51 protein-coding genes and 3 pseudogenes (1 of these 54 running past the window's edge) are annotated in these 57,084 nt (G+C 68.2%); 29 read left to right on the top strand and 25 right to left on the bottom strand.

All coding sequences use genetic code 11. The features are described 5' to 3' along the window. Positions 1–83: 83 nt before the first annotated feature. Positions 84–1,748: a murein biosynthesis integral membrane protein MurJ gene (gene murJ / locus ACVJ1F_RS06955; protein ID WP_456885447.1), complete on the bottom strand. Its 1,665-nt coding sequence runs from the start codon at positions 1,746–1,748 to the stop codon at positions 84–86. After that, a complete protein-coding gene (locus tag ACVJ1F_RS06950) occupies positions 1,745–3,973 on the bottom strand; it encodes a DUF6049 family protein (protein WP_456885446.1) in 2,229 nt (742 codons plus the stop codon). The genes murJ and ACVJ1F_RS06950 overlap by 4 nt, the downstream gene beginning before the upstream one ends. A 163-nt stretch (positions 3,974–4,136) precedes the next feature. Here ACVJ1F_RS06950 and ACVJ1F_RS06945 point away from each other — a divergent pair, with 163 nt between their 5' ends. The 12 genes from ACVJ1F_RS06945 (at position 4,137) to dnaB (ending at position 16,172) form a co-directional block, all read left to right on the top strand. Continuing rightward, positions 4,137–5,576, top strand: coding sequence for a CCA tRNA nucleotidyltransferase (locus ACVJ1F_RS06945; protein ID WP_267659107.1), 1,440 nt, complete (start codon positions 4,137–4,139; stop codon positions 5,574–5,576). A gap of 191 nt (positions 5,577–5,767) precedes the next feature. After that, positions 5,768–6,166 (top strand): 30S ribosomal protein S6, encoded by a 399-nt coding sequence (gene rpsF / locus ACVJ1F_RS06940; RefSeq protein ID WP_054145729.1) that lies wholly within the window; start codon positions 5,768–5,770, stop codon positions 6,164–6,166. A gap of 4 nt (positions 6,167–6,170) precedes the next feature. Continuing rightward, positions 6,171–6,746, top strand: coding sequence for a single-stranded DNA-binding protein (locus ACVJ1F_RS06935; protein ID WP_043595325.1), 576 nt, complete (start codon positions 6,171–6,173; stop codon positions 6,744–6,746). A gap of 51 nt (positions 6,747–6,797) precedes the next feature. Beyond that, positions 6,798–7,058, top strand: coding sequence for a 30S ribosomal protein S18 (gene rpsR, locus ACVJ1F_RS06930; protein ID WP_043595327.1), 261 nt, complete (start codon positions 6,798–6,800; stop codon positions 7,056–7,058). A gap of 14 nt (positions 7,059–7,072) precedes the next feature. After that, positions 7,073–7,525, top strand: coding sequence for a 50S ribosomal protein L9 (rplI, locus tag ACVJ1F_RS06925; RefSeq protein WP_043595329.1), 453 nt, complete (start codon positions 7,073–7,075; stop codon positions 7,523–7,525). A 576-nt stretch (positions 7,526–8,101) separates the two neighbouring features. Continuing rightward, entirely contained in the window at positions 8,102–9,175 is a 1,074-nt protein-coding gene (locus tag ACVJ1F_RS06920) for a LacI family DNA-binding transcriptional regulator (RefSeq protein WP_456885445.1), read from the top strand. Between the two features lie 3 nt (positions 9,176–9,178). Next, on the top strand, positions 9,179–10,696 hold the full coding sequence (locus ACVJ1F_RS06915; protein WP_456885444.1) for a sugar ABC transporter ATP-binding protein: 1,518 nt from the start codon (positions 9,179–9,181) through the stop codon (positions 10,694–10,696). A gap of 31 nt (positions 10,697–10,727) precedes the next feature. Then, positions 10,728–11,699 carry an ABC transporter permease gene (locus ACVJ1F_RS06910; protein WP_043595333.1) on the top strand — a complete coding sequence of 324 codons (972 nt, stop codon included), beginning with the start codon at positions 10,728–10,730 and terminating at the stop codon, positions 11,697–11,699. Positions 11,700–11,737: 38 nt separating this feature from the next. Beyond that, entirely contained in the window at positions 11,738–12,688 is a 951-nt protein-coding gene (locus tag ACVJ1F_RS06905; RefSeq protein WP_456885443.1) for a substrate-binding domain-containing protein, read from the top strand. 11 nt (positions 12,689–12,699) lie between these two features. Next, positions 12,700–13,773, top strand: a complete 1,074-nt coding sequence (locus ACVJ1F_RS06900) for a ribokinase (RefSeq protein ID WP_456885442.1) — start codon at positions 12,700–12,702, stop codon at positions 13,771–13,773. Next, positions 13,770–14,153, top strand: a complete 384-nt coding sequence (gene rbsD, locus ACVJ1F_RS06895; RefSeq protein WP_456885441.1) for a D-ribose pyranase — start codon at positions 13,770–13,772, stop codon at positions 14,151–14,153. The genes ACVJ1F_RS06900 and rbsD overlap by 4 nt, the downstream gene beginning before the upstream one ends. A gap of 630 nt (positions 14,154–14,783) precedes the next feature. Next, positions 14,784–16,172, top strand: a complete 1,389-nt coding sequence (gene dnaB, locus ACVJ1F_RS06890) for a replicative DNA helicase (protein ID WP_043595340.1) — start codon at positions 14,784–14,786, stop codon at positions 16,170–16,172. A gap of 40 nt (positions 16,173–16,212) precedes the next feature. Here dnaB and ACVJ1F_RS06885 read toward each other — a convergent pair whose 3' ends face one another. The 4 genes from ACVJ1F_RS06885 to ACVJ1F_RS06870 form a co-directional block, all read right to left on the bottom strand. Next, positions 16,213–16,851 carry a DUF1345 domain-containing protein gene (locus ACVJ1F_RS06885; protein WP_456885440.1) on the bottom strand — a complete coding sequence of 213 codons (639 nt, stop codon included), beginning with the start codon at positions 16,849–16,851 and terminating at the stop codon, positions 16,213–16,215. Positions 16,852–16,915: 64 nt separating this feature from the next. Then, complete coding sequence (locus ACVJ1F_RS06880) at positions 16,916–18,037, bottom strand: glutathione-independent formaldehyde dehydrogenase (protein WP_456885439.1); 1,122 nt, start codon at positions 18,035–18,037, stop codon at positions 16,916–16,918. A 152-nt stretch (positions 18,038–18,189) separates the two neighbouring features. Then, positions 18,190–19,365 (bottom strand): zinc-dependent alcohol dehydrogenase, encoded by a 1,176-nt coding sequence (locus ACVJ1F_RS06875; RefSeq protein WP_456885438.1) that lies wholly within the window; start codon positions 19,363–19,365, stop codon positions 18,190–18,192. After that, positions 19,362–19,847: a hypothetical protein gene (locus ACVJ1F_RS06870; RefSeq protein WP_192118343.1), complete on the bottom strand. Its 486-nt coding sequence runs from the start codon at positions 19,845–19,847 to the stop codon at positions 19,362–19,364. The genes ACVJ1F_RS06875 and ACVJ1F_RS06870 overlap by 4 nt, the downstream gene beginning before the upstream one ends. 400 nt (positions 19,848–20,247) lie before the next feature. Between ACVJ1F_RS06870 and ACVJ1F_RS06865 the strand changes: the two are divergent. Further along, a pseudogene (locus ACVJ1F_RS06865) lies at positions 20,248–20,508 on the top strand (DnaB-like helicase C-terminal domain-containing protein); the annotation flags it as partial. Between the two features lie 857 nt (positions 20,509–21,365). Here ACVJ1F_RS06865 and ACVJ1F_RS06860 read toward each other — a convergent pair. After that, on the bottom strand, positions 21,366–22,325 hold the full coding sequence (locus ACVJ1F_RS06860) for a hypothetical protein (protein WP_456885437.1): 960 nt from the start codon (positions 22,323–22,325) through the stop codon (positions 21,366–21,368). A 291-nt stretch (positions 22,326–22,616) separates the two neighbouring features. On the opposite strand from ACVJ1F_RS06860, the gene ACVJ1F_RS06855 reads away from it, so the two are divergent. Continuing rightward, entirely contained in the window at positions 22,617–24,029 is a 1,413-nt protein-coding gene (locus ACVJ1F_RS06855) for a hypothetical protein (RefSeq protein ID WP_456885436.1), read from the top strand. Positions 24,030–24,106: 77 nt separating this feature from the next. Here the strand turns inward: ACVJ1F_RS06855 and ACVJ1F_RS06850 are convergent, their stop codons facing one another. The 5 genes and pseudogenes from ACVJ1F_RS06850 to ACVJ1F_RS06830 all read right to left on the bottom strand — a co-directional run bounded on the left by ACVJ1F_RS06850 (position 24,107) and on the right by ACVJ1F_RS06830 (position 29,841). Next, positions 24,107–25,132 (bottom strand): hypothetical protein, encoded by a 1,026-nt coding sequence (locus ACVJ1F_RS06850; protein ID WP_456885435.1) that lies wholly within the window; start codon positions 25,130–25,132, stop codon positions 24,107–24,109. Between the two features lie 89 nt (positions 25,133–25,221). Beyond that, on the bottom strand, positions 25,222–26,571 hold the full coding sequence (locus tag ACVJ1F_RS06845) for a hypothetical protein (protein WP_456885434.1): 1,350 nt from the start codon (positions 26,569–26,571) through the stop codon (positions 25,222–25,224). Next, positions 26,568–28,568 carry an N-6 DNA methylase gene (locus ACVJ1F_RS06840; RefSeq protein WP_456885433.1) on the bottom strand — a complete coding sequence of 667 codons (2,001 nt, stop codon included), beginning with the start codon at positions 28,566–28,568 and terminating at the stop codon, positions 26,568–26,570. Before ACVJ1F_RS06840 ends, ACVJ1F_RS06845 begins: the two co-directional genes overlap by 4 nt. Positions 28,569–28,581: 13 nt before the next feature. Beyond that, positions 28,582–28,875 (bottom strand): annotated as a pseudogene (locus ACVJ1F_RS06835) (NYN domain-containing protein); the annotation flags it as partial. 345 nt (positions 28,876–29,220) lie between these two features. After that, entirely contained in the window at positions 29,221–29,841 is a 621-nt protein-coding gene (locus ACVJ1F_RS06830; protein WP_456885432.1) for a hypothetical protein, read from the bottom strand. A gap of 2,064 nt (positions 29,842–31,905) precedes the next feature. Here ACVJ1F_RS06830 and ACVJ1F_RS06825 point away from each other — a divergent pair. Then, positions 31,906–32,961: a zinc-dependent alcohol dehydrogenase gene (locus ACVJ1F_RS06825; protein WP_456885431.1), complete on the top strand. Its 1,056-nt coding sequence runs from the start codon at positions 31,906–31,908 to the stop codon at positions 32,959–32,961. A gap of 133 nt (positions 32,962–33,094) precedes the next feature. On the opposite strand, the gene ACVJ1F_RS06820 is transcribed toward ACVJ1F_RS06825, so the two are convergent. Together ACVJ1F_RS06820 and ACVJ1F_RS06815 are read right to left on the bottom strand one after the other, a co-directional pair. After that, positions 33,095–33,580: a hypothetical protein gene (locus ACVJ1F_RS06820; protein WP_456885430.1), complete on the bottom strand. Its 486-nt coding sequence runs from the start codon at positions 33,578–33,580 to the stop codon at positions 33,095–33,097. A 152-nt stretch (positions 33,581–33,732) separates the two neighbouring features. Continuing rightward, the gene (locus tag ACVJ1F_RS06815) at positions 33,733–34,110 is read right to left on the bottom strand and encodes a hypothetical protein (protein ID WP_456885429.1); all 378 of its coding nucleotides are present in this window, start codon (positions 34,108–34,110) and stop codon (positions 33,733–33,735) included. 160 nt (positions 34,111–34,270) lie between these two features. On the opposite strand from ACVJ1F_RS06815, the gene ACVJ1F_RS06810 reads away from it, so the two are divergent. The 3 genes and pseudogenes from ACVJ1F_RS06810 (at position 34,271) to ACVJ1F_RS06800 (ending at position 36,221) form a co-directional block, all read left to right on the top strand. Next, complete coding sequence (locus tag ACVJ1F_RS06810) at positions 34,271–35,164, top strand: exonuclease domain-containing protein (RefSeq protein ID WP_456885427.1); 894 nt, start codon at positions 34,271–34,273, stop codon at positions 35,162–35,164. A 4-nt stretch (positions 35,165–35,168) separates the two neighbouring features. Then, positions 35,169–35,315, top strand: a pseudogene (locus ACVJ1F_RS06805) (DUF4236 domain-containing protein); the annotation flags it as partial. Positions 35,316–35,402: 87 nt separating this feature from the next. After that, positions 35,403–36,221, top strand: coding sequence for a hypothetical protein (locus tag ACVJ1F_RS06800; RefSeq protein WP_456885530.1), 819 nt, complete (start codon positions 35,403–35,405; stop codon positions 36,219–36,221). A 41-nt stretch (positions 36,222–36,262) separates the two neighbouring features. Here ACVJ1F_RS06800 and ACVJ1F_RS06795 read toward each other — a convergent pair whose 3' ends face one another. Continuing rightward, complete coding sequence (locus ACVJ1F_RS06795; RefSeq protein WP_456885425.1) at positions 36,263–36,694, bottom strand: hypothetical protein; 432 nt, start codon at positions 36,692–36,694, stop codon at positions 36,263–36,265. A 253-nt stretch (positions 36,695–36,947) separates the two neighbouring features. Here ACVJ1F_RS06795 and ACVJ1F_RS06790 point away from each other — a divergent pair, with 253 nt between their 5' ends. Together ACVJ1F_RS06790 and ACVJ1F_RS06785 are read left to right on the top strand one after the other, a co-directional pair. Further along, a complete protein-coding gene (locus ACVJ1F_RS06790; protein WP_456885423.1) occupies positions 36,948–37,499 on the top strand; it encodes a hypothetical protein in 552 nt (183 codons plus the stop codon). Further along, positions 37,496–37,765: a hypothetical protein gene (locus ACVJ1F_RS06785; protein WP_043595356.1), complete on the top strand. Its 270-nt coding sequence runs from the start codon at positions 37,496–37,498 to the stop codon at positions 37,763–37,765. The genes ACVJ1F_RS06790 and ACVJ1F_RS06785 overlap by 4 nt, the downstream gene beginning before the upstream one ends. Positions 37,766–37,889: 124 nt before the next feature. On the opposite strand, the gene ACVJ1F_RS06780 is transcribed toward ACVJ1F_RS06785, so the two are convergent. The 7 genes from ACVJ1F_RS06780 to ACVJ1F_RS06750 all read right to left on the bottom strand — a co-directional run bounded on the left by ACVJ1F_RS06780 (position 37,890) and on the right by ACVJ1F_RS06750 (position 44,724). Continuing rightward, positions 37,890–38,201, bottom strand: a complete 312-nt coding sequence (locus ACVJ1F_RS06780; RefSeq protein ID WP_456885421.1) for a Dabb family protein — start codon at positions 38,199–38,201, stop codon at positions 37,890–37,892. Positions 38,202–38,362: 161 nt separating this feature from the next. After that, entirely contained in the window at positions 38,363–39,283 is a 921-nt protein-coding gene (locus ACVJ1F_RS06775) for a phosphogluconate dehydrogenase C-terminal domain-containing protein (protein WP_173154177.1), read from the bottom strand. Continuing rightward, the gene (locus ACVJ1F_RS06770) at positions 39,276–40,085 is read right to left on the bottom strand and encodes a sugar phosphate isomerase/epimerase family protein (protein ID WP_456885419.1); all 810 of its coding nucleotides are present in this window, start codon (positions 40,083–40,085) and stop codon (positions 39,276–39,278) included. Before ACVJ1F_RS06770 ends, ACVJ1F_RS06775 begins: the two co-directional genes overlap by 8 nt. Then, a complete protein-coding gene (locus ACVJ1F_RS06765) occupies positions 40,082–40,951 on the bottom strand; it encodes a triose-phosphate isomerase family protein (RefSeq protein ID WP_456885417.1) in 870 nt (289 codons plus the stop codon). The genes ACVJ1F_RS06770 and ACVJ1F_RS06765 overlap by 4 nt, the downstream gene beginning before the upstream one ends. Next, complete coding sequence (locus ACVJ1F_RS06760; protein ID WP_056260280.1) at positions 40,948–41,436, bottom strand: ribose-5-phosphate isomerase; 489 nt, start codon at positions 41,434–41,436, stop codon at positions 40,948–40,950. Before ACVJ1F_RS06760 ends, ACVJ1F_RS06765 begins: the two co-directional genes overlap by 4 nt. Positions 41,437–41,472: 36 nt before the next feature. Then, the gene (locus ACVJ1F_RS06755) at positions 41,473–43,209 is read right to left on the bottom strand and encodes a dihydroxyacetone kinase family protein (RefSeq protein WP_456885415.1); all 1,737 of its coding nucleotides are present in this window, start codon (positions 43,207–43,209) and stop codon (positions 41,473–41,475) included. Between the two features lie 120 nt (positions 43,210–43,329). Continuing rightward, the gene (locus ACVJ1F_RS06750; protein WP_056044281.1) at positions 43,330–44,724 is read right to left on the bottom strand and encodes an MFS transporter; all 1,395 of its coding nucleotides are present in this window, start codon (positions 44,722–44,724) and stop codon (positions 43,330–43,332) included. Positions 44,725–44,930: 206 nt separating this feature from the next. Here ACVJ1F_RS06750 and ACVJ1F_RS06745 point away from each other — a divergent pair, with 206 nt between their 5' ends. Then, positions 44,931–45,668: a FadR/GntR family transcriptional regulator gene (locus ACVJ1F_RS06745; protein ID WP_456885413.1), complete on the top strand. Its 738-nt coding sequence runs from the start codon at positions 44,931–44,933 to the stop codon at positions 45,666–45,668. A 139-nt stretch (positions 45,669–45,807) separates the two neighbouring features. Here ACVJ1F_RS06745 and aqpZ read toward each other — a convergent pair whose 3' ends face one another. Together aqpZ and ACVJ1F_RS06735 are read right to left on the bottom strand one after the other, a co-directional pair. Continuing rightward, positions 45,808–46,590, bottom strand: coding sequence for an aquaporin Z (aqpZ, locus tag ACVJ1F_RS06740; protein ID WP_456885411.1), 783 nt, complete (start codon positions 46,588–46,590; stop codon positions 45,808–45,810). 136 nt (positions 46,591–46,726) lie between these two features. Then, positions 46,727–47,125: a phage holin family protein gene (locus ACVJ1F_RS06735; RefSeq protein ID WP_456885410.1), complete on the bottom strand. Its 399-nt coding sequence runs from the start codon at positions 47,123–47,125 to the stop codon at positions 46,727–46,729. Between the two features lie 279 nt (positions 47,126–47,404). Here ACVJ1F_RS06735 and ACVJ1F_RS06730 point away from each other — a divergent pair, with 279 nt between their 5' ends. Beyond that, a complete protein-coding gene (locus tag ACVJ1F_RS06730; RefSeq protein WP_456885408.1) occupies positions 47,405–47,929 on the top strand; it encodes a hypothetical protein in 525 nt (174 codons plus the stop codon). A 52-nt stretch (positions 47,930–47,981) separates the two neighbouring features. Here ACVJ1F_RS06730 and ACVJ1F_RS06725 read toward each other — a convergent pair whose 3' ends face one another. Then, positions 47,982–48,635 carry a hypothetical protein gene (locus ACVJ1F_RS06725; protein WP_456885406.1) on the bottom strand — a complete coding sequence of 218 codons (654 nt, stop codon included), beginning with the start codon at positions 48,633–48,635 and terminating at the stop codon, positions 47,982–47,984. A gap of 169 nt (positions 48,636–48,804) precedes the next feature. Between ACVJ1F_RS06725 and ACVJ1F_RS06720 the strand changes: the two genes are divergently transcribed. From ACVJ1F_RS06720 to ACVJ1F_RS06690, 7 genes are all read left to right on the top strand, one after another. Continuing rightward, positions 48,805–50,253, top strand: coding sequence for a sugar porter family MFS transporter (locus ACVJ1F_RS06720; RefSeq protein WP_082460110.1), 1,449 nt, complete (start codon positions 48,805–48,807; stop codon positions 50,251–50,253). A 40-nt stretch (positions 50,254–50,293) separates the two neighbouring features. Continuing rightward, entirely contained in the window at positions 50,294–51,268 is a 975-nt protein-coding gene (gene iolC / locus ACVJ1F_RS06715; protein ID WP_456885404.1) for a 5-dehydro-2-deoxygluconokinase, read from the top strand. After that, positions 51,261–52,184, top strand: a complete 924-nt coding sequence (locus ACVJ1F_RS06710) for a Cgl0159 family (beta/alpha)8-fold protein (protein WP_123571059.1) — start codon at positions 51,261–51,263, stop codon at positions 52,182–52,184. Before iolC ends, ACVJ1F_RS06710 begins: the two co-directional genes overlap by 8 nt. Continuing rightward, positions 52,181–53,719, top strand: coding sequence for a CoA-acylating methylmalonate-semialdehyde dehydrogenase (locus ACVJ1F_RS06705; protein ID WP_456885402.1), 1,539 nt, complete (start codon positions 52,181–52,183; stop codon positions 53,717–53,719). Before ACVJ1F_RS06710 ends, ACVJ1F_RS06705 begins: the two co-directional genes overlap by 4 nt. 74 nt (positions 53,720–53,793) lie before the next feature. Next, on the top strand, positions 53,794–54,720 hold the full coding sequence (gene iolB, locus ACVJ1F_RS06700) for a 5-deoxy-glucuronate isomerase (RefSeq protein ID WP_456885400.1): 927 nt from the start codon (positions 53,794–53,796) through the stop codon (positions 54,718–54,720). Beyond that, positions 54,717–56,615 (top strand): 3D-(3,5/4)-trihydroxycyclohexane-1,2-dione acylhydrolase (decyclizing), encoded by a 1,899-nt coding sequence (iolD, locus tag ACVJ1F_RS06695; RefSeq protein ID WP_456885398.1) that lies wholly within the window; start codon positions 54,717–54,719, stop codon positions 56,613–56,615. The genes iolB and iolD overlap by 4 nt, the downstream gene beginning before the upstream one ends. A 44-nt stretch (positions 56,616–56,659) precedes the next feature. Then, positions 56,660–57,084, top strand: partial view of a sugar phosphate isomerase/epimerase family protein gene (locus tag ACVJ1F_RS06690; RefSeq protein WP_456885396.1) — the start only. It continues 532 nt past the right edge of the window; only the first 425 of its 957 coding nucleotides appear in the window; its start codon is at positions 56,660–56,662; its stop codon lies beyond the right edge, outside the window.

Here is a 57,084-nt window from a genome sequence, read left to right as displayed (position 1 = left end):
GCGGGCCTGGCAGCGGCCGCGGGGCCGCGGGGCTGCGGGGCCGCGGCCGCCGCCGTGACGGCTGCGGCGGCCGCCGTGACGGGTCAGCGACGCAGGAGGCGCGAGACGGCGGGTGCGAGACGTGCGGTCACCGGCGTGGTCAGCACCCGCAGCTCGGGGATGCGGGCGAACCAGAGCAGGGCGCCGTAGACCAGCCCCATGACGGCCCCGGCCACGACGACCGTCAGCACGCCCGGCACGCGACCGGACTGCGCGAACCCGTCGGCGGCGAAACCACCCAGGACGGTCACGACGACGAGGCCCACGGCACCGGCGACGAGCGAGAAGACGAAGAACTGGACGTAGCGGCGCAGCACCCAGCGGCCGTCGATGCCGCCCAGCCGCTTCTTGACGACGACGAGCGCGACCACGGCCTGGCTCGAGCCCGCGATCGAGGTGGTGATGGCGATCGCCATCGCGATGCGCTCGGGGGGCACCACGGCGGCCGAGATCGCGACGCCCGCGACGAAGATGCCCGACTGGACGAGCTGCAGGAAGAACGGCGTGCGCTGGTCGTGCATCGAGTAGAACACCCGCTGCACGATGAACAGGACGCTGAACAGGACGAGGCCGGGCATGTAGCCGAGGATGACCTCGGCGGTGCGGGTCGACCCGGCGAAGTCGACCTCGAAGAACCGCGCGAACGGGTAGGCCACGACGCACATGGCGACGGCGGCGAACACCATGAACATGCCGATGGCGCGGAGGGACTGCGACATGTCGGTGCGGACGGCCCGCAGGTCGCCACGCGAGGCGTGGCCGCTCATGCGCGTGAAGTAGGCGGTGCCGATCGACACGGCGATGATGCCGTGCGGCAGCATGAAGAGCAGCCAGGCGTTCGCGAGGACCGCGTTCGACGCCCCCACCTCGCTGCCCAGGGTGGCGACGCGGCTCTGCACCAGCCCGGCGAGCTGGGTGACGAGGACCATGCCGAACAGCCAGCCGGCGGCCTTGCCGGTGGCTCCGAGGCCGACGCCTCGCCAGCGGAAGTCGGGGCGGAAGGTCAGACCCGCGCGGCGCCAGAAGAGCAGCAGGAACGCCGCCTGGGCCAGGACGCCGAGGGTGGCCGTGGCCGCGATGAGGAAGATCCGGTCGCCGGTCCAGACGTCGACCGCGGAGTTCTCGACGGCGCCGCCGAACATCACGATGAAGACGACCAGGCCGGCGATGGCCACGACGTTGTTGAGCACGGGAGCCCAGGTGAAGGGCCCGAACACCTGCCGGGCGTTGAGCACCTCGCTCAGCAACGAGTACATGGCGTAGAAGAAGATCTGCGGCAGGCACCAGTACGCGAAGGCCGTCGCGAGGGCGAGTTGGTCCGAGGTGAACCCCGCCCCGCCGTCCGAGCTCTGCTGCGCGTACAGGCGGACGAGCACGGGGGCGAGCAGCGTGCCGGCCAGGCCGACGGCCGCGAAGACGATCGTGCCGAGCGTCACGATCTTGTTGATGAACCGCTGGCCCCCGTCGTCGGACGTCGCCGCCCGCACGATCTGGGGCACGAGGACGGCGCTGAGGAGGCCGCCCGCGATCAGCGCGTAGATGTTGTTCGGGAGCTGGTTCGCGAGGGCGAACGAGTCCGCCGCCCGGCTCGCCGACTGCCCGATCGCCGCGGCCAGCACGGCCGCCTTCACGAAGCCGAGGACGCGCGAGACCATCGTCCCGGACGCGAGGAGGATGCTGGCGCGACCGAGACCGCCCTGGTTGCTCACATGGACTCCTGGACGGGCGGCGAGACGGCCGCATCGGGTGACGGGCCGTCGCCGGAGGACCGGGCCTCGTCGCGCGCCCTGCGGCGCTTGCGGAAGGTGCGGTACAGGCCGCCGAGGAAGAGTGCGGCGAAGGCGACGCCGAAGATCCAGGTGATGGCGGTCTCCCACCCGGCCTGGACCGAGAGCGGGACGTCGACCGGGGTCGCGATCGCCACGCCCGAGAGGCTGACCAGCTGCAGCTGCACGGACACCGTGCCGTTGGCGACGGACTGCACGGGAACGCTGACCCGGGTCTGGGACTGCGGTTGGATCGTCACCTCGATGGGGCTGCGCTCGATCGAGAGGATGGAGTTCGACGGCGTCAGGTTCAGCATGACCGTCGCGACGGAGTCGGTCCGGTTCTCGAGGTAGAGGGGCAGGGCCGAGCGGTCCCCGAGGATGGCGATCGGCGAGCCCTGGACCACCGCCACGAGACCCGACGTCGCCGTCGCGTCGGCCACGGCCGAGGCGACCTCGGCGGGGAACCCGTCGACGTTGTCGCGCCAGGCGTGCGACGCCAGGGCCATCGTCCGAAGCCGGGCCGTCTCGGTGACGAACTGCGGTTCGGCGAGGGCCGTCGAGAAGTCGACGACCTTCTGGTCGGCCGAGACGAGTTCGCTCAACTGGTCGAGTCGGGCGTCGCTCTCGGGGCTGTCGACGACGGTCGCCGTCGAAGGGTTGCTCGCCAACGCGTCGGTCAGGGTCGCGCCGCTGACCCAGGGCAGGCCGTCGACGGCCTGGAGGGTGCGGGTGAGGAACTGGCCGGTCGCCGGCCACTCCCGCTCGAGCGTCGTCAGGAGGGTACGGGCGTCGCTCGGTCGCTCGTAGGCGACGGTGGCGACGGTGGCGGACAGCCGGGCCATCGTGGACTGCCACTCGGCGAGGGAGGTCGCCTCGGCCGCCTGGGTGACCAGCGTCGACAAGGGGTCGTCCGAGACGACGGCCGGGACGCCACCGACCGTGACCGCGGCGTTCTCGGTCGAGTCGCCGTCGACGTCCACGTTGCCGCTCGAGACGATGGTCGACGTGTACGGCCCGGCGGCGAACGTCGTGAGGTCGGCGGACACGACGGACGACTCCCGCGGCCAGACGACGTCGCGCTGGGTCCACGGGAAGTCGAGCAGTTGAGCGGTGGTCGGCAGCACCACGCCGTCGCCGGGCGTGGGCTCGGCGGTCGGCTCGGCGGTGGACCCGTCGTTCGGCAGGGCCGAGGGGTCGGACCCGGCGACGCCCGTGCCCGAGCCGTCGTCCGTGCCCTGGCTCGGGGCCTCGGTGGGCGTGTCGGTCGCGGCCGGCATGCCCTCGAACCGGGCGGGGTCGACCAGGGTGTCGAGCGAGGTCACGGCCGGGACGGACGTGGCGCCGGCCTGACGCAGCCCCGCGACGTCGGCGTCGGCGTAGGCCAGGGGGAACATGTCGTTCGGCAGGGCCTGCAGTTCGGCGAGCCAGTCGACGGCGGACTGCGGGGCCTCGGTGCCGAGCAGGCGGATCGACGCGACGATCATCGGGTCGACGCCGAGGGTCGCGCCCGTGCCCGACACGGCGTCGAGCTCGCGTCGCAGCACGCCGCCGTCGGAGGTGTAGGCGGCGAGGGCGGAGGCGTCGAGGACGCCGGTCTCGCTCTCGGGCGTCGTGATCGGCACGGCGACCGCGACGCGGGTGGGCTGGAAGCTGTCGGCGGGGTACCAGACCACGCTGCTGCGGGTCTGCGCCACCTGGCTGCCCGAGGCGTCGAGCACGCGGGCCCCGAGCGCGCGTGCCCCGAAGGCGCGGCCGGTCAGGGAGAGGCGGTCGGCGGGAACCACGACGGTGTCGAGCGCCACGGACGACCCGGCGGTGACCGCCGGCACGTCGACCTGGACGAGCTGGCGCCCCAGGTAGTCGTCACCCGAGACGTCGTCGGGATCGAGCCAGGAGGCGAGCTTGGACCGCGTGGTGAACGGTTCGCGGTCGAGGTAGATCCGGGCCTTCGTCGCCGCGAGGTCGCTGTCGCCGTCGTTCGTCACGGTGACCCCTAGGGTGAGGTCGTCGTCGGGTCGCAGCACGCCGTCGGAGGCCGGCTCGACGGTCATCGTGACGCCGTCGCCGGCAGGGGCGGACGCTGCTCGTGCCGCCGTGGCCGGCAGTCCCGCCGACACGACGAACACCGCCAACAGGGCGGCGATCACGGCGAAGAAGAGTCTCATAGGCGTCAGGTGTCGACGGCGACAGGGGCCGTTCGAGCATGCCGAGTCTAGGCAACGCCGACCAAGAAGCAGCGGCGAAGCGCCTGCGAGGGGGACGACGGGGTCGCGAGGTGCCGTCGGGGACTCAGCCCGCGCCTCCTCGGCTGTGGCAAGCTGTTTCGTCATGGACAGCGTCGCACGGGCCCTGCAGCGACTGGACGATCTGGCCGCCACCCCTCGCATCGAGAAGCTCGCCGCCGCGTTCGCCGCGGCCGGTCACGAGCTCGCCCTCGTCGGCGGTCCGGTGCGCGACGCCTTCATCGGCCGCCCGGTCAACGACCTCGACTTCACGACCGACGCCGACCCCGACGAGATCCTGGCGATCGTCGTCCCCCTGGCCGAGGCGCACTGGGACGTCGGCCGCGCGTTCGGCACGATCGCCGCCCGCGTCGACGGCGAGACCGTCGAGATCACCACGTACCGCAGCGACGTCTACGACGGCGAGACCCGCAAGCCCGTCGTCGAGTTCGGCGACACCCTCGAGGGCGACCTGGTCCGTCGAGACTTCACGGTCAACTCGATGGCGCTGCGTCTGCCCCAGCGCGTGCTCGTCGACCCGTCCGGCGGTGTCGACGACCTGCTGGAGGCGCGGCTCGCCACCCCGGGCACCGCGGTCGACTCGTTCCGCGACGACCCCCTGCGCATGATGCGGGCCGCCCGGTTCACGGCGCAGCTCGGCTTCACGGTGTCCGACGAGGTGCGCGAGGCGATGACCGCCCGGGCCGAGACCCTCTCGATCGTCTCGGTCGAGCGGGTCGCCGACGAGCTGTCGAAGCTGCTCAAGACCGAAACCCCCCGAGACGGTGTCCGGCTGTTGGTCGACACCGGGCTCGCCGACCACGTCGTGCCCGAGCTCGCGGCCATGCGCCTCGAGGTCGACGAGCACCACCACCACAAGGACGTGTACGAGCACAGCCTCACCGTGCTCGACCAGGCCATCGGCTACGAGCGCGAGCGGCACCCGGGCGAGGCGCCCGACCTCACCCTGCGCCTGGCGGCCCTGCTGCACGACTGCGGCAAGCCCGCCACGCGGCGCCTCGAGCCGGGCGGCGTCGTCACCTTCCACCACCACGACGTCGTCGGTGCCAAGCTCGCCAAGAAGCGGTTGAAGACGCTGCGCTTCGACAACGACACCATCGGTGCCGTGTCCCGGCTGATCGAGCTGCACCTCCGCTTCTTCGGCTACACCGAGGGTGCCTGGACCGACTCGGCCGTGCGCCGGTACGTCCGCGACGCCGGTGACCAGCTCGAGCGGTTGCACATGCTCACCCGCGCCGACGTGACCACGCGCAACCGCCGCAAGGCCGACCGGCTCGGCTTCGCCTACGACGACCTCGAGGCGCGGATCGCCGAGCTGCGGGAGCGTGAAGAGATCGACTCGCTGCGGCCCGACCTCGACGGCGACGACATCCAACGCGTGCTCGGCATCGGCCCGAGCCGCGAGGTCGGCGAGGCCTACCGCTTCCTCCTCGAGCTGCGGACCGAAGAGGGGCCGCTGGGGGCCGAGGTCGCCACCGAGCGCCTGCTGGCCTGGTGGAACGCACGCGAGAGCGCCGGGGCGTAACCAGCCATACGAGTGTCGACCCGCGCCTCCTCGGCTCTCGGGGGCCGGCGACCGCCGCCCTGGCATTGATTCGGGAGGCGCGCTCGGCTACGCTGGGAAGGTTGCGTCCGCCTCACGGCGGCGCCACGTCATGAACACCCTCCTGTCACAGACCGTCTGTGACCGTTAAGTCCGAAGGAGGTGGGTTAGTCATGCACCAGTACGAACTGATGGTCATCCTGGACCCCGAGATCGATGAGCGCACCGTCGCCCCGAGCTTGGACAAGTTCCTCAACGTCATCCGCAACGATGGCGGAACGATCGACAACGTGGACATCTGGGGACGTCGTCGCCTGGCCTACGAGATCAACAAGAAGACCGAGGGCATCTACGCCGTCGTCAACCTGACCTCGAACTCGGCCGCCACGGTCGAGCTCGACCGCCAGCTGGGTCTCTCCGAGGCCGTGCTGCGCACCAAGGTCCTGCGTGCCGAAGAGGCGATCGCCATGGTCGCCGCCGCCAAGAAGGTCAGCGACGAGAAGGCCGCCCGCAAGGCCGCCAACGCCGCTGCCGCCCCGGCTGCTCCCGCCGCCGAGAAGGCTGCCGAGTAGTCCGATGGCTGGCGAGACCGTCATCACAGTGGTGGGGAACCTCACCAGTGACCCCGAGCTGCGGTACACGCAGAACGGGCTCGCGGTCGCGAACTTCACCATCGCGTCGACCCCCCGCACGTTCGACCGCGCGTCGAACGAGTGGAAGGACGGCGAGGCGCTCTTCCTCCGTGCCAGCGTGTGGCGCGAGTTCGGCGAGCACGTGGCCAGCAGCCTCACCAAGGGCAGCCGGGTCATCGCTCAGGGCCGACTCAAGCAGCGCTCGTACGAGACCAAAGAGGGCGAGAAGCGCACCAGCATGGAGCTCGAGATCGACGAGATCGGCCCCTCGCTGCGTTACGCGACCGCTCAGGTGACGCGCGCCGCGTCCTCCCGCGACGGCGCTGCCGGTGGCGGCTCCTTCGGGGGCGGCAACGGCGGTGGCAACCGTGGTGGCCAGCCGGCTCAGGTCGGCGGCGGTCAGGCGCAAGAGCCGTGGGGTCAGCCCGCCGGCGGCCAGCAGGGTGGCAACACCTCTGGCGGCGACGTGTGGAACACCCCCGGTGGCAACGGCACCTACAACGACGAGACGCCCTTCTAGGCCTCGCCGTTCCCCTTTTAGTACTTCTTCATTCATCGAAAGTAGAAACCAATGGCTGGAAAGAGCAGCGGCGACCGCCGCAAGCCCCTCCGCGGTAAGGGCGGCAAGAACGCCGCACCCGCGAAGTCGATCCGCGTCGGTGTCATCGACTACAAAGACGTCGCGACCCTGCGCAAGTTCATCTCGGAGCGTGGAAAGATCCGTGCCCGTCGCATCACCGGCGTCTCCGTCCAGGAGCAGCGCCTCATCGCCCGTGCCGTGAAGAACGCCCGTGAGATGGCGCTCCTCCCCTACGCCGGCTCCGGCCGCTGATCGGAAGGACCACCATGTCGAAGGTAATCCTGACCCACGAGGTCTCCGGCCTCGGTTCCGCCGGTGACGTCGTCGACGTCAAGAACGGCTACGCCCGCAACTATCTGGTGCCCCAGGGCTTCGCCGTGGCGTGGAGCCGCGGTGGCGAGAAGCAGGTCGCTCAGATCCGTACGGCCCGCGAGACCCGCGAGCTCAAGACGATCGAAGAGGCCCACGACCTCAAGCAGCGCCTCGAGGCCCAGAAGATCCGTCTCACGGTGAAGACCGGTGCCGACGGCCGTCTGTTCGGCTCGGTCCGCCCGGCCGACGTCGCCGACGCGGTCACCGCCCAGGGCGTCGCGACGATCGACAAGCGCAAGGTCGAGATCCCCACGACCATCAAGGTGACGGGTGAGCACGAAGCCACCCTCCGCCTGCGCGAGGACGTCATCGCGACGATCACGCTGACGGTCGTCTCGGCCAAGTAGCACCCCGGCGCTGCGGCGCCTGCTGTACGCGAGAGCGGCGGTCCCCCTCGGGGGCCGCCGCTCTTCTGCGTGCCCGGGGGTGCGGGCTTCGGCCGGGGGCGCGATGAACCCCGTTTCCGACGATGAACCCCGGTGCACCGTGGTTCATCTTCGTGAACGGGGTTCATGGGCTCGCCGGGAAGGGGTGGGCCGGGCCGGACGAGCGGGGGGCGAGGAGGCGCGGGGCGACTGGGACGCGAGGGGACGAGGAGGCGCGGGGGGACTGGGGCGAGGGGACGAGGAGGCGCGGGGCGACTGGGACGCGAGGGGACGAGGAGGAGCGGGGCGGCTGGGGCGGGCACCGCGCCTCCTCGGGGGCGTCCTGCGTCGCGATGCACCCGGTCCCGAAGGATGCACCCGGTCGCAACCGGGTGTTCGGTTCGAAACCGGGTGCAGCGGCAGGCATCACGAGGCGGCGGAGGCTCGCGTTGACAGAAGGGGGCGGCTCGTCTACTGTCGTGGAATCGGTTCCATGGAATCGATTCCACGCTGGGTGGACACCCTGCGACCCGCACGACTACGACGAGGTAGAGCCCGATGAACACCGTGACGATCAGGGACGTGGCGCAGCGCGCCGGCGTCTCGGCGGCGACGGCCTCGCGCGTGCTGTCGGGCAACCCGGCCACCTCCGCCGAGTCCCGGGCCCAGGTCGAACGGGCCGTGCGCGAGCTCGACTTCCGGCCGAACGCCCAGGCCCGTGCGCTGCGCTCGACCCGCTCCGACACGGTCGGCCTGCTCGTCTCCGACGTCCGCAACCCGTTCTTCGCCGACCTCGCCCACACCATCGAGCAGTCGCTGCTCGAGCTCGGCTACGTCACCCTCCTCGGCAACGCCAACGAGAACCGCGAGCAGCAGGACCGCTACCTCGACACCCTCATCTCGCGTCGCGTCGACGGCGTCATCGTCGCCCCGCAGGGCACCGACTCCGCCAGCATCGACTCGCTGCTCGCCCGTGAGGTGCCGACGGTGTTCGTCGACCGGACGATCCCCGGCGTCGACGTGCCGAGCGTGACGACCGACAGCGTCCCCGGCATCCGGGCCGCCGTGCAGCACCTCGTCGACCTCGGTCACGAGCGCGTCGGGTACGTCGCGGGCCCGCAGAGCGTGTCCACCGGGCGCGAGCGACTCGAGGCCTGGACCGCGGCCGCCGCCGAACTCGGCCTCAGCACCGACCCCGACCTGGTCTACGTCGGCGACTTCCAGTCCGCCAGTGGCTCGGCCGCCGTGCACGCCCTGTTCGAGCTCGACGAGCCGCCGACCGCCCTGCTCGCGGCCGACAGCCTCATGGCCGTCGGCGCCATCGCCATGCTCAACCGGCTCGGCATGCGCATGGGCACCGACGTCTCGGTCGTCGCGTTCGACGACATCGAGTGGTTCTCGCTGCTCGACCCGGCCCTCACCGTCATCGCGCACAGCGTCGAGGAAATGGGCCGCATCGCCGTCCAGCTGCTGCACGAGGTCATCGACGGGCGCACGCCCGACTCGGTCGTGCTGCCCAGCGAACTGATCGTCCGCGAGTCGACGACCCGCGCCTCCTCGTCCCCGACGGACCCGACCGACCCCACGGAACCGACCGACCCCACCCCACCCCGATACCTCGGCAGGAACTGACCCATGCCCCATTCGATCGACGACGATCGCCCCCTGCTCACGCTCGAGAACGTCAGCAAGTCGTTCGGCCCCGTGCGGGTCATCGACGACGTCACCGTGCACGTCCGGCCCGGCCGCGTGCAGGTGCTGCTGGGCGAGAACGGCGCCGGCAAGTCCACCCTGATCAAGATGATGTCGGGCGTGTACCAGCCCGACGCCGGCCGCGTGCTGGTCGACGGCGAGGCCGTCCATCTGCCGAACACGCACGCCGCCGAGAAGCTCGGCATCGCGACGATCCACCAAGAGCTCAACCTCGTCGCGTCGCTCAGCGTCGCCGAGAACGTGATGATGGGACGGTTCCCGACGCGGTTCGGCCTGGTCGACCGCAAGGAGCTCAAGAAGCGGGCCCGTGCGGCCCTCGACCTGATCGGGCTCGACGTCGACGTCGACCAGGGGGTCGGCGAGCTCGGCATCGCCCGTCAACAGCTGGTCGAGATCGCGAAGGCGCTGAGCATCGACGCGCGCATCCTGATCCTCGACGAGCCGACCGCGGCGCTGACCCGGCACGAGACCGAGATCCTCTTCCGCGTCGTCGAGCAGCTGCGCGCCCGCGGCGTCGGCATGCTGTTCATCAGCCACCACCTGGACGAGATCGCCGAGATCGGCGACACCGTGGCCGTGCTGCGCGACGGTGCGTTCGTCGCCGAGGTGCCCGCGTCGACCGGCGAGGACGAACTCGTCCGCCTGATGGTCGGCCGCGACATCGAGCACCAGTACCCGCGCACGCCGGGCAGCGAGGGCGACTCCCCCGTCGTGCTCGAGGTGCGGGGACTGACCGGGTCGGTCTTCCGCGACGTCTCGTTCGACGTGCGGGCAGGCGAGGTGCTCGGCATCGCCGGGCTCGTCGGCGCCGGTCGCACCGAGGTCGTCCGCGCGATCGCCGGGGTCGACAAGTACGACTCGGGCAGCGTGACCGTGCGCGGCAAGCGATTGAAGAAGGGCGACGTCGCCGGGGCCATCGCCGCGGGCGTCGGCCACGTTCCCGAGGACAGGAAGGCGCAGGGGCTCGTGCTGGGCGCCTCCGTCAACGACAACCTCGGCTACGCGACGCTCGCCAGCAGCGCGAAGGGCGGCCTGGTCGACTTCGCCGGTCAGCGTGCGAAGGCCGACGAGGTCGCCTCGACCCTGCGGATCCGCATGCGCGACATCGACCAGGAGATCGGCTCGCTGTCGGGCGGCAACCAGCAGAAGGCCGTGTTCGGCCGCTGGATCATCGCCGGCTCGACGGTGCTGCTGCTCGACGAGCCGACCCGCGGCGTCGACGTCGGCGCGAAGGTCGAGATCTACGAGCTGGTGAACCGCATCACCGACGCAGGAGGCGCGGTCGTGATGGTCAGCAGCGAACTGCCCGAGGTGATGGGCATGAGCGATCGCATCCTCGTGATGCGCGACGGAGTCGTCGCCGGCGAGGTCGCCGCGGCCGACGCCACCCAGGACACCCTGATGACGCTCGCGGCACGCGACGTCCCCCCGACGAACTGACCCGAGAAGCACGGACCCGAGGACGACACCCATGACCACCACCACCGTGAAGGCGCAGCGACGCTCCTTCGACATCAAGACCTTCCTGGCCGCCAACGGAGCCCTCGTCGGGCTCGTCGTGCTGTGCCTGGCCCTCTTCATCGCGACGCCGGACTTCCTGACCGGGCGCAACCTGCTGAACATCGGCATCCAGGTGTCGACCGTCGCCGTGCTGGCGTTCGGCATGACCTTCGTCATCGTCGCGGGCGGCATCGACCTCTCGGTCGGCTCGGTCGCCGCGCTGTCGGCGATGGTCTCGGGCTGGTTCTTCGCCACGGCGGGGCTGCCCGGCGGCCTGGCGCTCGCCCTCGGGCTCGGCACCGGCCTCGTGGCCGGCCTGGTCAACGGGTTCGCCAGCGCGTACGGCAAGCTGCCGTCGTTCATCGCGACGCTCGCCATGCTCAGCGTGGCGCGAGGCCTGACCCTCGTCGTGTCGGACGGTCGCCCGATCGCGACTCCCCCGGCCGTGTCGTTCCTCGGGGGCAACATCGGCCCGGTGCCCGTGCCGATCATCGTGCTCGTGTTGGCCGCGATCGTCGCGTCGTTCATCCTCAACCGCACCGTCATCGGCCGCTCGATGTACGCCGTCGGCGGCAACGCCGAGGCCGCTCGCCTCTCGGGCCTGCCGGTCAAGCGCATCGTCGTCACCGTCTTCGGCCTGGCCGGGCTGTTCGCGGCCCTCGCCGGCCTCCTGCTCGCCGGACGCCTCGACTCGGCCCAGCCGCAGGCGGCCTCGGGCTACGAGCTCGACGCCATCGCCGCGGTCGTCATCGGCGGCGCCAGCCTGGCCGGCGGCGTCGGCCGCATCTCGGGCACCATCATCGGCGCCCTCGTGCTCGTCGTCATCCGCAACGGCCTCAACCTGCTGAACGTCACGTCGTTCTGGCAGCAGGTCGTCATCGGCCTCGTCATCGCCCTCGCCGTGGGCGTCGACGTGCTGCGGCGCAAGACGCGCAGCAGCTGAAGTCATCCACCCAACCCACCCCAACCGAAGGACACACGATGAAGTTGACCTCGTTCCGCAAGGCCGCCACCGTCACGGCGATCGCCGCCCTGGTCGCGACCGGCACCGCCGGCTGCAACCGCACCCCCGCCGGAGAGGCGGACCGCCCCACGGTGGTCCTGTCGCTCAGCACCCTGAACAACCCGTTCTTCGTCGAGCTGCGCGACGGCGCCACCGCCGAGGCGAAGAAGCAGAACGTCGACCTCGAGATCGTCGACGCCCAGAACGACTCGGCCACCCAGGCCAACCAGCTGGCGACCGCGGCCTCGACCGCCGACGCCGTCATCCTGAACGCCGTCGACAGCGACGCCGCGGGCCCTGCCGCCAAAGCGCTCAACGAGGCCGACGTGCCCATCGTTGCCGTCGACCGCGCGGTGAACGGTGCCGACGTCGCCTCGTTCGTGGCGAGCGACAACGTCGCCGGTGGCGAGCAGGCCGCCAAGGCCCTCGCCGAGGCGATCGGCGAGAAGGGCGAGGTCATCGTGCTGCAGGGCGTCGCGGGCACCTCGGCCAGCCGCGACCGCGGTGAGGGCTTCACCAAGGGCATCTCGGCCTACCCCGACATCACCGTCGTCGCGCAGCAGACCGCGAACTTCGACCGCGCCACCGCGCTCGACGTGACCACCAACCTGCTGCAGGCGCACCCGAACGCCGTGGGCGTCTTCGCCGAGAACGACGAGATGGGCCTCGGAGCGATCCAGGCGCTCGGCTCGCGCGCCGGCACCGACGTCCAGGTGGCAGCGTTCGACGGCACCGAGGACGGCCTCAAGGCCATCGAGGCCGGTACGCTCTCGAGCACGATCGCGCAGCAGCCCGCCGAGCTCGGCGCCCTCGCGGTCGACCAGGCCGTCAAGGCCGTCAAGGGTGGCAGCGGCGACGAGGGCCCCTCGGACCAGGCCGTCGAGGTCATCACCGTCACGAAGGAGAACGTGGGTGACTTCACCGAATGAGTGGTCCTGATGTGAGCGGTGCAGGCGTCGTCGGCACTGCAGGAGGCGCGGGTGCGGTCGGCGCGGACGGTCCGGTTCCGGCCGGTTCGGCCGGCACGGTCGTCGTGGTCGGGTCGATCAACGTCGACCAGGTCGTGACCGTCGACCGCCTGCCCCTGCCCGGCGAGACGCTGATCGGTTCGTCGATGACCCTCTCCCCCGGCGGCAAGGGCGCGAACCAGGCCGTCGCCGCCGCACGGTGCGGCGCCCGCACCGTGATGATCGGTGCGGTCGGCGACGACGGACGGGCCGACGACGCCCTGCCCCACCTCCGCTCGAGCGGTGTCGACGTCAGCGGCGTCGACACCGTCCCCGGGCCCACTGGCCTGGCGATCGTCAGCGTCGGAGGCGACAGCGAGAACACGATCGTCGTCGTCCCCGGGGCGAACGGTGCCGTCTCGGCGTCGTTCGTCGGCGGGCACGCGGGCGCGCTGGCCGAGGCCGCGGTGGTCGTCCTCCAGGGAGAGATCCCCGTGGACGGCATCGCCGCCGCCGTGCAGCACGCCGGAGGGCGCGTGGTGTTCAACCTCGCCCCGGTGATCGACGTGCCGGCGGACGTGGTGAAGGCCGCGGATCCGTTGGTCGTCAACGAGCACGAGGGTCGGCTGCTGCTGGCCGCGTGGGGCGCTTCAGCCGGGGCTCCGGATGCTGGCGCGGCGTCGGACGAGGAGGTGCGGGTCGACGACGAGTCGGTCGTCGCCTCCCTGCGCGCCCAGGGAGTCACCTCGGTCGTCATGACCCGCGGTGCCGCCGGCGCGATCGTCTCCGACGCCTCGGGCACCGTGCTGGTGGCCTCGCCTCGCGTCGCTGCCGTCGACTCCTCCGGAGCCGGGGACGCCTTCGTCGGCGCCCTCGCCGCCGGACTGGCCGCTGGTGCGTCGCTCCTCGAGGCCGCTCGGGACGCCGTGCGCGTCGGGGCGTTCTCGGTGACGGGCGTCGGCACGCAGGCGTCGTACCCGACGCTGGATGACGAGCTGCCTGCGGCGGCTGCCGCCCCGACGGAGGGGTCGGCGGAGGCCGACTCAGCGGACGGAGTGACCTCGTGAAGCGCGGAGGCCTGCTCAACGCCCAGTTGAACCACGCGGTGAGCGGACTCGGCCACGGCGACCTCGTGGTCGTCGCCGACTGCGGACTCCCCCTGCCTGCCGGAGTCCCCGTGGTCGACCTCGCCGTCGTCCACGGCCTGCCGGCCTTCGCCGACGTGCTGGACGCCCTCACCGCCGACGTGGTCTTCGAGGCCTGCACGGCCGCGGACGAGAGCCGGGGCCGCGTGGCCGGCGACTGGATCACGTCCCGCTTCGACGACGTGGCGTACGTCTCGCACGACGAGCTCAAGCGGCTGTCGGGTGGGGCGCGCCTCCTCGTCCGGACGGGCGAGGCGACCCCGTACGCCAACGTCGTGCTGCGCTGCGGCGTCCCCTTCTGAGGCACCTGCTCCCCTCGAACCCCGTTTCCGAAGACGAACCCCGATCCCTGGTGGTTCTTCTTCGGAAACGGGGTTCTTCGGCTTGCGGGCCGACCCGCGCGTGGTGCGACCTCCCGGCCGCCCTCTCACCGGCCGTGATCGAGCCCAGGAGGCGCGGTGCCGGTCCCCGATACCGTCCTGACCAGGCTCTTCGCAGGCCCCCCTTCGGGGGTTACGGGAAGCTGAACGCAGGCTGCGTCGCTATCGGTCGAATGGGCCGAAAGTCAAATCCCTTGTGCACAGGCAGAAGTCAAATCGGATGTCTCAACCCCCGGTTTAGACAATTTTCTCCACACGACTGTGGAATCGAGAAAACACTGGTCAGAGGCAGGTAATCGAACTGAAGTATCTCGTTGTCCACAGCGTGATCCACAGTTCTCCCCAGGGTTGTCCGGCGTTGCTCACCTGTTCTCCCCAGAGTTATCCACAGGTGCATTTGCTGTGGAGAACTCGGTGTCCATAAGGTGTACCCGCGCTCGTCAGGGGTGGGTCACGGCGGTTCGGCAGGGGGATGTCGGGGGTCTGTCGTAGAACTGCCCCAAGCGTCTTCGGTGCTGCCCCGCACCCACCCGATTTCTCGCTGGAGGACCCATGTCGATCGCCCATCTCGGTCTCGCTCCCGATGCGTCGAACGCCCGCGATCGCGACCGTGGTGGCCCCGTCAACATGGACCGCGTCCCGCCGCACGACCTGCTCGCCGAGCAGAGCGCGCTCGGCGGCATGCTGCTCAGCAAGGACGCCGTGGCCGACGTCATCGAGACGGTCCGCGGCATGGACTTCTACGTGCCCAAGCACGAGGTCATCTACGACGCGATCCTGGGGCTGTACTCGCACGGCGAGCCCACCGACGTCATCACGGTCAGCGACGAGCTGATGAAGTCGGCCGACCTGTCGCGTGCCGGGGGAGCGGAGTACCTCCACACCCTCACCGGCGTCGTGCCCACCGCGGCGAACGCGGGGTACTACGCGTCGATCGTCGCCGAGAAGGCGGTGCTGCGCCGTCTGGTCGAGGCCGGCACGCGCATCGTGCAGATGGGGTACGCGAGCGAGGGCGAGGTCGTCGACCTGGTCAACAACGCGCAGGCCGAGGTCTACAACGTGGCCGGTGGCGTCCAGACCGAGGACTACGTGCCGCTGAACGAGGCGGTGACGGTCGCGATCGACGAGATCGAGGCGGCCAAGGGTCGCGACGGTCAGATGACGGGCGTGCCGACGGGGTTCGCGCAGCTCGACGCGCTGACGAACGGGTTCCACCCGGGTCAGCTGATCATCGTGGCGGCGCGACCGGCGCTGGGTAAGTCGACGTTGGCGCTCGACCTGGCGCGGGCGGCGTCGATCAAGCACGGGCAGGCGTCGGTGTTCTTCTCACTCGAGATGGGGCGCAGCGAGATCGCGATGCGTCTCATGTCGGCCGAGTCGAGCGTGCCGCTGCAGAACATGCGCAAAGGGACGGTCGACGCGCGGGACTGGACGAACATCGCGCAGGTGCGCGGCCGGATCAACGACGCGCCGCTCTTCATCGACGACTCGCCCAACATGACGTTGGTCGAGATCCGGGCGAAGTGCCGTCGCCTGAAGCAGCAGCACAACCTCAAGCTCGTGGTGATCGACTACCTGCAGCTGATGACGTCGGGCAAGCGGGTCGAGAGCCGCCAGCAAGAGGTGTCGGAGTTCTCGCGTGCCCTGAAGCTGATGGCGAAAGAGCTGCAGGTGCCGGTGATCGCGCTGTCGCAGCTGAACCGTGGTCCCGAGCAGCGTGCCGACAAGAAGCCCGCGATCAGCGACCTGCGAGAGTCCGGTTCGCTCGAGCAGGACGCCGACATGGTCATCCTGCTGCACCGCGAGTCCGCCTACGAGAAAGACAACCCCCGCCAGGGCGAGGCCGACTTCATCGTCGCCAAGCACCGCAATGGCCCGACCGACACCATCACCGTGGCGTTCCACGGCATGTTCTCGCGGTTCGTGGACATGCCCAGCTAACGAACCGCCTCGCGGACGTCGGGCTCGGGCACGCACATGGTCAGCTCTGCGCCAGGTTCGTCACCAGGTTCAGGGTGGTGGCGATCAGGACGGTGCCGAAGAAGTACGACAGCAGGGCGTGGGGGAGTGCGGTGCGTCGGGTGCGGGTGTCGTCGGGTTCGACGTCCGGGGCCGAGTACGCCATGCCGATGGTGAAGGCCAGGTAGGCGAAATCGCTGTAGGTGGGAGGCGCCTCCTGCTTGGCGTCGAAGCCGTCGCGGTCGTGGTCGACGTAGTAGATCCGGGCGTACTTCAGCGCGTACATCGTGTTCACGAGGGCCCAGGCGACCATCGTGGCGAGGATGCCCAGCACGACGGTGGCGACCGACACGGGGTCGCTGGCGTCGCGTGCCTGGACGAGCGCCAGCAGCATGGCCCCGACGCTCGCGAGGCACGCCACGACGAGGGCGTCGTCGGTGAGGCGCGAGCTGGACTCCTCGTTCGCCAGGCGCTCGGTGCCGGCCGCGTCCTGTGGCCAGCAGGCCCGCCAGACGTGCACCAGGGCGATGAGGCCGGCCGTGCACCAGGCCGCCAGGGGGCCCAGCGTCGGTGCACCGGCCAGCCCCACGCCCACGCCGACGGCGACCCCGACGGCGACGTAGAGGCCCGTCCGTCGGGGGGACAGGATGCGGTCGTCCATCGGTGCTCCTCGGTTCTCGGGCCGGTTCGGGTCCGGTCCGGGGTCGGGGTCGGGTTCGGTCGGATCAGCCGGCCGACGGCACGGCGTCGGGGTGCAGCACGACCTTCGTCCAGCCCTCGTCGCGGGCGTCGAAGTGCTCGTACGCCTGGGGGGCCTCCTCGAGGGGCAGCTCGTGGCTGACGATCCACGACGGTTTCGCCTTGCCGCCGGCGATGAGGTCGCGCAGGGCCCGGTTGTACTTCTTGACCGGGCACTGACCCGTGCCCATGGTCTGCCCACGGAACCAGAACTGGCCGTAGTCGAACGGGATGACGCCCTGCTTCGCCAGCTCGTCGGACGCACCCGGGTCCTGCGGCACGTAGACGCCGACGACGCCGAGGTCACCGGTGAACCGCACCGACTGCACGAGACGGTTCAGGGTCAGGTTGGGCTGCTCCGCGCCGTCGGGGTCGTGGGCCTGGTAGCCGACGCACTCGCAGCCGTTGTCGGCCCCGAGCCCCATCGTCAGGTCGAGGACGGCCTCGACCGGGTCGACGGACGAGTCGTCGATCGGGATCGCCCCGATCTCCTCGATCGCCGCGAGCCGGTCGGGGTGCCGGTCGACGACCATCACCTTGCTCGCCCCCTTGAGGATCGCCGAGTAGGCGGCCATCGCGCCGACCGGCCCCGCCCCGTAGACGACGGTCTGGTCGCCCGGCTTCACGTGGGCCATCTCGGTCGCGTGGTACCCGGTGGGGAAGATGTCGGCGAGCATGACGTAGTCGGTCTGCCGTTCTTCGGCGTCCTCGCCGAGGCGCAGGCAGTTGAAGTCGCCCCACGGCACGCGCAGCAGTTCGGCCTGCCCGCCGGGCCACGGGCCCATGTCGGCGAACCCGAAGGCGGCGCCGGCCCAGGCGAGATCGGGCTGCGCGGTGAGGCAGTAGTTGGTCAGGCCGCGTTCGCAGTTCTTGCAGTGGCCACAGGCCACGTTGAACGGCAACACGACCCAGTCGCCGACCTTCACCTTGTCGACGCCCGAGCCGACCTCGATCACCTGGCCCAGGTTCTCGTGGCCGAACCAGCGGCCGGTCTCGAAGTCGGTGCGGCCTTCGTACATGTGCAGGTCGGACCCGCAGATGTTGGTGCTGGTGATGCGGACGAGGACGTCGGTGGGCCGCTCGATGCGGGCGTCGGGGACGTCGCTCACCGACACCTTCCTCGGCCCTTCGTAGACGACTGCTCTCATGATCTCTTCCCTTTCTTCGGTGGTGGGGCGACGGAGGCGCGGTGTCGGGTGCCGGGGAGGCGCGCCTCCTCGGGTGGGTGGGTCGCGCCTCCTCGGGGGTGGCGGGCACGGTGTCAGCTGCCGGGGCGGAAGACGGCGCGGACGCAGCCGTCATCCTTGTTCTTGAACATCTCGTAGCCCTCGGGCCCCTGCTCGAGCGGGAGGACGTGGGTGGCGAGGTGCTCGGTGTGGAGCTCGCCGGCCGCGATGCGGTCGAGGATCATCGGGATGTAGCGGTGGCCGTGCTGCTGGGCCCCGCGCAGGGTGAGGCCCTTGTTCATGACGGCTCCGAGCGGGAACTTGTCCACGAGCCCGCCGAAGACGCCGAGGCTGAAGACGCTGCCGCCCTTGCGGCAGGCGTAGATCGCCTCGCGCAGTGCGGTGGGCCGGTCGGTCTGCAGCCGCAGCTGTTGTTTGACCTGGTCGTAGAGGTGTTGCGCGCCGGTGCCGTCGGCCTCCATGCCGACGGCCTCGATGCAGACGTCGGGGCCTCGGCCGCCGGTGCGCTCCTTGAGTTCGGCGAGGACGTCGTCCTGCGCGAAGTCGAGGATCTCGGCGCCGACGTGCTGCCGCACCTGGTCGAGCCGTTCGGGCAGCTGGTCGATGACGACGACCTGTTCGGCCCCGAGCAGCATGGCGGCGCGGGCGGCCATCTGGCCGACGCCGCCGGCACCCCAGACGGCGACGGTGTCGCCGGGCGTGATGCCGGCGAGGTCGGCGCCGGTCCAGCCGGTGGGGGCGGCGTCCGAGGCGAACAGTGCTGCTTCGTCCGAGACGCCGTCGGGGACGGGGAAGGCACCGTGGTCGCCGTAGGGCACGCGGATGTACTCGGCGTGGCTGCCGGCGTAGCCGCCGAGGGCGTGGCTGTAGGCGAAGCATCCGCCGATGGGGGAGCCCCAGAGCGTCTCGGTGAGGGCGGGGTTGGGGTTGCCGTTGTCGCACAACGAGTACAGCTCGTGGGTGCAGTACCAGCACCGGCCGCAGGCGACGAACGAGCAGACCACGACGCGCTCGCCGACCTTGCGCTCGCGAACGGCCGACCCTACCTCGACGATCTCGCCCATGAACTCGTGGCCGAGGACGTCGCCCGACCGCATGGTGGGGATGTAGCCGCCGAGCAGGTGCAGGTCGGACCCGCACGTCGTGCTGAGGTGGACCTTGACGATGACGTCCTGGTCGTTGAGGATCGTCGGGTCGTCGACGGTCTCGACCGAGGTCTCGTTGACGCCGGTCCAGGTGAGGGCTCTCACAGCAGTCCCTCCTCGTCGGCACGGTCGGTTGCTTCGTCGACGAGGGCGCCGGTGGGGGTGGCCTTGCGCTCGCCGTGGGGAGTGGGGTCGACCCGCAGGACCTCGCCGGCCTCGATGACCTGCTTCGCCCGTCGGAGCGCCACGCGGATCTCCTTGGCCGCCTCGGCGGCGTCGTCCTCGGACGAGGCGGGTTCGCGGAGGCGGGCGCGCAGTTCGGTGCCCTTGTCGGCGGGGGCGGGCCGCGCCTCCACCTCGACGGTGTCCCGGAGGTCGTCGAAGAAGGGCGGGGTGTCGTCGGCACCGAGCACGTCCTGCGGCTGGGCGAGGATCGTGACGGCCTGCCACCGGGAACGGGACTCCTGGGGGGAGCCGGCGCCCTCGTCGGGGCGGCGGCGGTGTCGTCGTCCGACGACGGCGGCTGCGGCGGTCGCCACGGCGGCGACGCCGACGCCGGCCCCGGCGCCGGCCAGGCGGCCGGCCATCAGGCGGCCCTCCTCGTCGGGGGAGCGGGGGTGTCCCGCTGCGGATCGGTGGTGTTCATCTCGACCTCCTCGGTTCGCGCGAGTGCGCAGTTCTCTGGACGGGTGAGCGGGCGGCCGGACCCTGGATCTGCCCACCCGGCCGCCCGTTCGGCCCAGTGTGCGCACCGCACGGCCCGTGCTGCGAGACGAATTTTTGACCCTTGACACCGCCTGGGCGTCAGTTGTTACGTGGGTCGAATGGGGTTCGGGAGGTGGCGCGGGGTGGGTCGGCGGATCGGCCCGGCTAGCCGAGACTCGCGAGTGCAGGAGGCGCGGTGAGCGTGGTCGTCGAGAGGTGTCGGGGGGCTCGCGCGAGCTGGCACGGGTGCTGACGGCGGTGCTCGTGCACGCGCAGGGGTAGGTGCCGGTGATCGCGCTGTGGCAGCTGAACCGTGGCCCTGAGCAGCGTGCCGACAAGAAGCCCGCGATCAGCGACCTGCGAGCGTCCGGTTCGCTCGAGCAGGACGCCGACATGGTCATCCTGCTGCACCGCGAGTCGGCCTACGAGAGGGACAACCCCCGCCAGGGCGAGGCCGACTTCATCGTCGCCAAGCGCCGCAACGGCCCGACGGACACCATCACGGTGGCGTTCCATGACATGTTCTCGCGGTTCGTGGACATGCCCAGCTCACTGTCCTGTTTAATTGTGGCTTCCCAGAAGAAACGTCGGTTCCCTAGGATTGGTGTCGTGACGAACAACGCGGAATCCCTGACGACGTGAGCGCGTGGCGTAGGGACCACTCGTCGTGATGAGGGCCGACCGTACCCATTTCGTCGGTCCTGGCAGGGGCTTGCTGTAGCTGCCTGTAGAGGACTTGACTTTTTCTTTCGGCGCTGGGGGAGTGGGCCGTCTGCCTGCCCGAAAAGTTTGTCCTATCGCGATGGCATACCGAGAGATGTTCTCCGTGGCTGCCGTCTGCGAATCACTTTGCGTGCTATCTAAATTGTTGCCTCTGGCGCAAGGCGACGAACTAACTTGCACTTTACCCGAGTCAGAGCCTGTATAGGAGTGAGCCACGCCCTGCGGCGTCGCCGGACTCGAGAATAGTCGGGGGCTCGAAGAACAGCCCCGCAGGCTAAGGGAGCCGGAATGCGGGGGCGACTGCTGCCTGTCCAGTTAGGGCGCTGGACCGCTCTCCGTCAGCTCCAACGAATCTGATACGAACCAAGTGGGCGGGGCCCACTGATTGCCCTCTCGGGCTCAGTATGGGAGACAGACGTCACCATGCAGTCGTCTGGCAGCTTGGCAGCACCTAGTCGATCGCGCCGGCGGGCGTCGCGGCTTTTCAATCGACAACCGTGGTGTGCAGTAGAAGAAAAGTTGAAGTCTTTAAGGCCGACTCGTCGCAGTGAGGCTATCGGGGGCGACGGTTTCCTGCCTTGGGCTTCGTGACTGCCGAGGCTAGGTCGCCGTTCACACGCACGCATGTTGGGAGGTGGCCCCTAAGAAGAGAAACTTGAACAGCTCATCGTCTTCCTTCAAAGTGTGCTTGCTCGCTTGAGCGCCTCCAATAGCCCACGATTGTCAGCGGCGCTGTTCCATTGAGCAACGACGACACGCAGCTGCGCTTCGTCCTCAGGAGTAAAGGGTGAGGGAAAGCGCGACACGAGAACGAGAGGAATAGATGTGCCCTCCCGGCGTTGGGTGGCGGCGCTAAGACTGCGAGCACGAACTACCTGCACGGTGCGAGCAAAAGATATCGCCACTGCGACCCGTGCATCGCCGATTTCAACGACAGCATCCGCCCGCGCACCGCGGACCTGTGGTTCGCGGAATGCTTTGACCTCCGGGCTCAACATGGCCAGCGTGGTCATGACCTGCTGCTCGTATTCCATGGCCTGTTCGACCACAGCCTGCGCTTTTAGCGAGGCAGCGGGCGTCCCGTCACTCGCTTCAACGTAAGACGCTAATGCGTCGAGCGCCGCCGACGCATCCGACTCCGGCTCCTCGAGCGATGGCGCGCTGTCACCGGGCATCGCTACCACACGCGACGTCAACGCGCCGATCACACCCGCGCAAGCGACCTTCTGAACGTCGGTGGTCGTGGTCTGCGACAAGCTATGCAGCGTGCTGATGGTGACCGCGACGGGAAGCGGAATGTCCTTTTCGCTGGATGGCAATGCGCGGCTTGACGCCCATTCAAAAGTCTGCCACCACACTGCTGTTCTCGCAGCTTCCCGCTGATGCTCAAGCGCGGCGCGTGACACGCTGACCTGTTTACTGATACCCCGGAACGCGATGGAAGCGGCGGCGACGGCCGCTAACGCAGCTAGCCCAGGGCTCTTTGCGAAGTCGCGCGCCCAGATGCCCCAGTTCGCCAGATCTGCGGTGGCGAGAGCCAGCGCCAGATAGGCGCCGACGATTCCGGAGGCGGCACCGACGGCAAGAATCAGAAGAGCAATGTGTCGTCCGCTCAGAAGGCGTTCTAGTTTCTCCACTTACTCAGGGTATAGATGGGACAGGTGCGTCATCGGCGTGGCGATGCTGATTGTTCCGACGCGGACTGGAACGTGGCTTGCTCGGCATGGGTGGTTCTAAGCCCACTCGACTGCCGCAGCACTAATGCTTGCCTGTTGAAGCGCCGAGCACGTTCCACTACCGATCGTCTAATGAGACGCCGTTGCAGCAGTGTCAGGCTTCGTCCTTGGATGCGCTTAGTCCAGACTGCGCAGTTTTAAGGCAGGTACCTTGCCTACCAGTCTTTGCGCTCCTGCATGTAGCTTCGGGGTGTGGATGACGGCCCTTCGATCTCATACGACGATTTTCGAAAAGCGTGCGCTAGACATCGTCCGAGCGAATTACTGCCGTTCCTTGGCCGCTATTCAGCGGCAACGCACGGGCTTGCTGACCTGGAATCGGGAAAACTCAGAATGCTTCCGCCTTGGAACTTTGCGACGGTTGCTCGTGAGTGCTTGCTGTGGGGAAAGGACAGTCCCGGGTATCGGGTAAACCAACGAGCGGTCGCACGGCTGTTTAATATGCTGCGTGATGTATCCCATCATGGGGACGGCCCGACGCTAGCCGAAATCGTCACACCAATCATGCACGATCAATTTCCGTACCAGGGGAACCCGTACGTCGATATGGGACGTGCGATCGCGATTCTCGCCACCGGGTGGGATGAGTTCCCGGAGTGGGACTGGACGCCGGTGTTCGGCGTGCCGCTGCCGGAAATGGTGAGAGCAACGGGGGTGCTGCAGGGGCTCGCCTCGATGCGGGGACGTATTGACCTTGAAAGCGTCTGCGATGTCCGCATTGGGGCAGCACTCGCCCCTCGTGAAGACCTCCAGCGAGCTCTCGCCTACCTGACCCGCACTCCAGAACAGCACCGTGCCAATGCGGCAAAGGCGGGGGTGCTCCGCGAGACGGCTGGGCAATACGACTTCAACCCGCTGCGATCCCACCCACTTGTTGACTTTGGGCCCGGTACGGGCATCATCGCGCCCGAGCCACGCCTAGTTTGGCACGCAATATCCATGCAGAACCTCTACTACGTGGGTCCCACCGTGTTCGGTGCCACCGAGTTTCACGAGCAGCTGGGGAAGCGAATTGAGTCTTACGTAGGCCGCCAGCTACGACTCATCGAAGGCGCGGGCGTCACCGGCGAAGTTTCACTTGGTGCAGACAACAGGATGTCGATCGATTGGTTCCTCGTGCTGCCCGATCTCATCGTCCTCATTGAGTGCAAGTCAGCACGACTGAGCGCCAAGGCCCTGGCCGGCGACACACGTGAAATCGCGCGAGCAACGGAAATGTACCTGCTGAAGGCACGCAATCAGATTGATGTCACGGCAAGAAAAGTGCGCCAACGCGACCAACGAGTCCGCTTTCTACCTGATGACGATCGCCCTGTCGTGGGACTTATCGTCGTCGCGGAAGCAATTTGGTTGGCAAACTCTGGAGTCCCGGAATACGGGTCCCAGGGAGAGACGCCGACGATGGTGCTGTCCCTAGCCGAACTTGAAGGACTGGTATGCCTGCCGACGGCGGAACTGAACTCGCGTCTCGCCGGTACATTCACCAATGAAGAGCGGCGCGGCTGGAGCTTTACCCAGGCATTTGGTCCTGGGCTGTATGCCCAAAACAATCCCATTCTCCGGGAAGCCGGGGCGCGCGCACGGTTCCTCGGGGAGAGCGACTGAGACCTCCTCCTTCGAGCCCGTCCAGAGCAATAGGCGCCAAGCCGGTGCTGGGCGCGCGAGGACCGGTTCAGACGGCGTTACCCGTTTTCCTGCTGGTCCCGTTCCGCGTCCACGGCTACCAGAACGACATCGATCGCACGGACTGCGTCATCCCAAACATCTTCGATCTGCTTTTTGGTCTCCCAGACACCGGGCGTTCGCTTGTCTTCGTTGTATTGTTCGACGTCTTCATCAAGGCTCAGAACCCGAGTCCAAGTTGCAACGAAAACATCGGTAGCTTTTTTAACTGCTGCTGTCGGTACCCCGTCGGCGAGGCGCTCAGCGGCACGTCGCGCGGCCGGCAGTCGCTCGCGGAGTAGCTCGATCGACGTTTTCTGCGACGGGCCGCGTTCATGAGTGGGGTCCTCCCCAAAGCTGCTTTTGAGCAGCCGCGCCTCCCTGCTTAGCTCCCTCTTAAGCTGGTCGACATCGACTTTCGCAGCATGAGATTCGGGCGGCGAGTCGTGGTACCTCAGGAGCTCCATACCGGATTTCTCGTCAGCGACCGTACCCAAATTTGTGCCGGCAACGTCAAAAACGTCAAAGCTCCCGCCGCTTTGGCTGGGACGAAGCTGTCCGAGAACGGCACCATTGCTGGCCCACTCGACTTTACGAGTGGCTCCAGAAACGCTCCGCCGAGATATGAGATCGACGTGCTTCGTCCATGGTCCGGCGAGGCTTGCCCTTCGTGGGGCAGTGCTCTGCGAAGAGGTGCCGCCCGGCTGATGCACATCGGCGTTGTTTCGGGTGTAACTGACCGGGCCATGGAAAGTACCGCTAAACGTAGGACCCACCTCCGTTGCAGACTCAGAAGATCCGCTCGCAGGCTGATTCGAGGGCGACGTCGAAGCGGCAGGCACGCGTTTCTGCGGAAGCTCCGAAAGGATCGCGCCAGGAACCGCGAGACCTGCGGAGCTCCCCACTACCCACCAGACCCATGGGTAGGGAACAAGGAAGGTGCCTGGAACGGCAGCATTGGCCTGGGTCCCGATGATGGTGAGGTAGACACCAAAAATGACGCCTGCTAGACCTAAGAACGACCACCCCAGAAACGATCTATTCATGGGCTTAGCTTACGGGGCGCCAATAATGCCGCATCCGCTAGTGCTCACGTGTTTGCGGAGCAAACCCGACTTTGTGGAGGCAGCCAAACTTACTGCCGAAAGACGGTCTCGATCTGCTCGATGGCCTTATCCATAAACCCATTGGCTCTGTCGAAATCGTTCCAGGCGTTGATGACGGCTGCTGAGTCGACGGATGACCGGGGTGGAAGGACTACCGACTTGACGTCCTCTTCGTAAAGGGCGTCCACGACCGAACCGCACGCCATGGCTGCAACCTGACGACGAACAGCCTGTGAGGCCAAGGATGCCCAGATCCACCCTGCATCTCTTGCATCGTAAGGGCGAGCACGTCCAACATGACCGCTGGCAAGCCACCCATCTCGCTGATCCGTAATCAGTACTGGCTGTCCAAGGCTCTCTTCTGCTCGGCCGTCTGCCGGGAAGGCGATCGTGCCGGTTTTAAGCTCGTAGGCGGCGGGGTTCGCTAGAACGGACTTGGCGAGGTATTTCAACCCGATGGGCAAGAACTGGAGCAACTGGCGCCCAGAGAGCACCGGATTCCCGTGTTCCTCTGTCACATAGTTGGTCTTATAGCGACCACCGGGTTTAGTGACATCCGCTACGTCACCAAGTTTCGGTCCACCGTTTGCGGCGATCGAGCCAGCGTGTCGCCGAATACTGGGGTGATGAAAGGCGGTGTCGAGCCGGCTCGCAAGCGTCGATGCCCGCACTGTCCATCCACCAGAGAGGGGTTTGGTCACGGGGTATTCGTAGATGGCATCTACTGAGGTGACCGCCGCGTCCAGCACCTTTCGAGCTGCGGCTCGCAGCTGATGAGCTTGACCAACGAGTTCGACGACTCTGTCGAACACGGAGGCGAGCACGGGGACCTTCTGATTTCCGACCTGACCAGCAGAGAGATGCGAAATTACGCTTCCCGTGCGGTCCTGTCGCAGGAGGTCCTGACCGCTCGGCGAACTCAGGAAGGCGAAAGCGAACAAGCGGTTGCTTTCGTTTTCGATGCGCACGCGCAGCAGGTCATCGGACGGTATGAAGCCGGCAAGGTAGTCATCGGTAAGAACACATGGGCCAAGGTTTCGGCCACTGCGGGTAATTAGAATGACTCCAGGTTCGACTCTTAGGGCATCCAGGTCAGGTGTGCGGTCCAGCGACAGCGAGTCTGATGCCTCGGGCAGATACTCGAATACGTCAAATGCACGAAGGAACGGCACGCTCGGCTCCTTAGGAGCGGCAAGCACCCGCTTGAAGCGAGTCACGTGCTCGACGGTGCCGACATCCGAGATCTTGAACGTTTTGGAGCCTTCAGCTACCAGCCTGTCCAGCCGGATGTTAGTGATGACTCCTGGGGCAGTAAAGTAGCTGGCGTCAAGCCGAGTGGCCCTAGCGATCGATGTGGCAGAGGGCGCGGTAATGATCACTGCTGTTCCTTGATCCACTCACGGTAAGCAGCCGCAACCTTGGGAAGGTCATCGTCAATCTCACGCTCTGTGACCTCGACTTCGCGGAGCACCTCGTTACCGGTTGCCTGGTCGATCTCGACAATGGCCTCGACGCGTTTGACAAGAGCGTCTGATCCATCAGGAAGTTGTCGCCAGACAACAGTGCCCCGTTTGTCATGTCCAATTGTCTCGGCCACCGCCATGAACACCGGGTAGTCGAGCCCGCTGCCCTCTGCCAGCTCTTGTTCTTCGGGCGAGAGCCGCCGAATGAGCACCATGGAGGTCTGTGTGTCGTTGTTCGGCTGGAATAGATCGCGCTGCATGTCGACGACAGCGAGAATTTGAGCCTTTTTCAGTAGCCAGTTCCGGATGTACGCGTTGCCAGGATTATTGAGGATTCCATTTGGGATGACCATCGCCATCCGACCGCTGCCGGGCACAAGCAGCTGCAGTGCGCGCTCAATGAAAAGTATCTCGGGCGGCTGTGACTTTTGCAATATACGGTTGCCGTGCCTGTCGCGTCGGATTGACCAATTGCCATCGGCATCTTGATCCCAAACACATGCGAGGTCGTATTGAACGAGAGTGTCTTCGTCGTCGATCGGAATTTTTGCGCCGAAAGGCGGGTTGGAAACAATAACGTCGATGGAACCTAGAGGAATAGCGTCGCGCAAGCCCGCTGACCAGGTGTGCGGGTTCTCGAGAGTGTTGGCCTGGTACAAACCGCCGGAACCGTCATTGTTCATGACCATGTTCATCTTGGCGGCCCGAACAAGTGCAGGGTTGAGGTCGATGCCAAATACGCGCTGCCGGAAGTACTCGTCGCGACGCCGGTAGAGCTCTTCTCGCTCAAAATCGGTGCCCTGGGTGGGGTTATCCCACTGCCCGCGCTCAAAGTGCTCGATGTACTCGAGCGCATGGTTCATCGCTGTGATGAGGAAGCCACCGGTGCCACAGGAAGGGTCGAGAATGCGTTCCTCAGGCTGAGGATCAAGCATTGTTACGGCCATTCGGCAGGCGTTCCGGGGAGTGAAGAACTCGCCACGATCGCCGCGAAGGTTCGAGCCTACGATCTCCTCGTAAGCGACGCCCTTCACGTCAACGGGCGAGCGAAGCAGCGAGTAGCCCTGCAACTCCGTCACCACGTACGCCACAACCTCAGGCTTTAGGTCAATCTCTGCGTCCTTAGCCTCGAAAATCGCGGGGTACTTCTTGACAACCCTCTGCTCGAAGAGGCCCTGGATGCGTTTTTTTGCGACAGAGGCCACCATGGAACTGCTGCGCTCGGCCGGCGTTGCAAAAAAGCTGAGCTTGGGTGCGCGCTCGTCCTCGATTTTCGTAAAGATCAGCTTTAGCAGTTCCCAGAACGCTTCAGTCTTTTGCTTTCCCTCATGCGCGGCGATGTAGTTATGACAGCGGCGGAACGCAAATAGCAGGTTGTCAGCCGTCGCTACTTTTAGGTCTCTGCGGTTGGGGCGCTGTGCGTCGGCCTCGCTTTGTCCGGAGGCCGGGATATCAATAATTTCTTCGAACGACCAACCACCGTTGCTGTCCGCACGCTTGGCGTAGCAAAACCTGTCGGTGCCATTAGTCCACATCCCATATTGAGCATTAAGGCATGACGCCATGTAGGACTGCAACTGCCCGATGCCTTCGGTGCGACTGGTCGGTCGAACGTCAGCCCTCTTGGTCTCAATCAGAATGTGGGCGTTGGCCTGCGTGTGGTCGACGCCCTTGCCGAACACGACGATGTCGACGCGCTTGCGAGCTGATCCGACCTTAATAGCAAACTCCGGAGAGCAGTTCGCCGGCGCGTACCTGTACTGCCGGACCAACGCCTTCTCGATGTTCTGCCGAACATATTCCTCGGGAGTGTCGCCAACAAACTTTCCTGTGAGGAAATCGGCAACCTTGCCGTCGGGAACAGAGCCGACCGGTGTCACGGTCGGGGTGAGTGCGGGCGATACGGCTGCCACGGGCTGCTCCTTCTTAGGGATCGTCAAAGGTCTCAGCAATCCTCCCCCATGACGGGCGCTGCGCCGCACCCGGCGTCCACGCGGGGCTGAGCGCGTCGCGCCATCCGGTGTCCGTCGAGTTCTTGCCTCTCGTGTGGTCGAACTGCTGCATGGGCTGAATGACGTGCTCGCTAGCCGCCGTCTTCCAGCCGCCCAGCTGCGCGGTGGTCCAATCGCCGTAGACCCTCTTCACGGACGCCGTCCCGAATCGGGCAACTTCCGCGAGGACGGCCCCGATCCGTGCGGGAGGAACGTTGTCCGCGTCGACGAGGACGGCGAGGCTAGGTTACCTCGGGCCACGCGAGCTGTAGCGTCGTTCCATTGCCCAAGGGTCATTGCCCCGGATTTGACTGCGAAGGGCTCCTGCTCCCTCGTCAAGCGACCGCCCGATTGCGACGCAATTCTGGGGCGAACCCGAAATCAAATCCGTCTGCGTGAACAATGACTCGAGCCACCGTGAAACGCCTCCTTGACAACGACTTATGGCGTGTCCTGCCATCGGCTGAGCGCACCTGACTCATCACGATACGCTCGGAGTCCTTTGACATTCGATAGATTTCACCGGCCTGCCGAATGGGTCTCCTTGATACCAGCAGCTCCCAGGTTTACCTTGCTAGCCGTTGCAAGGGTGTCGCTCAACTAATGGCCCGTTGCTTTCGCCGAACCCCGTCACCTCATTGCCGGCAGAGATGACATCGGCGGCGGCATAAGTTTGGACGCGGCTGACACCCTCCCAATAAGTGTCGGGACCGAGTTCGTGCAATCGAGCTTCATGTAGGGCAGCAGTTGCCTCCGTTGCAGCCTGATAAGGGTCGACAATCACGCCCAACTCTTCCGCCATATCGTCTTCGCTCGTGCCCTCCTGGTTCTCATCTGGGGAGTGAAGAACGGATGTGTCGATTGCCATGAGAGACCCACTTGCGCCAACTAAGAACCACGAACCTGAGGGGGCTTGCAGGGCTACGTGCAATTCCTCTGAGCCTTCAACTGCGCGTCGAAAGGGCAGAAAATCATCCGGGGCAATTGAATCGTCAGTTGCGGCGACAAGATGTTCCCATGGAATTGTCACGGAGGAGCAAGCTGGTAACCCAGTTAGGCCGCCTTCGACTTCACTAATTTGATCGAGGTTGGGGTCATAGTTCAGGTACCAATATGCGGCGGAGAGCACGGGGACAGCAGAATCATTCTGCAGAATCAAACCGGCGCTATCGATGCGCGGTGAAATTTTCGCCAAGAAAGAGAAGTCGGATTGCCGGGTTTGGGCATCGAGAGCTTCGACAGCAGCTGACGCTTGGGTCCCGGTGGCTTGCGTTTGTAGAGCCAGGAAGATGACAGAACCGACCGTCGCGAGAGCCGTAAAAGTGACGAGCCAAGGTTCGCCAAACCTAGCCCAGAAGGACGCCGACGTATTCGTGCCCCGTCCTTTGGACGGTTGGGACCGCTTTCGCCGCGCCTCGGTCCCAAGTGGCAAGCCGCCCCCAGGCTGTCGACGTGCTCTACTTCGATTTGTCCCCACACCGTCATCTTTCACCATGGATGGGAATTGGAAAACACCCGCCTGGTTGACCCCGGTTTGAAAGTCGTGAACCCCCTTCGTGGTCAAGTGGCAGACGGGACCCATGGCTGGCTCTGGCACAAGGAACGCGAATGGTGATGCGCTCCTCGAGGAGGGAAAGGGACAATGCCGATCGCTCATCCAGGGCTCTTTTTGCAACATTGCAGGCTCGTGCTCCTCAAGCAACTTTCCGGCGACGCGTTGACGCACTTGCTTTTGTGATCGGTGATCGGTCGGCCCGATCGCGGCCAGGGGGCACCGTGACGTCGTCAGAAGTCACGACACGAGGCCTGCTCCCCGGAGAGGTTCGCGAACGGGGGTTCCAGAGGAGCGGCCGTTCGATCACGGCCCCCGGCGGTCCAGATGGCAGTTTCGGCGTCGGGGCGGCGTCTCGTCGCTGGTTTGCCGGTCGGGCTCGCTGAGATTCTGCAAGACCATGGCGCCGTAGCCGGGGCGTTCGGAGTGCAGGTCGCCCACAAAGGGTTTGCGTCGCCGGGAGGCCCTCTCTTGAGGTTCCTTCTCGTAATTCCTTGTTTAGCCTTGCGATTCCAGGCAATATCGAGTGAATCTCAGTCTGGGGGTAGAGCCAATGGCCATTTTGGGCCCCGACGATGCCCTATTGAGGCTTTTGGTCACATTGGGCGCTCCCGCCATTGTTGTTATTCTCGTCGCATTCGCGCTGACTGCCGCTTCCTGGGTCCAACTAGGAATGGGAACGGTACGGGGCGGAAAGAGCGCCGCCGAGACAGTTGCGCGGGCGTACATGCGTCGCAGTACAGGGCGTGTGCGCGAGCTCATGGTGTTCGGGCTAGCCGCCACGATGTTTTGTATACTGGTAGTCACGGGAGCGCGCCTGGGTCCTAGATACCTCATCACTACGGGCGCGAATAACACGTCTCGAACATGGTTCGACTGGAGTTGGGTGGCCGCACTTTACTCCTGGGATGACGACGCGTTCTGGTATTTGATGGTTACCGCTGTATCAATCTTTCTATTAGGAATTTCATGCATAGCTAATATGCAATTCTTAAGAATTGTATTACAGGTCGGATGGTATCCTGTGCTACTAACGGGACTTGCGCTTGGTCTACCTTGGGCGGCTTATTTCGCGTTGGATGTTTTATTCATTGTCTTTTCGGGTGGTACAAACGAGACATACACTCTTTCGGCGGCGTTTGGGTGCCTTGCTCTAGCAGTCACCATGATGCTCCCGGCCTGGTTTGCTCGGGCCCTCTGGAATCGGAGCAAGCTTCTCTTTACGCCTTGAGTGCGTCGACTCTTGAGGCGTGGGACGCGATGTCTTAGTCAACCGTTGGGCCGTGCCCGTGCAGAAACGTCAGCGACAGTGAGACTTACCCGCTCGGCAAGGAGCGTTTCACATCCTGGTCCCGCTCGTTCTTTAGTCAGCTTGGGGGCCATCAGCGGGCGCCCGTAGCCTGGCTTAGGTCTGCTTCCCCACGCCGACCGACAGCAGCCGCGCGGCCCCTAACCCCGAGGGCACTGCGGATCGATCGCGGCGCGACCCGTAAGGTCTCTGCTGACGTATTGACCAATCATGACGATCACGCAAGGGAAGTGGCCACATGGCTCCTCGCCTGTGGGGCCGCTCTTCCGGTTTCACACTTCGACTGTCATCCGGTCGGATTGGCACCAGACTATTCAGGGGTCGCTCGTCAGTAGGTGGCGCTCATGACGACGGGATGATTAGAACAACACCTGTCGCCCATGTCTATCCTGGGCTGCATGACCGACCTGCCTGCCCGCACCCGTTTCGCCACCGTCGACGCCGAGCGCTCGGTCGCCTTCTCCGAGGTCGACCTCGAGGCTCCGGGGGAGCAGCAGATCGTCGTGCGCATCCGCTACACGGGCGTGTGCGCGACGGACACGCACGGGTGGGCGTCCGGCGGGCTCATCCCCGCCGCCGTGTTCGGCCACGAGTGGACCGGCACCGTCGTCGCCGCCGGCAGCCGGGTCACGACGGTCGCCGTGGGGGATCGCGTCGTCGCCAGCGTCGGCCCGCCCTGCGGCACCTGCGCCATGTGCCGCGCCGGACACCCCGACCACTGCGACACCGCCTTCGCCGAGGCCAACGGCATCTCGCCCGACGCCCCCGCCCACGGCGCCTTCGCCCAGCACGTCACCGTCCACGAACGCCGCGTCCAACGCGCCCTCGACGGCCTCACCGACGAGCAGCTCGGCCTCGTCGAACCCACCGCCGTCACCTTCCACGCCGTCCGCCGCGCCGGCCAGCGCCTCGGCGACGTCGTCGTGGTCCAGGGCGCCGGCCCCATCGGCCTGCTCACCGCCCAGCACGCCCGCCACGCCGGCGCTGGAGCCGTCGTCATCGTCGAACCCATGGAGGCGCGGCGCGAGACCGCCCGCCGCCTCGGCTTCACCGACGTCCACGCTCCCGGCGATGCCTTCCGCGCCCGCGTCCTCGAACTGACCGACGGGCTCGGCGCGGACGTCCTCTACGAGTGCACCGGCGCCTCCTCGCTGTTCCAGCCGAGCGCCGAGCTCGTCCGCCGCGGCGGCACGCTCGCCCTGCTCGGCTACCCGATGACCACCTCGGAGGTGTCGTACGGCGACTGGCAGAGCCGCGAGCTGACCGTCGTCGGCAGCCTCGCCTACACGCACTCCGACTTCGTCGGCGCGATGCGCGCACTGGCCGACGGCTCGGTCGAGGCGGGGCCGCTCATCACGGGGACGGTCGCGCTGGACGAGCTGCCGGACTTGCTCGTGGAGCTGGACAGCGGAAAGACGGAGCACGCGAAGGTGCTGGTGGCGCCGAACGGGTAACGAGCTGCATTTCTCAAGTCGTTGATGAGCAGCTGATACAGAGCCGAGGGAGAGGACCACTCAGACGTTTGCTGTCAGCCGAGTGCCTCAGAAAGACAACTTCGTTAGCTCGATCGAGCCCGCATCCTGTCTCTTACGCCTTCGCGTGAACGACTTTTGTCGGCTCGTCGGGAAAGGACAAGCCTCGCCATTGAGCTTCCTGCCGCATCCAATCCTTGCGCACTTTCTGGCGGCGTGCGGCGGGAACCTGCGCACCCAAGGCAAGCCCCAATGCCACTGCGTAGATGATAAAAGTAGCTGATGTAGGGACAACAGTGAGGGTGAGTATGAGCCACGCGATCGATATCGTCATGGAACTTAGGCTCATGCTGATGGCGAGCCAACGCATTCCCGATACTTGGGGGGCGCGTTGACGTAGAAGCCACTGAGCGGCAGCTTGGTCTCTATGTTCGATAAGCGCGTCGCGAGTCGGACCGGGTTTTAGCTTGTCCGTCAGTGCTGTAAGACGCTCGATCGGTATCAGCGGGTGGTGATCCTTGCCGAGAGTGGCGAGCAGGGTGCCAAATGCCGCAAGCGCCACGATGGCCTTGACGAGAGACTCGATGAATGAGCTATCCACATCATTAGCTTGCCAGATGATGCGCAAATCACATGAACCATCCGTGACTGACGATTTCCTACTCAGTGGTAGAAAGAATCATCTCGGCTCACAGTAATAATCTGACGCTCTTCTGCGCCGCATCCGCCCACGAAGAGGACCGGAATCAGCGACTATTTTAGTCGTGCCAACGCTGCGGTGACGACTTCCGCCACATCGCTATCTGGGCTGAAGCCCCGAGCGCCAAACGTCCTTGCATGCGAATTGAGATAGGCAGCGGCCGGGCTTTTCAGGGGCTCGAATTCTAGACCCACAGTGGCCATCATCTGCAACGCCCCTAGCATCTCGCTCTTTCCAACAGGGTCCTTGCGGCCGGGTGAGGTGTCTCGCGAATGCCCAAGGGCCATTAGTTCAATGAAGAGACGAGTTGTCTCCATTAGTTTGGCTTGCCCGAGAGCTCTTGTCTGCACTCGCCAAGTGATGATTCCTGTCACAAGGGCTGACAGGACCGTGCTCGAGACGATGGTGGCGACGACCGCGGCGATGTCCATAGCAGGAGTTTGGCGCAAGTGTGCATCTCATGGGATAGCCGTTCATCACTGAGGTCTCGCGTGGCGCGAAACCGCCCGCCGCACCATGGCGGGCAATGTGCTGACGGCGCCTGTCCCACCGTCGGGACAGAAACGTGAGTTTTGCTCTTAGGCTGGCCTCGTGCCCCTGAACTTTGTCGCCATCGACTTTGAGACCGCGAACTTCGATCGAGCCTCCGTCTGCGCTGTCGGCTTGACGAAGGTCGTCGACGGAGTGGTCGCCGACGCTGATTCCTGGTTCGTCAACCCGCCTACCGGGCTGGATTTCACGAACACCTACTTGCATGGCATCGGCCCTGCACACGTTCACGGGGCACCGTCGTGGGCTGAGACGCTCACCAAGATCAGTCGGATGACGGCAGGCGTGCCGTTGGTCGCGTACAGCCCGTTCGACAAGGGCGTCTACAACGCTGCGAACAATCTCACCGGTGTCGTACCCGGTGCGTTCGAATTCCTCGATGCGTTGGCCATCGTGCGGAGGCACTGCCAGCTCCCTAGCCATCGCCTCCCGCTCGTCGTGGAGCACTTTGGGCTTCCCGGCTTCAACCATCACGAGGCCGGAGCAGACTCATTGGCCTGTGCTCAGATCACGCTTCGCGTTGCCGAGGAGCGCGGCGTGGACAGCATCGAGGCGCTTTGGGCGTCGGTCCCGACGAAGGACAAAGCTCGATCGGCACGCATCCGCACTTACCAGAAGAAGGCAGAGCTGCCACAGCCCAGCCTGGAAGCTGACCCGGGCCACCCGCTCTTCGGCGAAGTGGTCTGTTTCTCCGGCGATCTCGACAGCTACACCCGGAGCAAAGCGCAAGAGATCGTCGCCTCGTTCGGGGCAACCGTCGCGGGGAACGTCACCAAGAAGGTTACTTTGGTGGTCATGGGAGGCTTCGATCCGGCCACCCTGCGCGCCGGCGCCACCCTCAGCTCCAAGATCGAGCGTGCTCAAGAGCTTGCCGCGAGCGGTCAGGCCATCGAGATCGTGACCGAGCAGACCTTCCTCGAGATCTTGGCGGCCTGAGCGCATGGGCTTCTACGTTCGCAAGAGCGTCAGGTCGGGGCCGTTCCGTATAACCGCGAGCAAGTCCGGGCTTGGGGTCAGCGCCGGTGTGCCGGGCTTCCGGGCAGGGACCGGACCGAGGGGAAACTACGTCTCGGTCAGTTCCGGTGGCCTGACCTACCGGACGACGCGTGCCCTGCCTCGCGGTTCGACACGCGCCGCACCTCCGACGTTCTCGGCCACGCGGCACGAGGTCGAGATGCAGGACGCCACTGGAGCTGCCATCCATGACCTCGTCGCGACCGGCCGGGGAGACATCGTCGAGCAGCTGAACAGCGCGGCTGGGTATCGATCATGGACCTGGCCGATCGTCGTAGTGCTCTTCACGGCGGGACTCTTGATCGCTCCCTGGGGATTCTTACTCTCCTTGGCCGCTGTTGTGCTCCTGGTCTGGCTTCTGCTCCGCGACCAGATGAAGCGGAAGGTGGTCGTCTTTTACGATGTCGAGGGACCTGATGAACGGTGGTTCGAATCACTGGTCGATTCCGCTCGAGCCGTGGCCGCCTCACAGAAGGTCTGGCGGGTCGTCGAGTCGGGCCAGGTCATCACGACCCATCAGCACAAGACGAATGCCGGGGCGGGGAACCTGGTGAGTCGCCTTCCAGCGACCGTGACGTTCGAAGCGCCTCGGCACGTGGCGACCAACATCGCCGTGCCGACCATCACCGCGGGCCGTACGAGCCTGCACTTCTTGCCGGACCGGATACTCGTGAAGGACGGACGGCACTACGCCGACGTCGCGTACAGCGATCTCATGACCGGAGCCAGGAGCACACGCTTCATCGAGGCTCCCGGGTCCGTGCCTTCGGATTCTCAACAAGTGGACCGGACGTGGCAGTACGTCAACGTGAAGGGCGGACCTGACCGTCGGTTTGCGAACAACGCCGAGCGTGCAGTGATGCTCTATGGGCAGCTCGAGCTGTCGTCGCCCGGAGGTCTTTACTGGAAAGTGCAGACTTCAGCCGTCTATGCAGCGAACCGCCTCCACGAGTCCCTGATGGCAGCTCCCCGGTACTGACCGGGACAGTCCAGTCGGCGAGGCGGCCGTGACGACTCGGGTCAGCGCTGGTCCGGCACGCAGGCGTAGTCGTCGCCGAAGGCCTCGGTGACGCGGCGGATGGCTTCCGGGGTGCCCCACTGCTCGACGTGCTCGCAGGCGTGGTCGGCCCGGGACGCGTACATGCCGAACGCCCCGACGTCGACGTAGCCGTAGTCGTAGCGATCCGAGGGGCGTCCGCCGGCGCCGGGCTCGTCGGGCAGGTCGATGACGAAGCCGTCGGGGAAGCGCAGCTCGACCCCGTGCGGTGCACAGGCCGGGAGGGTCTCCGTCGTGAGGTCGGCCACGATCACCGGCTCGTAGGTGGTGCAGTACGGGAGGCGCGCGTCGGACCCCGACAGCACGAGCGGCACGTCCGGGTCGGCCCGCACCGCGAGCACCAGCAGCACCGACACCACGAGCAGCGCGGTGACGATGCCGGCCAGGACCTTCATGAGGTGAACCTACCGCCCACCCGGTGCCGGCGAGGCGGAGGGAACGCAGCCGCGGGAGGCGCTGATCACCTGACCCGCGCCTCCCGCCTCCTCAGCCCCGATGCGGTGGCCGTCTCGTTCGCGCGGATTCCGTCGCCCGGTGGAGATTCCTGAGGATCACGTCAATCGGCTGGCATCGCTCGCCGAGGGCGTTCTAGCGTTTTTCCAGACCGATCAGTACACCAACGGAATCCGACCGAGAGGACGCAGACCAATGACCTGTACCCGAAAGATCTCCACCACATTCCTCGCCGGCACCCTGGGCATCGCCCTCGCTTTCGGTGGGGCGACGGCCGCGCAGGCCGCCCCGACCCCGACCTCGTCGGCGCAGACCGTGTCGGCGACCCCCCAGGAAGCCGCGCCGGCCCCCACCGAGGCGCAGCTGGCCGAGATGGAGGAGGCGCTCTCGATCATCGAACGCATCCCCGATTCGGTGCTCCAAGCCGGAGACGCTGCCACGCAGCAGTGGCTCGCCGAGAACGCCCCGGCCCCGAGCGCAGGCGGGGGAGGGGTCACCCTCCAGGCGAACGTCCTCGGCTGCGCCGGCGCCATCGCCACCGTCATCGCCTCGACCGCCTTCCCCGCGGCGAAGATCCTCAAGGCCAAGGCGCTCATCAAGCAGCTGGGCGGTGTCACCGAGGCGGCCAAGATCATGTGGGGCGCGAGCTTCTCGTACGAGAAGGTCAAGGCGTTGGGCGGCGCCGCTGCCGCACTCGCCGGTGAGCTCATCGGCATCACCCAGATCAAGGAGCAGTGCTTCTCATGACGAACTGGCTCCGCGCCCTCGCCCCGCTCGCCCTGACGGCGATCGCCCTGGTCGTCTTCTTCACGGCCGACCGCACCGTCGGGATGCTGCTGATCGTGGCCGCCCTCGCCTCGGCGTTCCTGGCCGGCAAGAGCGCTCTCGGCCGCCCGACCCGGCGCCCCGAGCGTGACGTCGACCCCGCCGAGGTCCGCGCCTACCGCGAAGCCCACCCGGGCAGCACCATCAGCGATGCCGTCAGCGCCGTCGGGGGCACCACTCGCCCCTGATCATCGACACCGACACGACGAGCCGCACCCGAGAAGGGTGCGGCTCGTCGTCGTCGATGGTGCTCGCGGCGTCGACTGCGTGACGGGCGCCGGCCAGCCGTACCGAGCCTCCTGGGCCAGGCCCCTACGCCGCGACGTCGAAGACGACGACCCGGGCGGACGCGTCGCCGAGGTAGGTCGCCACGGGCTGGTGCGACGGATGGGGGAGGTAGCCGTCGCGCGCGGCCGCGTCGCGGAAGCGCACCACGAGCATCCAGTCGAACCCGGCCTCGAGCTGCTCGGGGCTGACGCTCTCGCCGCTCGACACCGACAGCACGCCGTCGATGCCGGTCAGGTGCTCGGTCGACAGGCGTGAGGCCTGCTCGGCCACGTCGGCCGGCGCCCCCTCGGCCCACTCGACCAGCACCACGTGCACGATCTCGTCCGTGTCGGTCATCCGCGAACCCTCCAGTCGACGCTGCCACGAGAAGCGGCAGGTCACCTGATCCTGACATAGGCACCGGCCGGGCGGTCGGCCCGGGCGACCACCGCACCACGCGAGAACGCAGGAGGCGCGGGTCACGCGACCCGCGCCTCCTGCGTTCCCGTCGTCGCGGCCTAGCGGCGGACGGCGTCGATCTTCAGCATGCGCGCGATGACCGAGTCGAGCTGGCTGTCGTCGAAGATCTTCTTCCAGTCGTCGCGGACGATCGACTCGCGGCCGTAGTCCATGGCGATGTGGCAGGCGTCGCTGAACGGGTTCGAGCCGCGCAGGCCGTTCGTCAGCGCGATCCAGGTGTGGCCGTAGAGCATCGCGCGAGCGGCCTCGTAGGGGACCCCGACGCCGTCGACGGTCTCCTCGAGCGCCTCCTTGAGGAACGCGCCGATCATGCAGGCCATCGTCTCGACCAGCGTCGGCTCGAGGACGGCCAGCTGCTTGACCGTCACGTAGTGCACGGCGATGACGGGTGCGTAGATCGTCGAGATGACCTGCGTCATGAGCTCGCGGACGGGCGAGTCCTCGGCCACGCCCTCGAGTGCGGCGACGACCTCCTGCGGGGCGGCCACGCCACCGAAGGTGTCGGCCCACTCCTCCTTCGTGGTGCGCTCGAGGAACACGCTGGGGTGGCAGGGGTGCGCCACCGCGTAGTGGATGTCCTCACGGTCGGCGAGCAGGCCGGCGTAGGCGGCGGCCGGGTCGAGGGTGAGGATGACGGCGCCGGTCTTCATCGCCGGGACGACCTGCTCGGAGACCTTGCCGAGCACCACGTCGGGCACGGCCAGGATGACCACGTCGGCGTCCGCCACGGCCACGTCGGTCGCGGTGACCGTGCGGCCGAGCGACTCGATCAGCTCGACGCCGGCGGGCGACGCCTCGCTGTAGAGGGTCGTGTACGCACTCTTGGCGAGGTTGTTCGAGACGCGCTGGCCCATCTTGCCGCCGGCGCCGATGACGGCGACGGTGACGTCGGACGAGCCCTGGCCGTCGGCGTACGTGACGGTGCTCTCGGGGGCGGTCGTGTCGAGGGTGTCAGTCATTGTTCTTGCTCCTTAGTTCAGAGATGGTTCGTGTCGTCCACTCGGCTTCGAGCCGCGTGGTGGTCTCGGGATCGCCCTGCCAGGGCAGCCAGTGCTCGACGACCTGGTTGACGGGGCTGGTGCCGCCGTCGCGGGCGTCGAGCGCGGCACGGATGCCGTCGTAGTCGAGGCGGCCCTCGCCGAGCGGCGTGCTGGTCAGGGCGAACCCCACCCAGCCGTCCTTCCGCGAGAAGGCGAAGTCCTTCACGTGCCAGTTCGCGACGAACGGCAGGCAGCGCGCGGTCACGTCGGCCGGGTGCTCCAGGTTCGCGACGGTGTTCGCCGGGTCGAGCACGATGCCGAGCCTCGGGCTGGCGACCGCCTGCACGACGGCCACGAGCTCGGTCGAACCGACCTGCTCGTAGGTCTCGAGGGCGAGGGTGACCCCCGCCTCCTCGTACTCGGGCAGCACCTCGCGCAGCCGACGCTCGGTCTCGGCCGCGTCGGGACGGTCGTCGCCCGCCGTCCACATGCTGCGGACCAAGGAGGCGCGCAGCGCGACCGCGAGACGCAGCCACGTCCGCAGGACGGTCGGCCCGGTGCCCCGGGTGCCGAGTTCGAGCGTCAGCCCGAGCTCGTCGGCGAGGTCGCGCAGCGCGGCGAGCTGCTCGTCGCCGTAGCCGGTGAGGGCCTCGTGGTCGCAGATCTGGAACAGCCGGACGCCCTGCGCGGCCGTGTCACGCAGCATGTCGTCGAGCGTCATCGGCTGCGGGACGAGGTCGCTGCCCCGCCAGAAGTACGCGTAGGTGCTGAGGCCGATCACGAGGTCACCCCGTCCCGGCGTGCGGCGTCGGGGGCCGGCGTCTCGTCGAGCGCGGGCGCGAGCGTCGCGTCGAGTGCGAGCGCCTCGTCGAGGATGCGCTCCACCGCGGAGGCGTCGTGGGCGAAGCGACCGAGGAACAGCCCACGGACCTGGCCGCCCAGACCGGTCAGCAGCCCCGGACCGGCGCTGCCGCCGTAGATCACCCGGCTGCCGGCGCGATCGGCCAGGCCGGCGAGGTGGTCCTCGACGGCCGCGACCACCGCGGTGATGTGGCCCGCGGACGCCGGCACCGGTGCGCCGATCGCCCAGAGCGGCTCGTACGCGACGACGAGGGCGCCCGGGAGGCCGGCCTCGTCGGCCGCCGCCAGGGCGAGGTCGATCTGCTGCGTCACCTCGAGCGCGGCGAGGGCGGGCGACGTCTCGTCGGCCTCGCCCACGCAGAGCAGCGGGGTGATGCCGTGGCGCAGCGCCGCCGCCGTCTTGGCCGCGACGACCGCGTCGTCCTCGTGGAAGAGCGTCCGCCGTTCGGCGTGGCCGATCTCGGCGAGGGTGCAGCCGATCTCGGCCAGCTCGGCGCCGCTCACCTCACCCGTGAAGGCGCCCGAGTCGTCGGTCGCGAGGTCCTGGGCACCGAGGCGGACCGAGGTGCTGGCCAGCGCCTCCTGCACGGGGACGAGCGACGGGAACGTCGGCACGACGAACAGGTCGACGACGCCCCGCCGGACGGCCGGGTGGCGCCGCGCGATCTCGGCCACCTCGGTGCTCCACGCGAGGGTCCTCGCGTGCGAGAAGTACATCTTGAGGCTCACCCCGATCGTGAAGCGGGCCGGGGAGGGCCGGACGGGGGCGGTCACCGGGTCGCTCACGCCGCGTCGATGCCGACGGGCTCGCCCGACCCGTCGTAGCCGCAGATGGCCGCGACCTTCTCGGCCGAGGCGCTCGAGGTGTCGAAGCGGTAGGTGAGGAACTCCTTCGCCAGGCGGCGCATGAGCTCGACGCCGATCACGCGCTGGCCCATGCAGAGCACCTGGGCGTCGTTCGAGAGGACGGCGCGTTCGACCGAGAACGTGTCGTGCGCGGTCACCGCCCGGATGCCGGGCACCTTGTTGGCCGCGATGGCGACGCCGAGCCCGGTGCCGCAGATCAGGATCGCGCGGTCGGCGCGGCCGTCGGCGACCATGCGGGCCGCCTCGACGGCGACGTGCGGGTAGGCGGTGTGACCGTCGGCGGCGACCCCGACGTCGGCGACGCTCGCCACGCCGTCGTTCGCCTCGAGGTCCTTCTTGAGGACCTCTTTGTAGTCGTACCCGGCGTCGTCCGATCCGACGACGATGCGCAGCTGGTCAGCCATGGTGGTGCCTTTCGTGGAGGGTGTGGGGGGGAGGGGTCACGCGGCGGGCTGCGGCGCGAGGACGCGACCGACGGCCCGCGTGATGAGCCCGAGCGAGGTGGCGCCGGCGTCGGGCGTGCCGAGGCTCTTCTCGGCGTGCGGCCGGGCGCGGCCCATCTTGGGCAGGAGGTCGGCCGTCGCCGCGGCCGCCGTCACGGCGACCTCGGCCGCGGTGGCCCAGGCCGTGGCGAGGTCGGCCCCGTCGTCGACCGCCGCGCTGAGGACCGCGTCGAAGGGGACGAGCACGTCGACCATGGTTTTGTCGCCGACCGTGGCGCCGAACTCGAGGATCGCCTCGGTCGCGGCGGAGACGCCACGGGACACGGAGGCGCGGTCCGGGGCCGCCTCGTCGCCGACGGCCGCGCCGAGGCTCGCGAGGGCGGCACCCCAGAGGGCCCCGGAGGTGCCCCCGGCGCGGTCGGACCAGGCGTCGCCGGCGAGGTCGAGGACGGTGCCCGCCCCCGCACCGGCGAGCACGGCCTCGCGGGCGGCGGCGACGGCGGCGTGGACCCCGCGCTGCATGCCGATGCCGTGGTCGCCGTCCCCGGCGACGGCGTCGATGCGTCCGAGCTCGTCGACGTTCTCCTCGACCGTGGCCCGCACCGCCTCGAGGGCGCTCAGCACCAGGTGGGCGGCCTGCCGGGACGCCGGGGTCGCGGGCGGGATCGCGATGGCGACCTGCGCCTCCTGCTCGGCGTCGTCCGCCCGCGACGCGACGTCGACGGAGCCCTTCTTGTAGGCGGGTGCGTCGACCGGGGCCGCCCAGAGGCGCTCGAGCTCGTCGTCGAGCCAGAACAGGGTCAGCGAGACGCCGGCCATGTCGAAGCTCGTGACGAGCTCGCCGACCTCGGGCTCGACGACCTCGACGCCCGCCTCGCGCAGCAGGGCGTCGACCCGGGCGTAGACGACGAAGAGCTCTTCGTACTTGACCGAGCCGAGTCCGTTGAGCAGCACGGCCACCTTGCGCCCGCGTGCCTCGTCGACCCCGTCGGGCAGCTCGTCGCTCGCGAGCAGCGCCTCGACGAGCAGCTCGGCGAGGCCGTCCGCCGTGGGGACGTCGGTCTCGCCGATGCCCGGCTCACCGTGGATGCCCATGCCGACGGCCATGCGGCCCTCGGGCACGGTGAAGAGCGGTTCGTCGGCCCCGGGCAGCGAGCAGCCCGAGAACGCCACGCCGACGCTGCGGGTGCGTTCGTTCGCCTTGACGGCGACGCGGACGACGTCGTCGAGGTCGGCGCCCTCCTCGGCGGCGGCCGCGGCGGACTTGAAGACGGTGAGGTCGCCGGCGATGCCACGACGCTTGTGCTTGTCGGCGATCGACGCGCTCGAGATGTCGTCGGTGACGGCGACCGTCCGAGTCTCGATGCCCTCGTCGATCAGCTTCTGCTGGGCCTTGTCGAAGTTGAGGACGTCGCCGGCGTAGTTGCCGTAGCTCAGCAGGACGCCCCCGCCGTTCTGCGCCGACTTCGCGACCGACCTGACCTGCTGCCACGAGGGCGAGGCGAAGAGGTTGCCGAGGGCGGCGCCGTGGGCGAGTCCCTGCCCGACGAGTCCGCCGAAGGCCGGGTAGTGACCCGAGCCACCGCCGACGACGAGCGCGACGCTGCCGGGGGCCGAGCGGGTCGCCCGGACCACGCCGCCGTGCACCCGTCGCACCCAGCGCTGGTTGGCGGCCACGAAGCCGTCGATCATCTCGTCGGCGAAGTCGCCCGGATCGTTGAAGAGGCGTGTCATGAGAACTCCAGGAGGCGGTGGTCCGGTCGACGGCGCGACGGCACGGCGACGGGGTGCGGAGGGGGCGGGGCCCGGGTCGGTGATCGTCCGGGCCCCGCGGGGGGAGGGGGTGAGCGTCGGTCAGTCGAGCCCGGCGGTCGCCGCCAGGTCGGCCTGCTCGCGGGGGCTGAGGGTGCCCTCGGGCTTCTTCATCCGGCTGAGCGCGATCATCAGCGCGGCCGACAGCAGCATGAAGAACCCGACGATGAACATCGGCACCCGGTAGTCGCCGGTGACGTCGGTGACCAGGCCCGTGATGTACGGGGCGCTGAAGCCGGCGAGGTTGCCGACCGTGTTGATGAGCGCGATGCCCGCGGCCGCCGCGGCCCCGGTCAGGAACTGCGTGGGCAGGGTCCAGAAGTTGGGCAGGGCCGCGAAGATCGCCATGGCGGTGACCGCGATCACCGCGATGGTGAGGGCCGGGGACTGTGCGTAGAGCGCCAGCGGGATGCTCAGACCGCCCACGACGGCGGGGATGACGATGTGCCAGGTCTTGAGGCCGCGACGCGAGGCGTCACGCGACCAGAAGTACAGGGCGATGGCCGCGGGGACGTAGGGGATGGCCGTGATGAAGCCGCGCTGGGTGACGGTGAACTCGGTGCCGAACTGCTCCTGGAAGCCGCCGATGATGGTGGGCAGGAAGAACGCGAGCGCGTAGAGGCCGTAGATGAAGCCGAAGTAGATGAACGAGAGCATCCAGACGCGGCCGTTCTTGAAGACGACGCCGAGGCCCGGGTGCTTGCCGGTGGTCGAGACGGCACCCGTCTTCGTCGAGGCCTCCTTCACCAGGGCCTGGGTGAGCCAGACCTGCTCTTCCTTGGTGAGCCACTTGGCGTCGGCGGGCTTGTCCTTGAGGTAGAACCAGGCGACGATCCCGACGACGATCGCGGGGATGGCGACGCCCATGAACATGAAGCGCCAGCCCTCGAGGCCGAAGAAGACGCCGTCGTGGCTGATCAACCAGCCGGCGAGCGGGGCACCGATGACGGTGGTGAGGGGCTGCGCCAGGTAGAAGAGGGCGAGGATCTTGCTGCGGTGGGCGGCCGGCACCCACAGGCTCAGGAAGAGGATCGCGCCGGGGAAGAAGCCGGCCTCCATGACACCGAGCAGGAAGCGCAGCGCGACGAGCTGTTCGAAGTTCTGCACCCAGGTGAAGAGCAACGCCACGATGCCCCAGGTCACCATGATGCGGGCGAGCCACTTGCGGGCACCGAACTTGTGCAGGGCGAGGTTCGACGGCACCTCCAACAGGATGTAGCCGATGAAGAACACGCCGGAGGCGAAGCCGAACTGGGCGGCCGACAGGGCGAGGTCGGACTCCATGCCGTTCGGCGCCGCGAAGCCGATGGCGGTGCGGTCGAGGTAGTTGATGAAGAACATCAACGCCACGAACGGGACGAGCCGGACGGCGACTTTCTTGATCGCGGACTTCTCGACCGCGCTCTGTGGCGCGCTCGTTCGGGTGGTGGTGTCCACATCGACTCCTTCGGATCTAACGACGTTGTTGGATGACGCCTTCGACCGGTGCCGGTGGCGCGCAAGAACCATCGTGCCTTTTTCCTCGAAATCTGTCAACCGGTTGACCAATTGCGCGACAAGACGAGAGTGGGTGCGCGCCGCGAGAGGTGGACCCCTGGGTCTCGAGAGCTGGACCCGTGGGCCCCGCTGACTAAGCTCGCACCGTGCCGGCATACCCAGAGAGCGACCCCGCGAGCCTCGATCTCGAGCTCGAGATGGTCCCGCGCGGCACCGCGGTCAGCGAGGTCGTCAAGCAGCTCGTGGCCCTCCTGACGGCCGGCGAACTGACCCCCGGGTCGCGCCTCCCACCCGAGCGGCAGCTCGCCGAACGTCTCGGCGTCGGGCGGTCGGCCGTCCGCGAGGCCCTGGCCGCCCTCGAGATCCTCGGCATCGTCACGGTGCGTCCGGGCTCGGGCACCTACCTGCGCGACCAGACCTCGGAGTTGCTGCCCACCACCCTCAGCTGGGGTCTCATGCTGAACGCGGCACGCACGCGGGAGCTCATCGAGGTGCGGGGCGGGCTCGAGATCCAGGCGGCCGCCTACGCCGCCGAGCGGGCCACCGACGCCGACGTCGAGAAGCTGCGCGGCTACATCGAGGTGATGGCCGACTCGCTCGAGGACCTCGACGCGTTCCTCCAGGCCGACATCCGGTTCCACCTGCAGATCGCCGTCAGCGCCGACAACGTCGTGCTCAAGGACCTCCTGCAGAGCACCCGGTCGCTGCTGCGCCTCTGGGTCGAGCGCGGGCTCACCGAGAAGGACCAGGCCGAGGCCGCGTACCGCGAACACCGGGCCGTCTTCCGGGCGATCGAGGCCCGTGACCCGAACGCGGCGCTCGCCGCGATGCGCGACCACATGGCCACCGCCGCCGACCGGGTCCGGAGCGCCACGGTCGTCTAGGTCGTCGCCCTCGACGGGCGACGCGACGTCGTCGCCTCCGCTCGAGCGTCGGTCGGCACCGGCGTCACCGCACGAGGACGCAGGAGGCGCGGGTCACCCGACCCGCGCCTCCTGCGTTCCCAGCCGCTCGGGTCGCCCGTCAGGCGCGACGGCGCAGGACGCGGTGGGCCAGGCCCGCCAGGGCGCCGCCGACCAGGGGCGCCACGAAGAAGACCCAGACCTGGGCCAGGGCGTCGGGGCCGCCGTAGAGGGCGGCCGCCAGCGAGCGGGCGGGGTTCACCGACGTGTTGCTCACGGGGATGCTGATCAGGTGGATCAGCGTCAGGGTCAGGCCGATCGCCAAGGGTGCCAGGGCCTTGTACTCACCCTTGGCGGTTACCGACAGGATCACGCCCACGAACACGGCCGTCAGCACGATCTCGGTGACGAGGACGGCTCCGAGGCCGAAACCGCCGGGCGACGACGCGCCGAAGCCGTTCGAGGCGAAGCCCGAGTCCCGGGCCGCGGCGAAGTAGCCGGCGGGGCCGTCGGCGGCGACGAGCGCCACGACGCTGGCTCCGGCGGCGGCCCCGACGAGCTGCGCGACGACGTAGCCGGGCACGCTAGCCCACGGGGTCCGACGGGCCAGGGCGAAGCCGACCGTCACGGCCGGGTTGAAGTGGCCGCCCGAGATGTGGCCGACGGCGTAGATGCCGGCCATCACGCTCAGGCCGAACGCCAGGGCCACGCCGAGGAAGCCGACCCCGAGCGCGTTGCCGTCGTCCGGGAACGACGATGCGAACACGGCCGTGCCCACGCCTCCGACGACGAGGAGGAAGGCTCCGAACGCCTCGGAGGCGTACCGCGCGAGGGGCGTGTAGGTCTCGGCGTGTTGCGTGCGCTGTTCTTTCGTGGACCGGCTGGCGGGTGTGGTGCGAGGCATGGGGGACTCCCTGGTGTCGGGTTGGGTCGGGTCAGGACGGGGTCGGGTGGGGCCGGGCCGGGACGGGGTCGGGTGGGGCCGGGTCGTGCCGGGTTGGGTCGGGTTGGGACGGGGCCCGGTTCGGAGGGGTCGGCGGCTAGTCGGACGACGAGGTGAGGTTCTTCACCGTGTCGACGGGGACCGGCGGGACGCCCCGCCTGACGCCCTTCAGGCCGACGGCGACGAGCACCGCGGTGACGACGGCGAAGGCCGCGAACGTGATGAGCGCGGCGGCCCAGAGGGGCAGGGCCAGGGCCAGCAGGGCGACGGCGGTGCCGGCCAGGAGGATCACGGTCACGATCGCGAGGACGGCCCCGACGGCGAGCATCACGGCGCCGGACCGCGCGTCCCGAGCCCGGCCCGCGACCTCGTCGCGGGCCGACCGCAGTTCGGTGCGGACGGCCTTGATGAGGGGCTCGATCGCCCGGCTGCCGAGCTGGTCACGGAACCTGCCGGCGAAGCCCGAGTCGGCCTGCTTGTCGTCGTCTGCGCTCATGGTGGTCGTCCTTCTCTCGGCGCGGCCACTCGTCGGTGGCCGGGGATCGCGGTGCCGCGGTGCGGACGCGCTGTGTCTCGGTGACACACCATTCGGACGCGAGCGGCAGCCCACCCGTCATCGACCTCCAGCGAGCTTGCAGACTCGGGTCGACGGGCACTCGCGAAGCGGCCAGGCGGGGGACAGCGCGGGCCCGTCCGGCGGACGGCGGACGGCGGACGGCGGGCGGCGTCGTGCGGCGGGCGGCGTCGGGCGTGCGGCGTGCGGCAAGATGGCCTGGTGGCTCGACGCGAACCTCCCGTCATCCGCATCGTCGCGTCGACCAGCGCCGCGGTGCGCCAGGCCGACGGGCCCGACCGACTCGCGCGCACCGACGCCGCCGTCGACCGGCTGCGCGAGGGCGGACGCTCCCGCGAGGACGCCCTCTACCTGCTGTCGTCCTACTGGACCGGCGAGCACGGCCGACAGCTGCCGAGCCCACGCACGCTGATGATCACCCTGGTGGTGACGCTGGTCGTCTGCATCGGTGCGGTCATCGCCTTCGGCTCGACCGGCATCGCCTGGATCGCCGCCGTCTTCTTCGGCGGGGGACTGCTCGTGCGGGGGATCGTCGAGCTGTGGCGTCTCCACCGCAACTGGTACGGCTCGAGCGAGCGGCGCACCGCCGTCCGCTCCCTCGTGGGCGTCGCCCTCGACGTCGTCGGCGTCTACCGCGACGGCTACCGCCTCCCCCGGGAGGCGCGCGCGGCCGATCGGCGCCAGGCCCGGTTCACGACGTCGAGGCCGTCACCACGACGACGGTGACCGGACGGCCTCGTGGCCGTCGCCCGGCTCGGCCAGGCGCCGACCGGCGTCGTCAGTCGACCAGGATGCGGAGGGCCTCGACGAGTGCGCGGTTGCCGGCGCGGAGAGCCGCGACCTCGCCCTCGAGGGCGGTGAGGCGGCTGTCGGCGGGTGCGGCGGGTGCGGGTGTGGGTGTGGGCGCGGGTGCGGGCACGGGCTGCAGGCCGGGTTGGCTCTCGGGCGTCGGCTCGGGCTCGGGTTCGGGTTCGGGGGCAGGATCGGACGCCGCCCAGGGGTCCCGCTCGGGCTCCGGGTTCGACTCCGGCTGCGGGTCGGCCTCCGGGTCGGACGCGACCTCGGTCTGCGGAACGGCCTCGGCCTGCGGCACGGACTCTGTCTGCGCGTCGGGCTCGGGCTCGCTCGCGGGCTCCGGAGGTGCGGCGGGCTGCGGAGCGTCGATCGCTTCGTCGTCCTCGGGGGACTCGACCCGCGCCTCCTTGGTGGTCTTGACGACCTGCGAGAACTTCGGGCGGGGCTTGCGCTTCGGCTTGGCGGACTCGGGCGAGGCCTCGTCGACCCAGTCGCTGAGGGTCTGCCGCGGCACGTTGAACTCTTCCGCGACGACGGTGAGGACGTTGCGGTCGGTGGGGTTCGTCATCCGCCGCTGCAGCACGCGGGCCGTCGCGGCCTCTCGTGTCTCGTCGTCGTACCACTCGTCGAAAGGCATGCTCCGAGTCTAGGGACGCGCGAGTCCCTCTCCCGTCCGATTCGAAGGGGTGGTCCACGCATGACCGATTGACAGGACATACGGACATGGCTAGCCTCGTCCTGTCGCCGTTGCAGGGCGACGACCCGCACCGACGCGGGAAGCTGTAACCACAACCAATGGAGGAATCGTGGTCACCGACACATCGGGCAGTTCGCCCCGAGTAGCTCTTCCCGCCCTGGTCTCGGGCCCGCACACCAAGCGTCTCGGCACCGTCGCGGTCATCGCCACCTTCGGTGGCCTGCTCTTCGGGTACGACACGGGCGTGATCAACGGCGCGCTCGACTCGATGGAGGAGAGCCTCGGGCTCACGCCGGCCAGCGAGGGCATCATGGTCTCGGCCATCCTCATCGGGGCCGCGGTCGGGGCGTTCTTCATCGGGCGCATCTCGGACGCCTTCGGGCGGAAGCCGACCATCAACACCCTGGCCATCCTGTTCTTCTTCGCCGCGCTCGCCTGCGTGCTCGCCCCCACGTGGGAGTTCCTCACCGGGGCGCGGTTCTTCCTCGGCATCGCGGTCGGGGGGGCCTCGGTCACCGTTCCGGTGTTCCTCGCCGAACTCGCCCCCACCGAGCAGCGCGGCGGGCTCGTCAGCCGCAACGAGCTCATGATCGTCTCGGGGCAGCTCGCCGCCTTCACCATCAACGCCGTCATCGGCAGCGTCTGGGGCGAGCACGACAACGTGTGGCGCTACATGCTCTCCGTCGCGGTACTGCCCGCCATCGCCCTCTTCATCGGCATGTTCCGTGTCCCCGAGAGCCCTCGCTGGCTCATCGCCAAGGGCCGCGACGACGACGCGCTCGCCGTGCTCAAGCAGATCCGTGCCGACGACCGCGCGGTGGCCGAGATGGCCGAGGTGCGCCTCCTGGCCGACGAGGAGAAAGAGGCCAAGAGCGCCCGCCTCGCCGACCTCATCGCCGAGCCCTGGCTCCGCAAGATCCTGTTCATCGGCATCGGCCTGGCCGTCGCTCAGCAGCTGACCGGCATCAACTCGATCATGTACTACGGCACCCAGGTGCTGCAGCAGTCCGGTTTCTCGCAGAGCGGGGCCCTGATCGCCAACGTCGGGGCAGGCGTCATCGCCGTCGTCGCGATGCTCGTCGCCCTCCGCATCATCAACAAGGTCGGACGGCGCACCATGCTCATGGCCGGCTTCGCCGGCGTCACGATCTTCCACCTGCTGATCGGCCTGTCGTCGCTGCTGATCCCCGAGGGGCTCGGCCGCGCGATCGTCGTCCTGATCTTCGTCATCGGCTTCGTCGGGACCATGCAGGGCACCATCGGCCCTCTCGTCTGGCTGATGCTCAGCGAGATCTTCCCCCTCAAGCTGCGCGGCGTCGGGATGGGGCTCACGGTGCTCATCCTCTGGTTGACCAACTTCGCCGTCAGCCTGCTCTTCCCGATCCTCGTCGCCGGCATCGGCATCTCGACGACGTTCTTCATCTTCGCGGTGCTCAACGCCGGGTCGTTCCTCTTCGCCGTGAAGAAGGTGCCCGAGACGAACGGGCGGTCGCTCGAGCAGCTCGAAGAGGACTTCAGCACCGGTGCCATCTACGTCGTGAAGAACGGCAAGAAGTGACCGCGACCGCACGCCACGCTCTCGAGAGGACGACCACGTCATGACCGACCACACCGACAACGACACCGCTCCGTACGACGTCCTCACCATGGGCCGCGTGGGCGTCGACATCTACCCGCAGCAGTCCGGCGTCCCGCTCGAAGAGGTCGAGACCTTCAGCAAATCCGTCGGTGGCAGCGCGACCAACGTCGCCATCGCGGCCGCCCGTCACGGCCGGCGGTCCGCGGTGGTCACCCGCACCGGCGACGATCCCTTCGGTCGCTACATCGTCCGAGAGCTCGAGCGGCTCGGCGTCTCGACCCGGCTCGTCTCGACCGTCGACGGGCTCAACACCCCCGTCACGTTCTGCGAGATCTTCCCGCCCGACGACTTCCCGCTGTACTTCTACCGGCAGCCCAAGGCACCCGACCTCATGATCACCGCGGGCTCGCTCGACCTCGCCGCCGTCGAGAAGGCCACGGTCTTCTGGGCCACGGTCACCGGCCTCAGCGAAGAACCGAGCAGACAGGCGCACCACGTGGCCTGGCAGGCCCGGGGTCGTCGGCGCCTGACCATCCTCGACCTCGACTACCGACCCATGTTCTGGAAGAGCCCGGAGGTCGCCACCCGAGAGGTCGGGCGCGCACTCGAGCACGTCACCGTCGCCGTCGGCAACCGCGAAGAGTGCGAGATCGCCGTCGGCGAGACCGAGCCCGAGCGGGCGGCCGACGCCCTCCTCGACAGGGGCGTCGAACTCGCCGTCGTCAAGCAGGGCCCCAAGGGCGTCCTCGCCAAGACGCGTGACGAGCGGATCGAGGTGCCGGCGCACCTCGTCCAGGTCATCAACGGCCTGGGGTCGGGCGACGGGTTCGGGGGCGCCCTCTGCCACGGCCTGATCGAGGGGTGGTCGCTCGATCGCACCCTGCGTTTCGCCAACGCGGCCGGCGGCATCGTCGCCACCCGGTTCGAGTGCTCCACCGCCATGCCGACCACCGCCGAGGTCGAGGCCGTCCTCCAGGAGGCGCACCATGTCTGATCGCACCGCCCCGGTCCTCGACTTCGAGCGCCTCCGAACCCTCCGGGCCGCCGAGCCGCACCGGGTGGCCGAGATCCTCGCCGCCCGGACGCGACCCGCACCGCTGGGTGCGGACGGACGCCTCTTCATCGTCGCGGCGGACCACCCCGCCCGGGGTGCCCTCGGCGTCCGAGGCGACTCGAGCGCCATGGCCGACCGGTACGACCTCCTCCGTCGACTCGTCGTCGCCCTCGGCCGGCCGGGCGTCGACGGGGTGCTCGGCACTCCCGACATCCTCGAGGACCTCGCCCTGCTCGGCGCGCTCGACGGCAAGGTCGTCGTCGGCAGCATGAACCGCGGTGGTCTCCAGGGCGCCACGTTCGAGCTGGACGACCGGTTCACCGCGTACTCGGCCGCGTCGATCGCCGACTCCCGGTTCGACTTCGCCAAGCTGCTCGTGCGCGTCGCCCTCGACGACCCCGGCACGGCCTCCACGCTGGCCGCGACGGCACGCGCGGTGACCGAGTCGGCCAGGCTGCGCCTCCCGATCATGCTCGAGCCCTTCATGAGTTCGTGGGTCGACGGACGGGTGACGAACGACCTGACGGCCGACGCCGTCATCAAGTCGGTCGCCATCGCGTCGGGCCTGGGCGAATCCTCCGCCTACAGCTGGCTCAAGCTGCCCGTCGTCGACGACATGGAACGCGTCATGGCGGCGACGACCCTGCCCACCCTGCTCCTGGGCGGTGACCCCGCCGTCGACCCGGCCGACACCTACGCCCGCTGGGCCGCGGCCCTCGCGCTCCCGGGCGTCCGTGGGCTGGTCGTCGGGCGCACCCTGCTCTACCCGAGCGACGACGACGTCGCCGCAGCCGTGGACCACGCGGCCGGGCTCGTCCACCCACCCTCGACCACGAACGGATCGGCAGAACGATGACCAGCACCACCAGCACGCACACCGGCACCACCGCCACCGCCACCGATCGGCCCCTGGTCGCGCACTGGATCGACAACGTCGAGGTGCCCGGCACGAGCGGCCGCACCGCGCCCGTCTACGACCCGGCACTCGGCGTCGCGACGAAGGACGTCTCGCTCGCCGACGCCTCCGAGATCGAGGCCGCCGTCGCCTCGGCCCACCGCGCGTTCCCCGCCTGGCGCGACCTCTCGATCACGAAGCGCCAGCAGATCATGTTCCGTTTCCGTGAGCTGCTCAACGAGCGCAAGGGCGAGCTCGCCGAGATCCTCACGAGCGAGCACGGCAAGGTGTTGAGCGACGCCCTCGGCGAGATCACCCGCGGCCTCGAGGTCGTCGAGCTGGCGACCGGCTTCCCCCACCTGATCAAGGGCGAGTTCTCGCAGCAGGTGTCCACCGGGGTCGACGTCTACTCGACCAAGGCGCCGCTCGGCGTGGTCGGCATCATCAGCCCCTTCAACTTCCCGGCCATGGTGCCGATGTGGTTCTTCCCGATCGCCATCGCCGTCGGCAACACCGTCGTCCTGAAGCCGTCCGAGAAAGACCCGTCGAGCGCCATGTTCCTCGCCCGCCTCTTCGCCGAGGCCGGCCTGCCCGAGGGCGTCTTCAACGTCCTCCACGGCGACAAGGAGGCCGTCGACGGTCTGCTCGAACACCCCGACGTCAAGAGCATCTCGTTCGTCGGGTCGACGCCCATCGCCCAGTACATCTACGAGACCGCCGCCAAGCACGGCAAGCGCGTCCAGGCCCTGGGCGGAGCCAAGAACCACATGCTCGTCCTGCCCGACGCCGACCTCGACCTCGTCGCCGACAGTGCGATCAACGCCGGGTTCGGCTCGGCCGGTGAGCGCTGCATGGCCATCAGCGTGGTGGTCGCGGTCGAACCCGTGGCCGACGAGCTGATCGAGAAGATCACCTCGCGCATGGCCGGCCTCACCGTCGGAGACGGTCGCCGCAGCTGCGACATGGGTCCCCTCGTGACCGAACAGCACCGTGACAAGGTCGCGAGCTACATCGACATCGCCCTCGACGACGGAGCCGACGTCGTCGTCGACGGCCGGGGCATCGAGGTCGACGGCGAGGCCGACGGCTTCTGGCTCGGGCCCACCCTGATCGACAAGGTGCCGCTCACGAGCCGCGTCTACACCGAAGAGATCTTCGGGCCGGTGCTGTCGATCGTGCGCGTCGCGTCCTACGACGAGGGCGTCGCCCTCATCAACGCCGGTGCCTACGGCAACGGAACGGCGATCTTCACCAACGACGGAGGCGCGGCGCGGCGTTTCCAGGCCGAGATCGAGGTCGGGATGATCGGCATCAACGTGCCCATCCCGGTGCCCGTCGCCTACTACTCGTTCGGCGGCTTCAAGGACAGCATCTTCGGTTCGGACAAGGCCTACGGCCTGCAGGGCTTCGAGTTCTTCACCCGCGAGAAGGCGATCACGTCCCGGTGGCTCGACCCCAGCCACGGCGGCGTCGACCTGGGCTTCCCCCAGAACTGACGGCACACCCGAGCTGTCCCCAGGCAGTACCCCGCGGCCCCCGGGCCGCTCCGCTCGATGATGAGGTGGACGACATGAACGACGAACCCCGCTGGTTCTTCCCCCGCGGCGACCTGACCCGCGACGGCTGGCAGACCGTCGTCGACGGCGACCTCGCCGGCTGGCAGCACACCGGACTGCGCATCGGCGAGCTCCGAGACGGCGTCTCGTCGATCCTCGCCGCCGGCGGCGTCGAGCGCATGGTGGTGCCGCTGGCCGGTGACGTCGTGATCGAGTGGAGTGATGACCGAGGTGGGTCGGGCACCGTCGAGCTCGCCGGGCGGGCATCCGTCTTCGACGGGCCGGCCGACGTCGCCTACCTGGGCGTCCGGACGGAGGCGGTGGTCACCGGGCACGGTCGGGTCGCGGTCGCCGAGGCACCGGCCGACCAGGTGCTCGACGTGCAGGTGCTCCGTCGCGACGACATCCCCGTCGAGATCCGCGGTGCCGGCCGGTCGACCCGTCAGGTGCACAACTTCGGCACCCCGGACGGGCTGCACGCCCAGAAGCTCATCGTCTGCGAGGTCGTGACCCCCGCCGAGAACTGGTCGTCCTACCCTCCGCACAAGCACGACGAGGCCGTGCCCGGCACAGAGTCACGCCTCGAAGAGATCTACTACTTCGAATCCGCCGTGGGTCGCGGCCTCGACGCCCCCGAGCAGGCCGACCCGTTCGGCCTGTTCGCCACGTACGGCTCACCTGCGGGGCCGATCGACGTGAACGAGCTGGTTCGCACCGGAGACGTCGCCCTCGTCCCGTACGGGTACCACGGCCCCGCCGTCGCCGCCCCGGGCTACGACCTCTACTACCTCAACGTCATGGCGGGGCCCGACCCCGAGCGCGCCTGGCTGATCTCCGACGACCCCGCCCACGGGTGGGTCCGTGCCGGCTGGGAGTCCCAGGCCCCCGACCCCCGGCTGCCCTACCTCCCCACCGCTCCCTCGAAAGGACCGCGTCGATGACGACGAAGAGACTCACCGTCGGCCAGGCGCTCGTCGAGTTCCTCGCCAATCAGTGGACCGTCGACGGCGACGTGCGAGAGCGCACGATCCCGGGCATGTTCGGCATCTTCGGCCACGGCAACGTGGCCGGGGTCGGCCAGGCGCTCAAGCAGTACCACGTGGACCGCCCGGGGCTCATGCCGTACCTGCAGGCCCGCAACGAACAGGCGATGGTGCACCAGGCCGTGGGCTACGCCCGCATGCACCGGAGGCGCGCGACCTACGCCAGCACCGCCTCCGTCGGTCCCGGTGCCGCCAACATGCTCACGGCGGCCGCGCTCGCGACGACGAACCGGCTGCCCGCCCTGCTGTTGCCGAGCGACACCTTCGCCACCCGGGTCAGCGACCCGGTGCTGCAGCAGATCGAGCTGCCCCACGACACGTCCTTGCAGGTGACCGACGCGTTCCGGCCGCTGTCGCGGTTCTTCGACCGCGTCGACCGGCCCGAGCAGCTCTTCTCGATCGCGCTCGCCGCGATGCGCGTGCTGACCGACCCGGCCGAGACCGGCGCCGTCACGATCGCCCTGCCCGAGGACGTCCAGGCCGAGTGGCTCGACGTGCCCGACGAGTTCCTGCAACCCCGCGAGTGGCACGTCAGGCGCCCCGTCCCCGAGCGTGGACCGCTCGAACGCGCCGTCGCCGCGATCAAGGCCGCGAAGCGCCCCGTCGTCGTCGCCGGCGGCGGAATCCTCTACTCGGGCGCCGAGCGACAGCTCGACGCCTTCGCCCGGGCGACCGGCATCCCCGTCGGCACGACGCAGGCCGGCGGAGGGTCCCTCGCCTGGGACCACCCGCAGTACCTCGGGGGCATCGGTGCCACCGGCACGACGGCCGCGAACCGCATCGCCGCCGAGGCGGACCTCGTCATCGGCATCGGCACGCGGTACAGCGACTTCACCACCGCCTCCCGGACGGCCTTCCAGGACTCCGACGTGCGGTTCGTCAACGTCAACGTCACGTCGTTCGACGCCTACAAGCACGGCTCCCAGCTACCCGTCGTCGCCGACGCCCGCGAGACGCTCGACGCCCTCGCCGAGGCGCTCGCGGGGCATCGGGTACCCGACGAGCACTCCGCTCGCGTGGCCACCGAGAAGGCGAGTTGGGACGTCCTCGTCGACGAGGCCTTCCAGCCGTCCGGGCTGGCCCTGCCCGGCCAGCCCGAGATCATCGGCGCCGTCCAGGCGGCCAGCGACCCCACCGACGTCGTGGTCCAGGCGGCCGGGTCGTTGCCCGGCGACCTGCACAAGCTGTGGCGGGTGCGCGACGCGCTCGGCTACCACGTCGAGTACGCGTTCTCGTGCATGGGCTACGAGATCGCCGGTGGTCTCGGAGTCAAGAGGGGTGCACCCGACCGCGACGTCATCGTCATGGTCGGTGACGGCTCGTACCTCATGCTGCACACCGAACTGGTCACCGCGGTCGCCGAGGGCATCAAGATCATCGTGGTGCTCATCCAGAACCACGGCTACGCCTCGATCGGCCACCTCTCCGAGAACGTCGGGGCCGAACGCTTCGGCACGCTCTACCGCAAGCTCGATCCCGACTCCCTCGACTTCCAGGGCACCGAGGTGCTGCCCGTCGACCTCGCGATGAACGCCCGCAGCTACGGGCTCGACGTCGTCGAGGTGGAACCGACGCCGAACGCGGTCGCCGACCTCTCCGCAGCCCTCGCCGCGGCCAAGGCGTCGTCGACGAGCACGCTCATCCACGTGAACAGCGATCCGCTCGTCTACGCCCCGGACGGCGAGGGCTGGTGGGACGTCCCGGTCGCGCAGGTCTCGACCCTCGACAGCACCGCGGCCGCCCTGGCCGACTACCGCCAGCAGCGGGCCGCGCAACGCCCGCTGCTCGGCTGACACCGCCACACCTCACCCGCACCCTCTCGAAAGGCACCGCCGCCATGACCGACACCGTCTCCGACCCCGACGCCACGCCCACCGGTCCGGGCGGGCGCGGGCTCCGCATCGGGACCGCACCCGACTCGTGGGGCGTCTGGTTCCCCGAGCACCCCGGTCAGATCCCTTGGCCGCGGTTCCTCGACGAGGTCCAGCAGGCGGGCTACCACTGGATCGAACTGGGCCCCTACGGGTACCTGCCGACCGACCCCCACCAGCTCGAGGACGAGCTCGGTCGGCGCGACCTCAAGCTCTCTGCCGGGACGGTCTTCACCGGGTTCCACAAGGGCGACGACCAGTGGCGACGCGCGTGGGACCAAGCGCTCGCCGTCGCCGGCCTCGCCTCGGAGCTCGGTGCCGAGCACCTCGTCGTCATCCCCGACCTCTGGCGCAGCGACGCCACGAGCGAGGTACTCGAGGCCCGCACCCT

The organism is Frigoribacterium sp. 2355, from assembly GCF_054060695.1.
The sequence above is the reverse complement of the archived record's forward strand: the minus strand, read 5'-3'. Positions and strand labels throughout refer to the sequence as shown.

Bases quoted from the DNA above. Each gene is read 5' to 3' on its own strand.
- ACVJ1F_RS06950 (WP_456885446.1), bottom strand. From the start codon at position 3,973: ATGAGACTCTTCTTCGCCGTGATCGCCGCCCTGTTGGCGGTGTTCGTC.
- ACVJ1F_RS06945 (WP_267659107.1), top strand. From the start codon at position 4,137: ATGGACAGCGTCGCACGGGCCCTGCAGCGACTGGACGATCTGGCCGCC.
- rpsF (WP_054145729.1), top strand. From the start codon at position 5,768: ATGCACCAGTACGAACTGATGGTCATCCTGGACCCCGAGATCGATGAG.
- ACVJ1F_RS06935 (WP_043595325.1), top strand. From the start codon at position 6,171: ATGGCTGGCGAGACCGTCATCACAGTGGTGGGGAACCTCACCAGTGAC.
- rpsR (WP_043595327.1), top strand. From the start codon at position 6,798: ATGGCTGGAAAGAGCAGCGGCGACCGCCGCAAGCCCCTCCGCGGTAAG.
- rplI (WP_043595329.1), top strand. From the start codon at position 7,073: ATGTCGAAGGTAATCCTGACCCACGAGGTCTCCGGCCTCGGTTCCGCC.
- ACVJ1F_RS06920 (WP_456885445.1), top strand. From the start codon at position 8,102: ATGAACACCGTGACGATCAGGGACGTGGCGCAGCGCGCCGGCGTCTCG.
- ACVJ1F_RS06915 (WP_456885444.1), top strand. From the start codon at position 9,179: ATGCCCCATTCGATCGACGACGATCGCCCCCTGCTCACGCTCGAGAAC.
- ACVJ1F_RS06910 (WP_043595333.1), top strand. From the start codon at position 10,728: ATGACCACCACCACCGTGAAGGCGCAGCGACGCTCCTTCGACATCAAG.
- ACVJ1F_RS06905 (WP_456885443.1), top strand. From the start codon at position 11,738: ATGAAGTTGACCTCGTTCCGCAAGGCCGCCACCGTCACGGCGATCGCC.
- dnaB (WP_043595340.1), top strand. From the start codon at position 14,784: ATGTCGATCGCCCATCTCGGTCTCGCTCCCGATGCGTCGAACGCCCGC.
- ACVJ1F_RS06885 (WP_456885440.1), bottom strand. From the start codon at position 16,851: ATGGACGACCGCATCCTGTCCCCCCGACGGACGGGCCTCTACGTCGCC.
- ACVJ1F_RS06870 (WP_192118343.1), bottom strand. From the start codon at position 19,847: ATGGCCGGCCGCCTGGCCGGCGCCGGGGCCGGCGTCGGCGTCGCCGCC.
- ACVJ1F_RS06850 (WP_456885435.1), bottom strand. From the start codon at position 25,132: ATGAATAGATCGTTTCTGGGGTGGTCGTTCTTAGGTCTAGCAGGCGTC.
- ACVJ1F_RS06825 (WP_456885431.1), top strand. From the start codon at position 31,906: ATGACCGACCTGCCTGCCCGCACCCGTTTCGCCACCGTCGACGCCGAG.
- ACVJ1F_RS06815 (WP_456885429.1), bottom strand. From the start codon at position 34,110: ATGGACATCGCCGCGGTCGTCGCCACCATCGTCTCGAGCACGGTCCTG.
- ACVJ1F_RS06800 (WP_456885530.1), top strand. From the start codon at position 35,403: ATGCAGGACGCCACTGGAGCTGCCATCCATGACCTCGTCGCGACCGGC.
- ACVJ1F_RS06795 (WP_456885425.1), bottom strand. From the start codon at position 36,694: ATGAAGGTCCTGGCCGGCATCGTCACCGCGCTGCTCGTGGTGTCGGTG.
- ACVJ1F_RS06790 (WP_456885423.1), top strand. From the start codon at position 36,948: ATGACCTGTACCCGAAAGATCTCCACCACATTCCTCGCCGGCACCCTG.
- ACVJ1F_RS06785 (WP_043595356.1), top strand. From the start codon at position 37,496: ATGACGAACTGGCTCCGCGCCCTCGCCCCGCTCGCCCTGACGGCGATC.
- ACVJ1F_RS06780 (WP_456885421.1), bottom strand. From the start codon at position 38,201: ATGACCGACACGGACGAGATCGTGCACGTGGTGCTGGTCGAGTGGGCC.
- ACVJ1F_RS06775 (WP_173154177.1), bottom strand. From the start codon at position 39,283: ATGACTGACACCCTCGACACGACCGCCCCCGAGAGCACCGTCACGTAC.
- ACVJ1F_RS06760 (WP_056260280.1), bottom strand. From the start codon at position 41,436: ATGGCTGACCAGCTGCGCATCGTCGTCGGATCGGACGACGCCGGGTAC.
- ACVJ1F_RS06755 (WP_456885415.1), bottom strand. From the start codon at position 43,209: ATGACACGCCTCTTCAACGATCCGGGCGACTTCGCCGACGAGATGATC.
- aqpZ (WP_456885411.1), bottom strand. From the start codon at position 46,590: ATGCCTCGCACCACACCCGCCAGCCGGTCCACGAAAGAACAGCGCACG.
- ACVJ1F_RS06735 (WP_456885410.1), bottom strand. From the start codon at position 47,125: ATGAGCGCAGACGACGACAAGCAGGCCGACTCGGGCTTCGCCGGCAGG.
- ACVJ1F_RS06725 (WP_456885406.1), bottom strand. From the start codon at position 48,635: ATGCCTTTCGACGAGTGGTACGACGACGAGACACGAGAGGCCGCGACG.
- iolC (WP_456885404.1), top strand. From the start codon at position 50,294: ATGACCGACCACACCGACAACGACACCGCTCCGTACGACGTCCTCACC.
- ACVJ1F_RS06710 (WP_123571059.1), top strand. From the start codon at position 51,261: ATGTCTGATCGCACCGCCCCGGTCCTCGACTTCGAGCGCCTCCGAACC.
- ACVJ1F_RS06705 (WP_456885402.1), top strand. From the start codon at position 52,181: ATGACCAGCACCACCAGCACGCACACCGGCACCACCGCCACCGCCACC.
- iolB (WP_456885400.1), top strand. From the start codon at position 53,794: ATGAACGACGAACCCCGCTGGTTCTTCCCCCGCGGCGACCTGACCCGC.
- iolD (WP_456885398.1), top strand. From the start codon at position 54,717: ATGACGACGAAGAGACTCACCGTCGGCCAGGCGCTCGTCGAGTTCCTC.